Consider the following 45130-nt stretch of genomic DNA (forward strand, 5'->3'; position numbering starts at 1 on the left):
CAGTATATCTACAACAGAGTTAATTGCAAAAAATACAAAAATCATATTTTATACCTTATTTATTGAAATAATTAATATAGTTATAATACATACCTATATAATAACTTTGATGTTCTGTTTGTTTTGACAGATGCATATTGTAGATAAAAAAAGCAAGAATATAATATGTATTTTCCTTAAAAACCTTTCTTATTGTTTTGATATCTATTTTGTTATATATCATTAAAAATGAATAAATATGCATATAATTTATCGGTAATAATCCGTTGTTTTTAAACTCATTTGGTAATCATTTTTCATAGTTTATTGTTATATTCTTCAATTTTGAATCAAAATGTTTTATTGCTTTCATTGAAAATTTAATATGTTTATATACAGTTAGAAAATATGGTGTATATGCTATAAAACTCATTATAACAGCAGGAAGAATATAATAAACTATTTGATTATCATAACCTGATAAAAAAGTCATATAATTCATTGATAATAAAAAAGAAATTTCAGATATGAATAAGAAGATTATTACAAATAATACAATAAAAGAAATAAAGTTGTATTGCTTTGTTTGAATTTTTATAATATTTCACCCGTTTATAAAGTGAATATGATAATTTTTATTGGATTCAATGTCTCTTTTATATGTATCTATTAAAATATAATAAAAAATATTTAATCTAAAGTAATATACAACAGAAAAAATAATTGGATTTATAAGGAAATACATAAAAACAGAAATAAGTAAAATTGCTAAAAATCACATATTTATCCTAGATTATCTAGTTTAGTCTTATTTGGTAATTTTCTTATATACCATATGTTTTTAGCAGGATTATATACTTTTTGAAGTCCTCATTCATACAGTTGTCATTCTAAAACACTAAGCATCTGATCAATAGTTTTAAATTCACCTGTTTTTAAATTCTTAAATAATAGATTTCTACCCCCTGTTCCACCATTTTCATAAGAATCTGTTTGAACAGTTTCTTTCATTACAACTCATTCAATTTTTCTAATATCATCTAAGTATTTGTTGATTTCATTTAATTTACTTGTAAGATTTAACAAAAACTTTTGAATTTCTACTGTTTCTTTATTAAGTTTGTTTAATTCATCTATACTAACACCTAATGAAGCAAGATCAATTCCTGTAAAAGTAATGGATGGTATTGCTTTAACAAGTTTTGATGCAAAACTACCAACAGATTTTAATTTTTTATAAATTCATTGCAATTCTAAATACATTACCAGTTATACCGTTAGTGACACCCCATATATAATTAAAAGCTGTGTATCAGTCATCAAGTGAGGTTGTGTTAGATTTTATGTTAAGCAATTTATTTATAAATTCTTTTTTTGATAATAAAGCTTCTTTTTGATTTTTAAGTGAGTCTATATAAAATGTTATTCCTAGAGATACCACAGAAGTGCCTACACTAACAAAAGCAAAAATAAACGGAAAGAAAAAAGATAATACTGATGATAACACAGAAGCAGCTGTCGTTGCTATTGATGCTATTGTTGCATTTTTTATTTTAGATTGTATTGAATTAATGTTATTTTCTATTATAGAATAAACTTCCTTAATATTTTCTGCTTCGGCTTCTAATTCATGAAATTTAATGTTTAGTTTTTTTGAATTAACTTCATTTTGGTCTATATTTATAGTATATCTCAAATCATTATTTATTAGAACTCTTTTTATGTTAGATTTTACTTTAACTTTTTTTATTTTCTTTGTAATATCATTAACAATAGAATTAACAGAAATTTCGAATTCTTCTATAAATTTTGAATATATTTGATGAATATTATAATCTATGATTTCTTTTTCTTGGTATGGAGCAATTTTTCCACTCTTTTTCAGATTTACAATATAATAGTCAAACATTTTCTTAAAATCTTGAAAAGAAATTAAATTTTTTAAACTTTTATTCTTTTTTTCAGAATTTAAGAAACGAAAGAAATTGTCACCATTTAATTTGTTTGTAAACAACTTTTCATCAATTGTTTTCATTAAATATTCATAATCAATAAATGTATTAATTCCTGTATTTGATTGATTCATATTTTCAGGATTATGATTTATTTTATATTCGTATACTGGCATATTTGTAATACTGCTTAAACTAGCAATCGGATCACCTAAATTTAATAATATTTTCTTCATTTTAACTCCTTATATAAATTTTATGAAAATATTTAAGACAACCTATCAATCTATGTATATATTTAAAAGTTTCTGAAAGAATTATTGTCAAATAATAGATGTCTTCTTATAATTTCAAAATTGTGCATATAACCCTTCTCAAATATAGTTTCCTTTATTGACTTCATCAAAATGATAACCTCAAATCATAAAATAATGAATATTTATAACATCTAATTTTGATTTTATAAATATTCTTAATGGATATATGTTTAAAACAACCATTCTACCTTTTAAATGATAAAAATCAAAAAAAGTTTCGTTTCTTTTGTTTAACTTTGGTGTTTTTTTAGGAAGAAAATAATCATCAAAGGTGAATTCAAATTTATCAATAAGTTTATAAATAATATTTGTGCGATTGATTCTAAGTTTAATAAATAGAATGCTACAAATAAAACAAAGTAAAAAGTGAGGTATATAGGTTATATTAATATATAAAAGTGCTTCTGCACTTACTGATAGCTTACTACTGTTAAATTTAATTACAAGAAGCGCATTTATAGTAATCAAAATAATTAAGAAAAAACTTAAAAAAACAAAGAAAAGATGTGTGATTCTTTGTCATTTCAAAAAAGCTAATGCACCATATTTGAATGTGTAATGTGTTTTTGTATGCTTAATCTTTATTAAAATGTTAGTTTTCTTGATTATAAATTTAAAGTTTATAGTAAAGAATCTAAGAACAAAATAAGTATATAATGAAATATAAATGGTGGCTAATGCAAGAAAAATATTAATAATTGCTCATACAAACATTAGACATCATCCTTATTAAAATAATTTACATAGTTGTAGAAAAAACCTTGATAGTTATCTATGTACTCACTTTTTACTGATTTATCCATATCATAAATATAAAAAGCTAGAATGTAATATGTATCTTCTTTAAAAATCTTTTTAAGCTTTTTAATATTAATTATATTTCACATTGCTATAATATCATATATAACAATGTAATTAAGGGGTAGTAATCCATTATTTTTAAATTCATCATTTAACATATTGTCATAAGTTATCTTTGTTGATTTTATTATTGTATTGAAATATGACTTTGATTTTATAGATATATACATATTTCTAATGAATATAATATAAAAAATTGAAACAGATGCAATAGTTATTAAAAGTGCTGGTGGAATAAGTGAGTAAAATAAATTTATGAAATCTTCTTGCAAATAAGGAACTAACATAAAAGTTGCAATGATTGCTCCTGAGTGAAGTAAAAATGTAAATAAAAACAAAATAATATGAAGTATCACTAACTTATTTATTTTCTTATTCATTAAATATCAACCATGCACAAAATGAATATGGTATTTATTTGTGTGTAACATTTGATGTCTTTTGTATGTATCATTAAGGATATAAAAGAAAATTTGAAAACAATATTTATAAATAATAAGAATTAATACCATACTAAGTGGTAATATTGCAGGAAGTATTAAGAGAGAAAGAAATAATAAGAACATATGTACTCCTAAACATCAACAAAGTTTTTTTGTTCATCAAGTGAAATATCATGAATATTAAGTCTAGTGTTTTTAATATAATGATTTATTCTTTGACAGTGATGTGCAATTCTTTCGATGGTTCTTAATAAGATACCATAATCAAAATCTTTATCAAGTTGCTTTTGTCCGTTTTGTGTTTTCAAACGTTCAACATTTACTTTTGTGAATTCATCCGATAAACTATTAATATTTGTGTATAGCTTATCAATAAAATTACTTCTTTCATCAGTTTGGTTTTCTAATTGTCTGATTGAATTTTTTAACAAAGTCTGCAAAGATTCTACTAATTGACTTATTTCAGTTATTATTTCGCTATCTAAGTCGAATTTTTGTGTTGATTTTGATATATAAGTTTTATTTAATTCTAAGATAACATCATTTCCCAATCCCATTATTTTATCAACTGAACGACTTGAAAGAATTAATGATAAATGCAATTTAGCATCGTCACTATTCAAATTGCGACTGTTAAGTTGAACTAAATAGTTATATATTAATGTCCGTGTATTATCAATAACTTCCTCCAAGTGATGGTATTCTTTTAAGATTTTTTGATCTCCACTTTTTATATATTCTCAAAGTAATTTCATTCCTTTTTGAGAAATTTTACCTTGGGTATACAAGGCATTTTTAGCAGCCTTTAGTGCCAATGATGGGTTTTCATTAATCAGTTGAGCAGGTAGAATAATTTCAAATTCTTTGTCTATATTTTTATCTTTTATAATCTTATTTACAAATAATTCAAGATATTTAATTAACCAAAAGAAAATACCGACTAAGATGAAGTTAAAGAACAAGTGAGCCATGGATAATTGCAAGGCTTTTTGTGTGGGCGCCATTAATAATATAAAGTCTGCATAATAAGTCAAAGGATATAAGAAAGGTAAGATAAGTAAGGCAATTGATAAATTAGTAAATCCTCATAAAATAGAAATTTTCTTAGAATTATTATTTTTAGATGTAAAAGAAACTATTAAACCGGTTATGGTTGTTCCTAAATTAGCCCCAAGAACTAAGGCGATAGCTGAATAAATTTGTAATGTATCTTGCTCTTTAAAGACAATTTGATATAAAGTAACAGTTGCACTAGAAGATTGTAAAATCCCAGTAAGAACAAATGAAAACAAGAATGCTGATCATGGATTTGCTCCAGCAACAGATAGGGTTTTCTTAAAGAAATCTTGTTTTACAATTTCTTTTGCAGCAGATGACATTATTTTTAGTGATAAAAATACCATTCCTATTGCAATTGCTAGCAAAAAAATGTTTTGTCATCTATCTTTTTTAGTGAGTAATGAACCAAACACTCCGATAACCATAAATAAAATAAAGTATTCAGTAAATTTAAAACTTGATTGAAATGAAACGATTAAGGATGTTGTTGCAGTTCCGATATTTGCACCGAGTAAAAAGGCAATAGCTGCTCTTAAACTTATAAATCGTGCTGCTAAAAGTCCCATTATTAATGCGATTGCACCATCCGAAGATTGGATAAAAGTTGTGAATAGAATCCCTACCAGCAAAGCAATATAGTTATTTTTAGTTATAAATTTTATCACCTTACGAAATTTTGAATCACCGATACTTTTTAATGATGTAGATAACTTTTTAGTTGCATAAATAAATAAAGCCAAGGATGCTAAAGCAAAGACGATTGCGAGCGAAATTGTATCAAATTTCATAACTGTCCTTTCAGATATCTTTTTTGATATTATAATAAAATTTTATAATTTGAAAATTTAATACAAAGAAACTTTGAATAAGTTAAAATATTATTATGGATTCAAAAGAATATGTGCAAAAGTTGTGTTATCAAAAAGGTTGAGACTTTGAAAAACTTGATAAATATGTCAATTTAATAGAAGAAAAAAATAAAGTAATGAACTTAACGGGTTTTTCCGATGATCGTTTATGAAGTGAAGGGATCCTGGAATCCCTAGCATTTATGGACAAAATAATGAAAGTGTTTGATAAATGCAATGTATTAGATATCGGTGCAGGTGTAGGTTTTCCATCAGTTCCTTATTTTATTGCTAACTTAAATTCTAATTTTCAACTTGATATCTATGAACCACTAACAAAACGTTGTGATTTTTTAAATCTTGTTATTAAAGAATTAAATATCACTAATATTAAAGTTTATAAAAAACGAGTTGAGGAACAAAAACAAAAAAATATATACGATATTGTAACAGCCCGTGCTGTTGCAGATATCCAAACATTAATTTTAGTTGCCTTTCACCTTATCAGAGTTGGTGGGAAAATGATATTGATAAAGGGAAAAAATGTTTTAAAAGAAGTAGCAGACGCTGAACATGCCTTTAAACAAGTTAAATACAAGTTGGATATTGAAAAGTTTTCTATGACACAAATAAACAAAGAAAATCATATTGTATATATTACAAAACTTAGAAGTACACCAAATTCTATTCCGTATGTTTGAAAAGATGTTATAAAACTTAGAAGGTAGTTATTTATATGTATAAAAAAGTAGTCAAAAATTTGACTACTTTTAAAATTTTTAATTTACAGTTTTCAATTTATATTATATAGAGTTTAAACAAAATATAAGAAAGAAATTAAATTATGTGAAAAATTATAACGAGATAACAAAGAATAATGAATGAGAAATTTTGTTAACGAAAACTGAATGAAAAGAGAGAACATAAATAAACTAAATAATTTTATGAATTATTGAGTAAAAATTTAAATGAAAATTTACGAATAAAATAATAGAACATAGATTTGATATTTAAATGAATATTTTGATTTTACTAAGTATTAAGTATTTTGATATCAATAATGAATCCTAAGCACATTTGACAATACACTTAGGAATTTTATTATACAACAAAAAATATTTATATATCATAATAAATAACAAAATAAGTAAATTTTTAGTGTTTTTTTGTTATTTTTTCCATTTTTTCTATAAAATCCAAATCTTCTTCTGAAAAATCAATGTTACTATCAATTCACTGCTTGCGTTTTGATGAATCTTCACCCATTAAAATTGAAACCCTTCTTTCAGCAAGTGAAGCATCTTCGATACTAATTTTAATTAATGTACGTGTTTGTGGATTCATTGTAGTTTCTCATAATTGATCAGCATTCATCTCACCGAGCCCTTTATATCTTTGTAGTTCGATAGCACCTTTTTGTTTTGTTAATATATCCCTTAAATCATTTTCATCTCAAGCATATAAAATGTTTTTTTTGCTTTTATTAGTAATTTTATATAACGGAGGAATTGCGATATAAACTTTACCTGCTTCAATTAAAGGTTTCATAAAACGGTAAAAAAAAGTAAGTAATAAAATTTGAATATGTGCCCCATCGGTGTCGGCATCCGTCATAATAACTATTTTATTGTAATTGCATTTATTTAAATCAAAATCCTTGGCAAAACCAGCACCAATTGCATTGATAATAGTTGCTATTTCATTATTTTTAAGTAAATCAATAATACTTTTCTTTTCAGAATTTATAACCTTTCCGCGCAGAGGTAAAATCGCTTGATAATGACGATCACGACCACTTTTAGCAGATCCCCCTGCTGAATCACCTTCGACAATAAATAACTCTCTTTCAGAAGCCTTTTTTGATGTCGCTGGAGTTAATTTGTCACTTATAATACTTTTTTCTTTTAGTGACTTCTTAGATTGTCTTGCTTCATCGCGACGCTTACGTTCTTCAAGTCGGATTTCATATGCACGTTTAATTTTTTCCAAAACTTTCTTAAATTGATTTTTATTATCTTCAATTCATTTTTGCAAGTATTTTGAAACAATTTCTTCACTAATATTCTTTGCTTCAGGTGTTCCTAATTTGTCTTTTGTTTGTCCAACAAATTCTAAAAGATGTTCAGGAATTTTGAGCGAAATAACACAAGTAAGGCCCTCCTTGATTTCTTCGGAATCAAAGATGTTTTTGCCTTTTAAAAAACCTTCTTTCAAGGCGTATTCATTAACTATTTTGTTAAAAGCATTACGTAATCCAATTTCGTGACTACCACCATCGCGAGTTTTAACATTATTAACGAAACTTAATAACAAATTCGAATAGGAATCAGTTCATTGAAAACCAAATTCAACTTCAATGTCTTTTTTGGTGTCTTTAAATGAAATCGCCTTAGTTAAAGGTGTTTTGGAATCATTTAGAAAATCAATAAATGCTTGAATACCATTATTATACTGATAAGTTTCATCAAAACCGATGTTTTCATCAACAACTCTAATTTCTAAATTAGAGATTAAAAAAGCACTTTCCTTTAAACGTTCAGAAATTGTATCTATATTTAATTTAGCACGTTTAAAGAAATGATAATCGGGTCAAAATTCAACCGATGTCCCTGTCTCCTTGCTCTTTCCTACTTCATGGGTTCGCTCTTTAATATTATCACCTTCGAAAACAGTGCGATATAATTTACCATTTCTTGCTACAGTTGCTATTAATTGAGTTGACAAAGCATTGGTAACACTTGAACCAACACCGTGTAAACCACCTGATGTTTTATAAGCACTTGAATCGAATTTTCCACCAGCATGTAATTCAGTAAAAACAACTTCTACAGCACTGCGATCGTCATCTTTTATCTTATCTACAGGGATTCCTCGACCATTATCTGTAACTTTTACCGAACCATCTGTTCTTAAAAATACTGCTATTTTGTTTGCATAACCAGCCAAAGCTTCATCAATTGCATTATCTACAATTTCTCAGACAAGATGGTGTAAACCATTTACATCAGTTCCACCAATATACATTCCAGGACGCTTACGAACCGCTTGTAAACCTTTTAATTGTTGGATACTACTTGCATTATATTGCTCATTCATAATTTTAATTATATAATTATTTTCGCTACATTTAAAATTGAAAAGCAAAATAATGTTTGTTTTATAAATTTTTAAAATTGCTTTCAAATTTCGTTAAAATAATAAGAAATTTAAAAGCAATTTAGTTTTTTGAAATTATATTAATTAAAACAATATAATATTTAAAAGTATGATACATAGACAAAAATGTAAAATATCTTTACTATTTTAAGCACACATATTTAATAAAAAAAGGTATAATTAAAATGTTTTTTATAAAGGAGTAAATTTGTTGACTTTTAGTAATCTTTGATATAAACTATCTAAAGGCTGAAGAAAGTTTTGAGAGAATAAAAATTTAAGTAAAAAAATTATTTTTACGATTATAATGCTTACTGTTTTTGTTTTTGGAACCACTATTACAGCACCATTTATTCGGATTGCTGATCCAAGTCAACTTTCGAATAATGCTTTTTTAAACACTCTTAATTTAATTGGTGGTGGGGGTTTGCGTCAGTTTTCGATTTTTGCCTTAGGGATTAGTCCTTTTATTAATGCATCCTTGATAATGATGATTTTGCAATCAAAGTTTGTTCCACCAATTTACAAACTTTCACAAAGTGGGCCACAAGGAAGAAAGAAAATTAATGTTATTACCCGTTTTGTAACATTAGCAATTGCTTATCCACAGGCAGTGTTTTTAACAAGAGCTCTTTCATCAGGGAGTCCATCATCTGTATTTATTTCAATTACAGGAACCCAGTATTTTAGTGAAAATGCATTAGTATATTTTATAATTCCGATGATTTTAGTTTCTGCTTCGTTATTAGCACTTTTTATTTCAGAACAAATTACCAACAAAGGAGTGGGTAACGGGACTAGTTTATTAATTTTTACTGGTATTGCAGCAAGGTTACCTCGTCAGTTTCATACAGCAATTTTATATTATATAGGTGATTTAGCTGAAAGTGGAATAATGAAAGGAATAATAAGCTTTATTAGTTATTTATTAGTTTATATTTTAACAATTGTAATAATTGCAATTGTATATGTTTCGGAAAGACATGTGCCGATTCAACAAGTCGGAGCAGGACGCTCAAAGAGTCGTAAGGAAATGGGTAAATTACCAATTAAAGCGAATCCGGGCGGGATAATGCCTATAATTTTTGCAATGTTAGTTTTATCATTTCCTACAATGATCGCTAATGTTTTACCACAACATAGTGCTGCCAAATTTTGAATAAACACAAATTTACAATTCACTCAACCGATTGGATTTACTTTGTTAATTGTAATAGTGTTAGTGTTTTCAGTGTTAATGGGAATTCAGCAATCAAAAGTTGATAAAATAGCAGAAGATTTTACTAAAAACTCTACATTTATTCCTGGGGTGCGTCCTGGTGAAGAAACGCAAGATTATTTAGTTGCTATAGTTTTTCGTTTAAGTGTATTTTCATCACTTTACTTAGTAATTATAGGAAGTATGCAATTTATTGCAATTATGGCTCATATACTTCCTCAAGCAATTGCTTTTGGTGGAACAGGTTTAATGATTTTGGTATCAACTTCACTTGAAACACTCGGACAACTTAAAGCACGTCGTATGAGCAACAAATTATCTAAGGCAAAACGACTTACTCTCGAAAATTTTGAAAATTTAAATTCTGATAAATCAGACGATGATAAGAAGATGGGAACAGGATTATTATGATAGGAAAAATAGATACAAATATAATTTTAATGGGACAACCTGGAGCAGGTAAGGGAACTGTAGCAGGAGTTTTTGCTAAGAAAACCGAATGAATACATTTATCTACCGGAAATATTTTTCGTCAAGAAATCCATAATAAAACACAACTTGGTCAGAAAGTAGAATATTATGTAAACTCAGGTGGATATGTTCCTGATGAAATCACAAATGAAATAGTTAAAAATGCAATTTTGAAACTACGAGCAGAAAATAAGTTTTTTATTTTAGACGGTTATCCACGTACTATTGCACAAGCAGAATTTCTAAAACAAATTCCTAATTTAAAATTCAAAGTTATATTATTAACTGCTTCTGAAAAAATAATAATGGAACGTTTATCTGGTAGACTTGCTTGCGAAATTTGTGGGACAGGTTATCATATAAAATTCAAAAGAAGTTTCGTTCCCGATTATTGCGATATTGATGGTGGAAGGCTTTATTCACGCGATGATGACAAGCCTGAAAAAATTAAAAACCGTCTTAAAATATACGATGAACAAACTAAACCATTATTAGAATATTATAAAAAAACAGGTGAATTACTAACTTTTGCTTGTGAAGGCGATCCTGAAGAAGTTGCTAATGAAATTGCTTCTCATTTTAAAATAAGATGATAAAATTATGATACTTTTGAAAAAGTATCATTTTTTTGTTTTCAAAAGTACATCTGGAGGTAGTATTGATTCAAATTTTAAACGAAGAACAAGTCAAAAAAATTACCAAAAGTTGTAAAATCTTGGCAGAAGTAAAACAAATTTTGTGAGATTTCATAAGACCAGGGGTTTCTTTAAAAGAAATTGATCAATTAGCTTTTAAAGAAATTACTAAAAGGGGTGCTAAACCAGCTTTTTTAGGTTTATATGGTTTTCCTGCAACAACATGCATCTCTGTAAATGAACAATTGATCCACGGAATCCCTAATAATTACATTATAAAAGATGGTGACTTAGTTAGTGTTGATATCGGTTGCATCTGACAGGGGTTTAATAGTGATAGTGCATTTACCAAAGCTATTGGTAATGTATCTGCATCTGACCAAAAACTTATTGATGTTGCAAAAGGAGCCTTTGAAGCAGGATTAAAAGCAATTAAAAGAGGCGCTCGAGTTGGTGACATCAGTGCTGCAATAGGTAGGTATATCAAAAAAAACGGATTATATACACCTGTTGAGTTTTGTGGTCATGGTATTGGAAGTCATCTCCATCAAGATCCAAATGTTAATAATACAGGACATAAAGGAAGTGGTCCATTATTAAAAAACGGTATGGTTCTTTGTATTGAACCAATGATAATTCAAACTCCACATATTAAAATTTTATCAGATGGTTGAACTGTTATTAGCGCTAATAAAACAAATACAGCCCATTATGAACATACCGTTTTAATAAAGGATTTTCAAGGTGTCGTTCTAACGAAAGGAATATAATTTGGCAAAAGACGCAATTAAATTTAAAGCAGTCGTTAAAGAAGCTCATACAACAGACTTATATACAGTTGAATTAAGCGATAACGGTGCCCTAATTAAAGCTCATATTTCAGGTAAAATGCGTGTAAATCATATTCGTATTTTACCTGGTGATACAGTTGATGTAGAAATGAGTCCTTATGATTTGACACAAGGACGCATTGTCTATCGTCATAAATAAAAGGAGAAACTATGAAAGTTAGAGCAAGTGTAAAGAGTATTTGCAAAGATTGTAAGATCATTAAACGTAAAGGTGTAAACCGTGTGATTTGTATTCATCCAAAACACAAACAAAGACAAGGTTAATAAGAAAGGAAAGTTAAATGGCTAGAATTTTAAATGTTGAAATTCCAAATGATAAGCGTGTAGTTGTTTCATTAACTTACATTTATGGAATTGGAAGAACCTTAGCAAAAGAAATTTGTAAAACTGCAAAAGTAAGTGAAGATGCTCGTGTTAAAAATCTAAGTGAAGAAGAATTATCAAGAATTCGTGAAGCTGCAAAAGTATATACCACCGAAGGTGATTTACGCAGAGAAGTAACTTTAAACATTAAACGTTTAATGGAAATTAAATGCTACCGTGGGATCAGACACCGTAAAGGATTACCAGTTCGTGGTCAATCAACCCAAAAGAATGCTCGTACCCGTAAAGGTCCAAGAAAAACTGTAGCAGGAAAGAAAGGTAAATAATGGCTCGTAAATCAAAAAAGAAAAATATTGTTAGTGGAATAGCACATATTCACTCAACAAATCAAAACACTATTGTTACTTTCACAGATGAAAAAGGTGATGTAATTGCTTGATCATCAGCAGGAGCAATTGGTTATAAAGGAACCAAGAAAAAAACTCCATATGCTGCAGGTTTAGCAGCACAAGCAGCCGCGGAAGCTGCAAAAGAACACGGAATGAAGACAGTCAAGGTTGAATTAAAAGGACTAGGAGCAGGTAAAGATGCTGCTAGAAAACAAATCGAAGTTGCTGGAATTACAGTTACTGAAATCAAAGATGTTACACCTGTTCCGCATAATGGTACTAGACCTCCAAAACGTATTTTAAAACGTGAACGTGCAAAAAAATAATTAATACCATAGTATTTAAAGGAGTCTCGATATGGAAAAGATGAAACAATTATCTTATAGAAAAAAACCAGTATTTAGAGAAACAGACGATAATGAAACCACATTCACCTTACAAGGACTCGAAAGAGGTTATGCAAACACATTAGGAGTTGCATTAAGACGTGTATTGCTTTCATCTACTACTTCGCTTGCACCGTTTTGTGTTCGCATCGAAGGGGTAGAGCATGAATTTTCTACAATTAAAGAAGTTGTAGAAGATGTTCCAAGTTTGATTATGAATTTGCGTAAGGTTAAATTCACTTATGATCCTAATATTGTTTCAGATAATGAAATTGTTAAGGTTAAATTGGTAGCAGATGAATCAGGTGTATTAACAGCAGGAAAAATGCAGATTTCAAACCCTGGTGTTCGTGTTATTGATCCATCAGTACACATTGCAGAAGTAGTGAATCCAAATGCATTAAAATTAGAAATGTTTTTACGTGCAGGACGTGGATTTGTTTCATTTGAGGAGAATAAAGTTCTTTTACTAAATCCGCAAATCAAAGTTTCGTTAGATACAGATATTAAAAAGGCTGAATATATCGCAGTTGATTCTGATTTTTCTCCAATTGAAAAAGTATGATATACACAAAGAGAACTAAACTCATCATCACCCAAGATTGAAGAAGAACTTGAATTAAATATTAAGACAAACGGAACGGTTTCAGCAAAACAAGCGATTAAATCTGCATCAGAAATTTTAATCGGTTTATTCGCTGTTATCGGTAATGTTGATAGTATGGAAGATGTAAAAATCTTTGAAGAACCAAAACAAGTTGAAGAAGAAAAACCTGATGATGATATTGATATTTCACAACTTGGTTTAAGTGTTCGTTCATATAATGCACTTAAAAAAGCTAATAAACGCAAACTTAGTGAATTTGCTGCAATGAAACTTGAAGACCTTGAAAACATTAAAAACTTAGGTAAAAAATCTATTGAAGAAATCGTCAAAAAACTCGCTGAGCAAGGTATTATTTTAAAAGAAGGAGTTGAATAATATGGCAAATCCAAAACAAATCTATTCACGTGATACAAAATGAAGAACTGGTGTAATGCGTTCATTAGTTAGTGAGTTGATAGCTCATGGACATCTAACAACAACCTTAACCCGTGCAAAAGAAGTTCGCAGACATGCTGAACGTATGATTCAAAAAGCAAAAACCCCTACCTTAGCAAACAGACGTGCAGTAGCTTCATATGTTCGCGATATTAAAGTTGAAGGTAACAAAAATGTTCTTAAACATTTATTTGACACAGTAGCACCTAAATATGCACAAAGAAACGGTGGATACACAAGAATTATTAAATTACCAAAACGATTAGGTGATAATACTCGAATGGCCTTAATTGAATTAGTTTAATTTCCTTACTTATTTTAGAGCTTTAAAAATTTATTGCAAACAGCCCACCAAGGGTTGTTTTTTGTATAAAAATATCCACATAAGTGGATATTTTTATCAAATTTTAATGCGCTTTTCAGGTGATAAATACATTTGATCACCATCTTTTATATCATAGGTTTTTAAAAATAATTCGTTATTAGATAAAACTTTATTTGCACGTACTTTGGTTGGAGCATGTACATCTGAATCAAGTAGTCTTTTTGCTCTACCTTCTTTATAAATTGCACGTCAAACAGTAGCTCAGTTTTCAAAGAATGCATGTGCGTCAAAATCAGGATATTTTTGAGCTGCTTTTAAAGCACAATCAAATCCACCTAAATCTGCGATATTTTCAGAAACTGTTAATTTTCCATTTACTTTACCATATTCTGTCTCTGTTCCGTCATAAAGATTAATAACAGCTTGTGTGCGTTTTTTAAATTCATTTAAGTCATTTGCGGTTCATCAGTTGTTTAACATACCGTTTTCGTCAAATTGTGCCCCATTGTTATCAAAACCATGTGAAATTTCATGTGCGATAACAACCCCGATTCCACCGAAATTAGCTGACTTAGACTGATTTATATCATAAAAAGGAGATGCTAATATCGCAGCAGGAAAAACAATTTGATTTCGCATCGGATTATAGTAAGCATTAATTGTAGCGGGTGTCATACCCCAAAGTTTTTTATCTTCTGATTTATGATATAAGGATAATTGATATTCACTGATATGTTTGTTAAATTCCTTAATGTTTTCAAAAATATTAGAACCATCTTGATATGTTTTTACCTTAAATTTAGCATAATATGGACGAATTTTTTCTGGATAACCTACCATTGGTTCAAATTTTTCAAGTTTTAAGATTGCTTTTTGAATTGTTTCTTTTGATAGTCAACTGTTATGTAATAAACTATCTTTGTATACATCAATCATAGATGCAATCATATTTTCCACATCTGCTTTAGCTTTTGATCCAAAATATTTATCAGCATAGAACATTCCGAGTGGCATTCCAAAGAACTTGCTGGTTAAATCATATGCAAAATCATTTAATTCTCTTACTTTTGCCACTGAATTTACTGCATTAGCATACTCGGTTGCTTTAATTCTTATTTCTTCTGATAAATAAGTTGTAGTTGCTAGCATATTTTTAATAAACATTGAATCACGGAATTTTTCAAAGTTTACTTCATTAAAAATTTCATCAAACTTAGCAAAAAGTCTTAGGTTTGGAATTGATGCTTCTGATACTTTTTGTCCAATAATTAAGTCTAATAGTCTCAAAAAGTCATATTTTTTAGAAAATGAACTTAGTTCTTCTCTGGTTTTCAGATTATATAAGGAAACATAATCTGCTTGTTCGACTGATGAAAGAATGTGGTCTTTATAAATATCATCAAAAGCAATCGCATTTTCAATCATTATATTTACTTTTTGCTGAGCAAAACCGTAATCTAAAAGTAAATCATTTACCATATTTTTTCATGCATTAAGTAATTTTTCTTTTTCTTTTGGTTGCTCATAAGTTTCCTTAGATGGCAAGATTACTGAAACTGAATCAAGTCACAAAATTCTTTTATCATTATCTGCAAAATCTTCATAAATTTGTAATTCTAATGGTAAGAAATTGTAATTTAATCACACATCACGATTTGCATTGAAAATATCATTAAAAGAGTTAAATTGATATATTCTATCTAAAAAATTACGAACAGGTTGTCAACCTAATTCATTTCTTTTTTTTGAATTAATAATGAGTTGATAAAATTTTACTAAATCAGACATCATCGGATGATCTTCTGGCAATTCTTGTTTACCTAATGATCATTGGGAAATTAAGTTCTTAAGTAATTTTTCTAAATTTAACTCTAACTCAACAAAAGATCCGATTGATGAACGATCTTCTGGTATTTTAGCAGTTTTTAATCATTCTGCATTAACATATTCATAAAAATCATCTTTTTTATTCATATTTCTCCTATTTTTTTGTTTCTATATTAGTTTTTAAAATTGATAAGAAGGCTTCTTGTGGAACTTCGATGCTACCAAGTTTTTTCATACGTTTTTTACCTTCCTTTTGCTTTTTAAGTAACTTTTGTCTTCGAGTTACATCTCCACCATATAACTTAGCAGTAACATCTTTTCGATAAGCCTTAATAGTTTCGCGAGCGATAATTTTTCCACCGATTGTTGCTTGCACAGGGACTTCAAAGTTTTGTCTAGGAATAGCATCCTTTAGTTTAACACATAATTGTCGAGCTTGTTCATAAGCTCGATCACGATGACATATAATTGAAAAAGCATCAACTTTATCCCCGTTAAGTAAAATATCTACTTTTACTAAATCACTTTCACGATATCCTAATCATTCATATTCAAATGAAGCATAGCCCTTGGTAGTTGATTTAAGACGGTCAAAGAAATCAAAAATAGTTTCAGCCAATGGTAGTTCATAAATTACATTAGAACGCTTAGAATCTATCATTTCAAGCGACTTATATATCCCACGCTTGTTTTGGCATAATTCCATTACATTACCTATATATTCGTTAGGGATAAAAATTTGTGCTTGCACATAAGGTTCTTCGATTTTTTCAATAAATGTTCGATCAGGAAGTAAAGTAGGATTAGCGATCATTTCTATTTCACCTTTGGTGGTGGTAACTTTATATTCTACACTTGGAGAAGTTGCAATGATACCAACTTTATATTCACGATCTAATCGTTCTTGTAGGATTTCCATATGTAAAAGTCCTAAAAAACCAACACGAAATCCAAATCCTAATGCTTTGGATGTTTCTTGTTCTCAACTTATTGATGAATCACTTAAAGAAATTTTTTCTAAGCTCTCTTTAAGTAGTGAATAATCTCGTGTATCAACTGGATAAAATCCGGTAAAAACAACAGGTTTCATTTTCTTATAACCAGGTAAAGCATTTTGAGTTGGTTCTTCTAAATGTGTAATGGTATCACCGACATTAACTTCCTTAGCATCTCTGATGGCTGCAGAAACTCAACCTACTTCACCTGCTTGTAACACCTCTTTTTTAGTTTCATAAGGATTTCTGACCCCTAATTCGATTACATGATAGCGATTGTTCTCATCGTTTCGAGACATAAATTTAAATTTATCACCTACTTTTAAAATCCCTTCAAAAATCCGAACTAACATTACAACACCACGGTATGGATCAAAATAACTATCGAAAATTAAAGCTTTTAATGGTTTATCATCATCAGCATCTTTTGCAGACGGGATATATTTTATAATTGCTTCAAGTAACTTATCTACCCCTAATCCTGTTTTTGCTGATACTAATACAGCATTCTCGGTTGGTATCCCGATAACATCTTCAATTTCTTTTTTAACACCTTCCACATCTGCAGATGACAAATCAATTTTATTAATTACCGGAATTATTTCAAGGTTGTTTTCTAGAGCAAGATATACATTTGCAAGAGTTTGTGCCTCAATGCCTTGTGTTGCATCAACTAGTAACAAAGCACCTTCAGAAGCTGCCAAGGAACGTGAAACTTCATAAGTAAAATCAACATGACCAGGGGTATCAATAAGATGAAAAATATAATCTTTATATTTAATTTGCACTGCATTAAGTTTTATAGTAATTCCACGCTCTTTTTCTAAATCCATTGAATCAAGAAATTGCTCTTTTAATTCTCTTGTTGCAACAGTGTTAGTTATTTCAAGAATGCGATCAGCGAGGGTACTTTTACCATGATCAATATGTGCGATGATTGAAAAATTTTTAATTTTTGATTTGTCTATTTTCATATTATTAAATTATATTAAATTCTTTCTTTATGCGTATTAAATTTTGTATAATGTATCATTTGCGTTGCATTATAAATTTGTTTTGTTACTTTTTTATATTTAAATTATAATGCAAAAAAGTAATTTTTATTTATTTGTTATTAGTATGTATTTATAAGTCTTCTACTAAAAATAAAGTAGATATAATGATATTGAAATAAGTTGTAAGTAAACATAAAATCCATATCTAAGATAACAAAACACAAGAAAATTTCTTGTGTTTTGTTATTATTTTATGAAATTGTTAATATTAATCTTCGTCTTTAGATTGAATATTTCTACGTTTAATAATTTCATCAGCAATGTTTTTTGGTGCTTTTTCATAGTGATCAAATTGCATTTGATATGTACCACGTCCACTAGTCATTGATCTAAGTTCGGTTGAATAACCAAACATTTCAGCAAGCGGAACCATTGCTTTAACAACAACTGCACCATCGCTTCTTTGTTCTTGATCATTCACCAGTCCTCTACGACGTGATAAATCACCGATAACATCTCCCATATGATCTGATGGAACAACAACCGCAACATCCATAATAGGTTCTAATAAAACAGTCCCAATCATATCTTTTGCTTTTGTTAAGGCCTTAGAAGCTGCTATTTTGTATGCTAATTCAGATGAATCGACATCATGGTATGAACCATCAAATAATGTTGCTCTAATGTCAATCATTTGATATCCTGCTAAAATTCCTGCAGCCATTTTTTCTTCAAGTCCTTTTTGAATTGATTTAATGTATTCTTTAGGGATTTTTCCACCAACAATTTTATCAACAAATTCAAAACCACCATCAGGATTTGGTTCAAATTTTAATCAAACATGACCATATTGCCCTTTACCACCTGATTGTTTAATATGTTTTCCTTCGACATCTGCTGTTTTTGTGATTGTTTCACGGTAAGAAACTTGTGGAGCACCAACCTTTGCTTGAACTCCGAATTCACGTTTTAAACGATCTACAATAATATCAAGGTGCAATTCACCCATACCAGCGATAATTGTTTGACCTGTTTCATCATCGGTATATGTTCTAAAGGTTGGATCTTCAGCAGCTAATTTTTGTAATCCGATTGAAAGTTTTTCGGTAGCTACTTTTGATTCAGGTTCGAGAGCTTGAGAAATAACAGGTTCGGGGAACACCATTTTTTCTAAGATGATTTTCGCACCTTTTTCATTAACTAAAGTGTCCCCAGTTGTAGTATATTTTAAACCTACAGCTGCAGCAATATCTCCGGCACGACATTCATCAATTTCGACACGACTGTTGGCATGCATTTGCAATACACGTCCGATTCTTTCTTTTTCTCCCTTAGTAGAGTTATATACATAACTCCCTTTTGTTAAAACTCCACGGTATACACGGAAGAAAGTTAAAGAACCAACAAAAGGATCATTCATAACTTTAAAAGCTAATGCGGCAAATTCACCATCATCGGTTGCTTCAACACTAACTTCATGCTCGTTATCATGTGCTTTGATTGCTGGAATATCAACAGGTGATGGTAGATAATCAACAACAGCATCAATCATCTTTTTTACACCTTTATTTTTAAATGATGTTCCACACACTACCGGGAAGAATTCGGAAGATAAAGTTGCTTTACGAATTGCTTCTTTGAAAGCAGGTATTTCAACTTCATGTCCTTCTAAAACACTCATCATTAATTCATCATCAAAAGCAGCAACTGCTTCTAATAATTCTTGACGTTTAATTTCAACGATGTCTTTAAGATCTTCTGGGATTGCTGTTGCAAATTCTTCTTCTTGTGGTTCGCCATTATATGTATATGCTTCACGGGTTACAAGGTCGATAATTCCTTTGAATTCAGATTCAGCACCAATTGGTCACTGAATAGCAACAGCGTTTCCGCCTAAACGTTGTTTAACAGAAGCAACTGAAGCAGCAAAATCAGCACCAGCTTTATCCATTTTGTTTACATAAACTATTCTAGGAACTTTGTAGTTTGTTGCTTGTCTTCATACTGTTTCAGTTTGTGGTTCAACACCAGATTGTGCATCTAAGACAGCGACTGCACCATCTAAAACACGCAATGAACGTTCAACTTCAACGGTGAAGTCAACGTGTCCAGGGGTATCAATAATATTGATTCTTTTACCTTTTCAAAAAGCTGTTGTAGCAGCAGATGTGATGGTAATTCCTCTTTCTTTTTCTTGATCCATTCAGTCCATTTGAGAACCACCATCATGGGTTTCCCCGATTTTATGGATTTTACCTGTATGGAATAAAATTCTTTCGGTTGTTGTAGTTTTTCCTGCATCAATGTGGGCCATAATACCGATATTACGGTAGTCTTTTAAATCATAATCTCTTGCCATATTATTTTATAACTCTGATTATCATCTAAAGTGTGCAAAAGCTCTGTTAGCTTCTGCCATTTTGTGGGTGTCTTCGCGTTTTTTAATTGCTCCACCAGTTTTATTTGATGCATCAATGATTTCGTTTGCTAAACGAACATCCATAGTTTTTTCGTTTCTTAATCTAGCATATTGAACAAGTCATCTTAATGCTAATGTTTGTTTTCTGCGAGTAGGAACTTCGGTAGGTACTTGGTAGTTAGTTCCACCGATTCTTCTTGTTCTAATTTCAAGTTGTGGTGTAATATTTTCAACAGCAGCTAAAAATACTTCCATTGGTTCTTTGTTAGTTTTACTTTTGATTAATTCAAAAGCTGAATATAAAATATCTTGTGCGATAGATTTCTTTCCGTCAAGCATAATTTGGTTAATTAATTTTGTAACAACTACTGAATTAAAAACTGGATCTGCAAGTACTTCACGGATAGGTGCACTTTTCTTTCTTGACATTTGTCCTCCTTATGTTTAAAATTAATTATTATGCTTATTTCTTTTCTTTTTTAGTTCCGTATAAACTACGACCTTGATTACGTTTTGAAACCCCAGCAGCATCTTGTGTTCCACGAACAATATGGTATCTTACTCCAGGTAAGTCCTTAACACGACCACCACGTATTAATACCACTGAGTGCTCTTGTAAGTTGTGTCCTTCTCCTGGAATGTACGCTGTAACTTCCATTGTATTTGATAACTTAACACGAGCATATTTACGTAATGCTGAATTAGGTTTTTTAGGTGTCATTGTTGCGACACGAGTACATACACCACGCTTAAATGGAGAAGCCATTTTTTTTGATTTTTTAATTAATGAGTTGTAGCTTTGGTTTAAAGCAGGCGCATTTTGCTTTTTAACCTTTGAACTACGACCATTTGTAACTAACTGATTAGTTGTTGGCATTTTATCCTTTCTAAATTAATATTAACAATAATGATATAAAAATTGCTTTTTAATTATACACTAACAACTGCTCCGTGTGTATCATATTTACAGTTTTTTATTACTATATACAAGGGATAAAAATTTACAAAATATAAATTTTATTATTTTTATACTACAAAATTACTCAAATTCAGATTTTATTATATAAAGCATCATGCATAAAAGGTTGATATATCCCAATTTTAAAAGATTTATCAAATTAAGGATTTGATTTGTTGTATTTTTTATAGTTTTCAAACAAAGAAAGCGCAGATTTTCCATTATATAATAATGATAATAATCGATAATACTCTTGTTTCAATTTATCATTTTTATTATAAACCAAAGCAGATGTAAAATCAAAGGTTTCAGATGAAATTATTGTGTTTTCTAGATGGAAAATTCTTATGGATTCTTTTTGAGGTTGTTGATATTTTCAAATGTTTTGATTCTTCAAGAAAGAATCATAAATTTTTTCCTCAGTATTTTTTGAATCGGCATCGTAAGCGAAAATATAAAATAACATCTTATTTTTTATGTTTTTTTCTAAATATCTAGAAATATCTATAAATAAGGTACTTTGTGGTTTATTGACTTCAAATAAAGGTTTTTTAGCATACCTTTGCTGAATATATTTATTAAAACTGATTGGTTTATTTTGTTTAACAAATTTAAAACTAATAAAAATAGAACCACTAGTTAATTTCTCTTTTTGAATTTTTATATAGTAATCATTTTGTTTTAAATCATCATTTATTTGAAAACGCAAAATTTTACGAAAAGGAAAATATGTATTAATCGGGTCCAAATAATTTATTATTTCCTGTGATTTATTTGTCTTCAGATCAAAAATTTCAGGATTTAGTATTCTCGGAGAAAAATTGTTTTCAAAATTTCATTTTGTATCCAAATAATTGTCATCATAAAAAGATTTTTGTAATGCAGAATCTACATTATTTTGATTTTTTGTATCATATGAAAGAAGAAACGGATTGTTATAATCAAAGATAGTTGAATAAATATTTGAGAGTTCTTTGATGTAAATATCAGGAATTTTATTCTTATTTGGATTATCGCTGTGTTCAACGGAAATTATATGATTTAATTCATTTTGTATATTATAACTATAACTTCGATTATAAAATGCTTGGATGTTTTTATCACCGATATAGCGATCTGTATCGGAAAGTTTTATTAACGATGTATCATTTTGTATTTCTATAATTTGATTAAGAAAACTTAGATATTGATTATAGTATTCTTTATTGTTGTCATAGTTTGATAATGAATTTAAAAAAGAATTTATATGTTTTTTAAATTCATTATTTAAATTCTTATGTTCACTAATTTTTCTAACTAAGTTTTGTCCATCTTGGTTTAAGTAATGTATTGACTTATTTATAAGTTCTTTTGATAAATCAAATTTTAATTCATTTTTTATTCCACAAGATGTTAATGTAATAGAAGAAACTGAAAACAACAAAAAAAGAGAAAGATATTTATTTTTTTTCATAATTAATAAAATTAACCTTTAATTATGTTCATAATAAGACAAAATTTCTAAATTCTCTTTTATGTGTTCAAAGTATCCGTCAATTAAAATCATAAGATTTTTATTTAATTCTTGTTCGTATATATTATTCTTCTTATTTTGCTGATAATTAGCATCGTTTTTCTGTTTTTTATCATAAAAAGCATTAGTATATTCTAACATATAGTGTTTTAGTTCGATAAGGTAAATATATAAAGTATATTCAGGATTAAAAAGAAATTTATAATTACCAAAATATATTCTATCGATGTTTGAATAGTCTGTTCTTAATCATTTCATTCAACGTTTTTTATATATTATTTCATTTTTATCATTTTTTAAAACAGAATTAAGATAACCTGTAAGTTCATAAACCTTGTTTATATCATCGAATTTTCTATTATCTCATGTTATTGTTTTTTTCTTATCATTTTCAAAAATATATGTTTTTAAAATAACTCATGGATTGTAATTATCATATTCTTTTTTTATTGTATTTGAATATTGTTTTTCGATATAATCTGAAAAAAAACTTTTATATGAAGAGACAAATGTATGATTGAGATTTTGAAAATTAGGCAAGCTATCTCTTTTTGCTTCTGGGTCTTTTCATGGATACTCATCTATTTGTTTTTTGAGGAGATTGAAATCTAGTTTTTCTATTTTATTTTCATTGTATATCTTAAACATTTTGAAAAATTTTGGTATTCCAAACCCAGTTTTGTTTTTTTGTCTATTTATTCTTCAAATTTCACTTGGGAAAATTTTAGATCTATAATTAAGTGCAACATCTAAGTTACCTAATTTTGCTGTATTTGTTGATGCATAATTTGATGAACTTATCAGAAGTAATTTTGTTTCATTCAATGATAATTCTCTTTGTAATTTATGCTGTAATAATGAAATTAAACCAGTAATCATTGGTGCTGATTTACTTGTCCCATTAAAATTCATTGCATAATTAATTTTCTCTTTTAAATATTCAGGTAATCTTTTGTTTATAGAGTTAATTTCCTCGCTTGAATAATGATTTTTATTATCTTTATTAATCTTTGTTTCATCTTCGGCTAAACTTGATCCATATGCAGAAATTAAAGGCAAATATGGAGATTTAGAATTACCAAACGATGTAAAATCGGATGGTTTATTATCATATGATACAGATCCTACATTAATTATATTTTCTTTGTTCTTTATGCTCTCTCATTTTAAGAGTCCACTAAAAATATTGCGAGAACTTATTAACTGGTTTCCGAACTCTCAATTATTAAAATCATCATAGGTATTGCTATGATAAATATAGTTATTCTTTTCGACTTTATTTTTCAAAAAGTCATATAATAAATAAATACCTTTTATGTCTTTTGAATTAGGATATAACTTAAAACTACTATAATGTTTTTTATAAATATTTTTTGCTACAATTTTAAATTTTTTAAAGACATTATTTCAATTAATGTCTATTAAATGATTATCTTTATCATTGATAAAGAAATTGTTTTTATCGAAATATGAATCCAGATTTTCTCATGCATCAACTGTTTCATCACTTGAATTTCCTGCAGAGAAGATAACTTTTCAGTCAAATATTAGTGCTTGTTCATTAATAGCATTTAATAAATTATCTCAGTTCTTTGTAATAGAGTGGTTAAATTTCTCATTTGTATCAAAATAAAAATTAATTATCGCACTTGATAAAGCATAAAAATTTTGTTCATCTTCTTCTGTTGTATAATTATCTTCAAAACTTTGAACATCATTTATGAATAATTTTTTTATATTATCTGAAAAATTCAAAAAGTAACCATCTAATGGTGTATCTAATTGACCAATGCTTATATTAAAAATTTTAACACCATACCTATCATACATTCTTTTTAGAATGTTATCATATGCCTTTTGTTTCCAAACTTCATCTCCTTTTGTTCCCACATCAAAATATTTCCTATCTGGTATATCAAAATTATTTGAAAAATAAATATCTGCATTTTTATTGATTCCAAAATCAGTACCAATAGTAGAAACAACATTTCATGCATGATTTGAATATTGATAATTATCAATATCAAATTTTTTAATTTTGAAATCAGGATTTTTTGAGAAAAGTAAATTTTGATCGACATTTCCTAACTCGATAATCCCTACTTTATCAAATTCATTTGTAAAATAGCTATTACCTCTTTCATAGCGTAAACCGAGTTTATTGTAATATGGTACATACATATTAATCAATTTATTATAGTCATTTACATTTAAATTAATATAAGAATTATTATTAATGTAAATTGATTCGTTATATTTTTGAGCTGATGTATTAGCAGAAACAGTTATTGTTGTTGTGCTTACAAAACCGAAAAACCAAAGAAATTTCTTTATATTTTTTTTCATATTAATCCTCTTCTGAATATCCTTTAATTTCTATATTTTTATTACTTGTCCATGGTTTATTATTTGGGTTATTATTTGTTTCTTTTTTTCATAAAGTTTTTGAATCGGCATATCATTTATAATAAATATTAAAATTATCCTTTTTATCATATAATCTCATATCAAAACTATCTGATGTAGCAAGTAAATTCTCTATATTGTTATTTATTGTGTAATTTCTTCAAAAATTATTTTCTATAAAGAATTTATATTCATTTTTCTTCATATTCTGTGTGTATAAATCATAAGAGTTAACAAAAAATATATTTTTTTTATTAGTTTTGTTTTCTATTTCATCTGTAATATCTATAACAAAAGATGATGATTTTGAGTTGTAACTAATATTTTCAGATTTTTTAGTGTGATTTTGCAAGAAAAAATCAACAAAATCATTTAAAAATCATTTTTTATCTATTTTATCTACATTTATGACTATTATGTTAGTGTCATTGTTAATAGGATAAGATTTGAAAGAAAGAAACAATTCACTATTTTCTAAATTATCATTAATATCAAATGATAAAATATGTCTTTCTTTTTTAGTATGATTTGTTTTATATTTAATGATGTTTTTTACTTCATTATAGTTAACTTTATATACATTAACATTTTTTATTTTATTTATTATGTTTCTTGAAAAAGCATAATTATTATTTATGTTTGTTAAATCTGTACTGTCAGTTAAAAAAAGATTAGTGCCAGTATCATTTTTAGCAGGATAAACCAAATTATTTTTCTTAATAAAAACATCTAGAGCCGGAAAATTACTTTTGTCATATTTTAGATATCGCTGATAGTAGATTCAGTCAATATCGGGCGTATCTTCAAAGTCATATTTATCTAAACCATATGTCCTTGAAATCTCTAACAAAGGTGGATATTCATTATTATATAAATCATCATTGTGAATATAGTTTGTTATTGGTTTTTCTAAATAGTCAATACTATAAAGTTGATAAGAATTTAATGAATTGCTTAAAAAGTTTTTAGTTATTAAGTTTCTTATGCTATCTTGATATTCTTTATTTGATTCATCATTTAAAAAGTGATATGAATTATTAACAAAATTATAGATTTCTTTGTTAATTTCAAGTTTTGGGATACCTTTTATATTAATTTTGATATTTTTACTTTGTAAATAATTCATATTGTTTATATCTATCATCTGATTATTTTCATTATCATATTTCATTAACAAATATACAAAAGAAAGATAATTAAAATAAAGATGGTCACGTTTATAAAGCTTCAATTGATAATATTTATTTTGTTTTTGATTAAAACTATTTTTATGATATTCATTCATTTTATTGATATAATCCATAAGTAAAAATGAATATTTATTGTTATAAATTTCATTGGAAAATAATAAATCGATAAGGTTGTAAAATTTGCTATCATTATCTAATTCCATAGCTTTCTTTGTAGAATTTATTAAAAGTTTCCTTAAAATATCTTTCTTTATATTGTATGAAATATTTGATTTTTCATTATGTATGTTTTGACTTAGTTTTGCTTCATTATTTTGATTATGCGAGCAAGAAATTAAAGTTAACAAAGTTGGTAAAAAAAGTAAAATAAACAAATTTTTTATTTTTTTAATGCTATATTTTATCATAATTAAATTATATAAATTTTATTCAAAACGACTAGTTATTTACTAAAATAGAAAATAAATAATAAAAATATATGTAACTATTTACATAAAACAAATTATTTCTTATAAATAGTATCCTGCTTCGGAAATTATGTGTTTGAGTTGATTAAGCAACAATATATTTTCTGTTTGTGATACTAATTTGACATATTTTTCAGGTTGATAATATAAGTATCAATATAAAAGTAATTGTTCTTGGTTTTTTGTATCATTAAGATTATGATTCGAGCAAATAAAACCACCTTCAAGGATGCTAAAATCAACAAGGTTCTTCCTTTGATGACATATTCTACATTTATTAAAACTAGGTTTTACACCAAAATATACACTACTTTGTGCATAAAAAACACATAAATATTTTTTTAAATTGTCTTTTTTAAATTTATCCATATTTAAAGTGTAAAAATTAAAAATATGATTTGGTATTTTCAAGTTTTTAAAGAGTTTGATAAGTTTTAGCAGAAAGATGTTTGTATCAGAACTGGTAATACTAAAAATATGCAATAAATTTACTCTTTTTAATCTACCTATTCTGCCTTTTAATCTTGTGGAAAAATATTCAATTTCAACCAATGAACCAATTTGTAAGTTGCTACGATTTTTAGATAACTGTTTATTTAACCCTTGTGCAAAAAGAATTAAAACACCTTTATCGTTAAAAAAAGTCACATAAAATTCATTTTCTGATTTTTCAATAATTTCTAATACAATTGCCTTTGCGACTAAAAGTGCCATTCTGCTCCTTAATTTCTTAAAAAATATTAATAATATTATAAAATATAATCAATAATATTTAAGATATATTTGCATATTATATCGAAAGTAGGCATAATGGAATTGTTAAAAATCAAAGAGATGTTTTTAAAGATTGCTGAATCAATACCTGGAATTAAGGAAATAAATCCACTTTCTGATGATGATATAGTTACAGATACAACAGAACTAATAGATCGTGTTAATATTATTCAAACACCGAAAGGATATAGTTTTTTTATCGCAGTTTCTTTAATAGCAGATGTTTTTGCAAAAGTCATCATCGCAGAATTTCATCAAAGGTTAGCGTTTGAAATGAAAAAAAATAAATTAAAATTTAACAAGTTAACAATATTCATTGAAGGGATTAAATAATGTCAAAAATTTTGCTGGATAGTAAAACCTTTTTACAAGGGATGCTCTCGGGTTCAAATGCATTAGTTAATGCTAAGAATCGCATTGATGCTTTAAATGTTTTTCCAGTCCCAGATGGAGATACAGGAACTAATATGTCATCGACAATTTCTGCAGCAATAGCTAAATTAGATGAATCTTATTTTAATTTACCTATTTCTGAAGTTACTAAGCAACTTGCCTTAAATATGATGTATGAAGCTCGTGGTAATTCTGGAGTGATTTTATCACAGGTTTTTAAAGGATTTTCGCTTGCTTGTGCTGGTTTAGCATCCTTAGATTTAAAACAGTTATTAATCGCCTTTCAAGAAGCAACAAACCGTGCTTATAAATCGGTTTTTAATCCCGCTGAAGGGACAATGCTCACTGTTATCAGAGAAACATCAGAAAATTTAAACCAAGAATTTTTGAAAGCAACGGAAGTGAGCTTGCTTGATTTTTGAACTAAGGTTTTAGATTTTTCGCGAAAGAGTTGTGATGAAACACCAAATAAATTAAAAACTTTGCGCGAAGTAGGAGTTACTGATAGTGGTGGAGAAGGTTTATATATCATTTTTAAAGGTTTTTTTGAATATTTAAAAGGAAACCCGGTTGAAAAAAGTGAAAACGGAGATGATATATCGGTTTTGGTTTCAGATAGTGAAATATATTCAGGTGAATTTGGTTACTGCACTGAGGTTTTAGTTGATTTAAATAATCCACATACTTTTGATAAAAATATTTTTTCAAAACAAATGGGAGAAATAGCAAACTCACTAGTAATAGTTAACGATGATAAATTGTTAAAGGTGCATGGTCATACAGTTAAACCTGGAGAATTTTTAACTCTAGCACAAAAATATGGTGAATTTATTAAAATAAAATCTGAAAATATGACTTTGCAAGCAAACAATTCCAAATCAATTTATGCAAAAACATCTGATGAAATGGCTGAATGTGGACTTGTATCATGTAATTTAGGTAGCGGAATAATCAAAAGAATGCAGGAATTAGGAACTGATTTTGTAGTTGAATCTGGACAAATCCAAAATCCATCTGCTCAAGATTTAATTAATGCTGTTGCTAAGGTAAATGCAAAAAATGTTTTTATTTTACCTAACAATTCTAATGTTATTTTAGTAGCACAACAAGCAGCGCAAGTTGTCACAGATAAAAATATTATTGTCATTCCGACAAAGTCCCAAATTCAAGGTTTAACAGCAGTTTTAAATTTTAATTCAGAATTTAGTGCAAAGGAAAATGAAGAATTAATGTTAGATAGTTTATCTGATGTGCAAACTGGTGAAATAACTAAATCAGTTCGTAAAACAAAGATAAATAATCTTGTGATAAAAAAAGGTGATTATTTAGGTATTCATGATGGCAAAATTGTTGCTTCAGAACGCGATTTAACAATAACTTTTAAAAAGTTAATTTCTAAGATGGTAAAAAAACAATCTCAAATGATAACATTATATTACGGAGATGATGTTGATACAGCAACACTTTTAGAATTAAGCAATTACCTTGAAGCAAATTATGATTTACAAATAGAAGTAGTTGAAGGTAATCAACCTAATTATCAATTCTTAATAGGAGTTGAATAATGAAAATAGTTTTAGATGCAAATGGATTAGATTTAGGTGTTAATGTTGCTTATAATGCAGCAGCAAAATTTGTTAATGATTATCAAGATGTACAAATTATTTTAGTTGGTAACTTTGATAAATCTATAAACAAACACCCGAATATCCAAATAATTTATAATCCAAATAAACCAAGCGATCCAAGAAATATTCGGGCAAGTTTAAAAGAAAATAATTCGATGAATGCAGCAATTAATATTATTAATGAAAATAAAGCTGATGGAGTGATTTCAGGGGGTGATTCAGGAAGTTATATTGCAGCACTGACTTTTAAACTAAAACGTATTGATAATGTTTCTCGGCCTGCTTTTATGCCGATTATTACTTGTTTGAATGATGAAAAACTTTTATTATTAGATGTAGGAGCTAACCTTGAAGTAAAATCCGAATATTTATATGAGTGAGCAAAATTAGCATCAGCATTTCATACAACAATGTTTAATAAGCAAAATCCAACTGTTTCACTGCTAAATGTCGGGGTTGAAGAATACAAAGGCTTGCAAGTTGTTAGAGAAGCACAAAGTTTAATAGAATCGGATCAAAAACTTAACTATATCGGTTTTTCTGAAACACGAAACTTGCTTGCAGGAAACATAAATGTAGGATTAATTGATGGATACGGTGGAAATTTAGTCATTAAAAGTTATGAAGGTGCTGTTATAAGTTTCAAACAAGCAATTAAGCAGCGAGTTAAACAAAGTTTTTTTGCTAAATTAGGGGCATTATTATTAAAACCTAGTTTTAAAAAAATAGCACAAAAACTTGACTTTCGAAATGTTGCTAATGCATGAGTTTTAGGTATCAATGCCCTTGCATTAAAAATCCATGGTGCAGCAGATGAATTATCTATTTATATAGCACTAAAACAAATGCATAATGCAATTTCTAAGGATTTATTGAATAAACTAAAGGTAGCATTAAATGTTTAAACAACAACATCTCATTGATTTTTTGATTAATATCGGAATACAACCAAACCATATAGAATTTTATCAACTAGCAACTACTCATAAATCATATAACACACATGATAAAACTAAGTTAGAAAATTATGAAAGGCTTGAATATCTAGGGGATTCGCTGTTGTCGTTTATGATAGCAATTTATGCATATAAAAAGTTTCCCAATAAATCTCAAGGTGAACTTTCGCGCTGGAGAGCATCAGCGGTGCAAACCGAAACCTTAGGAGCAGTTTCTAAAAACATTGGACTTTTAAAATTTTTAAAAACTGGAAATGGACAAATGCATACAGATGTTTTAGATTCACCAAAAGTACAAGCTGATATTTTTGAGGCTTTTCTAGGAGCAATTTATTTAGATCAAGGGATGTCAAAGGCTTGATGATTTGTGCAAAAACACCTACTAGCAAGCAATATAAGTGTAGATGGACATCATGTATTTCAAAGTAATAAGGATCCTAAAACACAACTTCAAGAATATTTTCAAAGTATTAGTAAAAATAATATTCATTATATTTTTGAAGAAAAAGATAAGCTTTTTATAGCTAAAGCCGTTCATGATGATATGATTTATGGAATAGGAAGTGGCGCTTCTAAAAAAGAAGCTACGACAAATGCAGCAAGAGCAGCCTTAAATAAAATGAAAATGAAGGGAAATGATGAAATTAATTAAAATAGAAGCATTAGGATTTAAATCTTTTGCAGATCCAATTGTATTACACTTTGATGGTGGAGTTGCAGGTATTGTAGGACCCAATGGTTCTGGTAAAAGTAATATTAACGATGCAATCCGCTGAGTTTTAGGGGAACAAAGTTCAAAAGAATTACGTGGTGATTCAATGGAAGATGTTATTTTTTCTGGTTCAAAAACTGCGCAACCGATGCAAAAAGCACAAGTAACATTGACTTTTGACAACAAGGATCGTCTTAGTTCGGTTGATTCAGATGTTATTTCAATTACTCGTGTTTTAGAGCGTGGTAAAGGGATAAATGAATACTATATCAATAACCAAAAATGCCGTCACAAAGATATTAAAGCAATTGCTATGGAAACAGGAATAGGAAAAAGTTCGTTAGCGATTATTTCGCAAGGAACCGTTTCGGATATAGCACACTCATCTGATGAAGATCGCAGATTAATTTTTGAAGAAGCAGCCGGGGTTTCTAAATATAAATTCCGTAAAGCAGAAGCAGAAAAAAAACTCGAACGAGCCCAAGAAACCTTAGGAAAGGTTGAAGTATCAATCAAAGAATTAGAAAAACAACTTGCTCCATTACGCATTCATGCTGAAAAAGCACTAAAATACAAAAAGATGGCCGAAGAGTTGAAAAGTGTTGAAATAGGCTATTTAGCACACGAAATAAAAAAACATAGTGAATTAGTTAAAACATTAACTGAAGATCTTTCAGGTGTTGATGAAACTGATAAACAATATAACAGTCAACTTGAAGAATTAGATATCAAAATTAAAAATAAACGCGATGAAGTTATTGAAATAAACCGAAAGTTATCAAGTGATTCAGGTAAAAAACAAGGTTTGTCAGAACGCATTAATAATATCGAAAAAGCCATTTCTGCAGACCGGGCTCGTCGCGAAATGATTGCCAGTGGACAAGGAAATTTCGATGAAAAAGAGCGTATTTCAGCGATTTTAAGTGAATTACGTACTTTGCAAGAAAAATATCGTTATTTAAGTGAATCGTTATCTGAAATGGAAACTAAACGAAATCATGCAACTGAAAATATTACTACATTAGAAAGTAAAATTAACAATGGTAATATAAAAGTCAAGGATTTAGAGAACAAATATACTAAATTAATTTCAAAACTTGAAATTCTTGAAGAAAAGAAAAATAATTTTACTAACTTATACAAAGGAACAAAAACAGTTTTAGAAAATAAAACATTACTTAAGGGATTTATAGGACTAGTAGCAGATTTAATTAAGATTCCTAATGAATTTCTGCCTGCACTAGAAGCAATTTTGAAAAATGCTGCACAGCATATAGTAGTTGATCATTCTGATACAGCTGTTAAAGCAATTAATTTCCTTAAAAAAAATAACGGGGGTCGTGCAACATTTATTCCTCTTGCTTCAATTAAAGGTAAGTTTATCCGTGATGATTATTTATTAGTAGTTCGAAATCACCCTGGTTTTGTGGGTGTGGCTAAGGATTTGGTAGAAATTGATAATAAATATCAAGTGCTAAATGAATTTTTATTAGGTAATGTATTAGTTGTTTCTGATATTAAATCAGCCAATGAAATATCAACAATTATTGAAAAAAAATATATGGTAGTTACCACAGATGGTGACATCGTGCGTGTTGGTGGAGTTATGGTTGGTGGAACTGTTGAAGCTAGCGAAGATATTTTAGGTCTTGATCAAAAAATTAAAGAACTTAAAGACTTGATTCCAGGAATTAAAAATGTTATCGCACAAACAACAAAAACTATTTTAGAAGATAACGAAAGTTTACAACAACAAAAAACTTATCAGGCTTCTTATAACTCACAATATCTTAATTTATCATACCAAGTTAAAGATACTTTCGGTAAAATTGAAAATTATAAATTACAAACACAAATTTCATCTGCTAATAACGAGCAAATCAGCGAATTAGATGTTTCTGAACAAACTATTGCGCAACTACAACAGCAATTGCAACTACTTGAATTTGATATTAGTTCAAATACACAAATCAAAGAAGCACTTGATGCAAAAATACTAGGTTGAGAAGAAGAATACAAAAGAATTTCAAAATTACAAAAAACCCTTAACGAATCATTTCGTGAAAAAACTGCTGCATTTGAAAAATCTAAAAACTTACTCGAAAAACATAAAGAACGTCTTAGTTCACATTATGCATTAACTTTAGAATATGCAATTGAACATTATCCATTAAATATGTCACCAGTTGCTGCCGAAGAATTAGTAAAGGAACTGCGTTATGAAATTCAAGAACTTGGAAATGTTAATTTAGAAGCCATTGAACAACTACAAGAAGTTGAATCACGTTATGAATTTAATACCAAAAACCGTGATGAAGTAACCGAAGCAATACGTTTATGTGATGAAGCGATTTCAGAAATGAATAAAAAAATTGTTGCTCGTTTAACTAACATAGTAGATGATGTTAACATTGAGATGCATAAAGTATTTTCATCAATGTTTGGTGGAGGGAGTGCGAAAGTTAAATTTATTGATCCAAAAAACATTCTTGAAAGCGGAATTAGTATTTTTGCTCAGCCACCAGGCAAATCTGTTAAAAATCTTAAATTATTTTCAGGTGGAGAAAAATCATTAATTGCAATTTCATTATTATTTGCAATTTTAAAAGCTCGTCCATTACCACTTTGTATCTTGGATGAAGTAGAAGCAGCTTTAGATGAAGCAAATGTGGTTAGATATGCTGAATACTTACAAGAACTTAAAAAACAAACCCAGTTTTTAGTTATCACACACCGCCCAGGAACAATGTCAAGAGTAGATGCTTTATTTGGTGCAACAATGCAAAAACGCGGAGTTACTAGCTTTTTCAGTGTTAAATTAGAAGATGCTAAGAAACTAGCAACCCAAGAAGAAAATACACCAAGTGTATAGTATGTAAAAATCTTTCTTTTTCTTAGATTTTATTTAAGAAAAAGAAGGAAAAATTATAACAAAAACAACATATTTTATTGCAAAATTTTTAATTATTTCATATTTTCTTATCAAAATATGAAATAAAAGCAATTTACCACAAAAAAGGATAAACAAAATTATTTTTATCCGTTTTTTTTTTTTTTTTTTTGGAAAATTTAATAAACTTATAATATGAAAATGAAAAAGAAAATAAAGACATTACTAGCAGCAGCTGGTTCTTTGGGACTTTTTGCTGCTATTAGTGCTACAGGTGCAAGTGATTCATCAGCAAAATCTGCTACTGAAACTCCTGCAAGCACCCCAACAAGCAATCCAGTAGTTGCTTTACCTGACTACAAAGTCTATCCAGGTGTGCAACAAATCAATTATGGAGGAAATAATACATATTCATTAACTGATACAGTAAACATCGTTTATGATGATAGTGTATCAGAAGTTACAATTAAAAGATTTGAAAATCTTTTAAAATCAAAACATATTTCTAATATTACCCGTAGCAAGAATTTATTATTTGGTAAAACCAATATCTTAATTGGTATTAAAGGTGATTCAGATAATACTGTTGATAACTTATTAAATACAGTTGGTATTAGTTCAAGTGAGTTAAAAGATAGTTCTTCAGATAATGCTGCAGATTTATTTAGTCACAATGATGCATATTATCTAAGATCATCAAATAATTTTATTACTTTGTATGCTAAAGATGCTGATGCAGCATTTTATGGTGCTACTACTTTATGACATATATTTAAACAAATTGATGGAAGCCAACTTCGTAATTTCACTATTAAAGACTGAGCTGATCGTGAAATACGTGGACTGTCACTAAGAAATACTTCATCAATTAGCACCCTTGCATCCAAATTAGATTTAATTAACTATGCTGGTTACTTAAAATACAACAGATATTACTACCAACCACAAACTGATTTAAAAACCACTACATTATGATCATCTTTATATACCCAAGATGAATTAAAAGATATTAAAACATTGATTAAAGCAACTTCAAATAATGTTATGAAGTTTGTATATTTTATTAATCCATTTGTAGGTTCTGATAAAATCACAACTGCAAATATGAATGATAAATTACCTCTTTTAAAAACTAAAATACAACAACTTTTAGATGTTGGTGTTAAAGATATAGTTATTGCAACACCACTTAGCAATGAACCATTTGTAGATGCAGTTTCAACTACTGGTACTTTATCTCAATCAGATTACACTACTATTGGAAATAAACAAAAAGCATTTTTAGATGATTTAGTTAAATGATGAAATGAACAAAGTAAAAGATATGATGACTTAGATGCAAAGATTGGATATCTTGATTATCGAAACCGTTCAAATCCAAAAAGTGGAAGTACATCCCTTAAAAGTTACTATGATCAATTCAATTCAAATGTACAATTATATATAGATTCTGGAACTGATTGACCAAATATTGATGGTTCTAATAACTTTACTGCAGGAAACAAAAAAATAATTTATATTCAAAACTGACATAAAGGTGAAAGTAATTTAGATTATCTGATGTTAGGAATTAACCAATTCTGATTAAAAACCTTACAAGATATAAGTGATAATAAAAATCCTGACAAAAGCAATTATAAGTTTGCTAAAATTGATGGAATCGCAATTGATCCAAACCAAATGGAAGGACCTTCAAAGGTAACTTTATTTGATTTTGCAGATTATGCATGAAAACGTTGAGTAAATAACAAATTAACTGATTCAGATTCGTTAAGAATTGAACAAAGAACCCATCTTAATGCTTTAAACTTTGCAGTAGACCAAAGTTATAATGATCCACAATTAACAGATGCTTTATATAATATTTCAACTCACTTTTATAAATTATATTGAGACTTTAACCGAACCTGATTATCTAATGGAAATTTCAATTATAACTTCAAAGGATTTCCAGTTGAATCAACTGATATAAACTCTGCACCTAACTTTTATTTAGGAGGAATCGGTGATTCAATTCGTAGAGGAATCGATTCAGTTTCAAGAAGTGATATCAATGGATTAAGAGCAAAATTATCAAAACTAGTAGATGATATTAATTATGTATTTTTAGCGGCTGGTAAAAGTCAACTTGTTTTACAAACAAAACCTTGATTGCAATCTTTATATGATTTAGCTAATGCGGGTATTATTGCTTTAGATGCCACAACTGCTTACAAAAATTTTGACTTTGTAGTATTTGGTAAATTAACCCAAGAAGCAAAACTTGTCTACAATCGCTCACAAACATATAAAACTATGATTAAGGGTGCTTTAAAAGCAATTCAAATAAGTGATTCAGATTTGAATAACTTTGTAAGTATTTTAACTGAGTTTTTAACTAATTTACATAATAATGTTTTAGCAACTGTGGATAATTCAACATTAGGTGCGGTGCAAAAAACATTCTTTACTAACCTAGGTCGCGATGGTAGAGCCGACTGAGATCCAAGTCATTTAGAAGCAGATAATAGTGATTCAACATTTACTTTTGATATTAGTTCCGATGGAAAATACAAAAGAATGAAAAAGGGTGATTATTTTGGATACCAATTCAGTCGTCCAATAACCTTACATAATGTATATGTAAAGATGTGATATGAAAAATGACGTTTATTATCTAAATTAAAATTACAATATCAAACATCTGATAAACCAAATCAATGACATGACTTACAAGAAAATAAAGGTGAAAAAAATATAGATATAACTAATTTAACAGTTTCTTCTAATAATCCACAGTCAGTTGCAGGTTCTGTAAGTGATCCAACTGCAACATGAGGAACAACCGAATTAGGTGAAAGCGGGATTGCAAATGTAACAGCAATCAGAATAGTTAATAACCAAGAAGATTCAACTAGCGATAATATGCTTTCACTAGTAAGTTTTATTGTTAATAAAGATGAGACAGTTAATTATGCACAAGATTTAAATCCATCAATTTCATCAACTGATTCTAATTCAAAAATTACCCTTGTACAAGCATCGGCAAATGTTACTGATAAAAATTCATCATCTGCAACAAATGGATTAGTGCTTCAAGTTGCAAACAAAACTGATTTATTATTTGATAATTCAAATGGTACAGCAAACGGAATTTATTTACAAACTACATCAGGTGGTTGACAAGCAAATCAAAGCATTGGATTTAAACTTCCTAAAAAAATGAATATTACTCAACTATATTTATTCCAAACCTATCAAAATGCAGGTGACAGAATGAATGATTTTGCAGTTGAGTATCTAGATGGTGAACCAAACACTGGTGAGTGAAAACAATTTGGATTCGGGCACTTAAATGGTTCTGCAATTCAAACAGTGTATGGAAATGCTACATTCCAATACTTTAGGTTAGTAGTTAAAGGAACACACGATACAGGAAGTCGTTGAACTATCGGTAATATCCAACTTGAATCATTAAGTAATGAAGCTGATTTAAAGTTATTTCCGACAACTGATTCAAATCTTGTTTTAGATTCAGCAATTACTAATAACAAATTATCTAACTTAACCGATTCAAACGATGCCACCCTTGCATCATTTAAACATAATACAACAGGTTCATCGTCTCAAACTACAATACAAGATAACGATTATTTTGTAATTAATTTCAACCGTCCAGCAAAAGTAGCAGAAGTAAAGATAAAACAAGATCCACAAGCAAAAGTATCTGATATTAAAATCCAAGGGCTTGTTAATAATGAAGTATTTATTATCCCATCTGATAGATATTCTACCACTAAGGATGCACAAACTGGGGAAGTAACTATTTCAATTAATGATCATTCAACAAAAACTTCTGATCCTGCAAATTACAAAGAAGAATGAACAGGATTAAAAGTTATTGCTGAACATGTAGTTGCTACAGAACCAACAGCAGTTGCTGTTTCACAACAAGCAACTGATAGTGAACCATCAAGTCAGTCTCAACCACAACCAACACCAACAAACACATTAACACACTGAAACATTAAATCAGTAGATATTATCGAAAGACGTGTTTATATTTCTAAATACTTATTAAATCATAATGGTTCTTTATCAACAGGTTTCGATGGAAAAGAATTTTATTTATATAATAAAGAAGAAACACATAACACTCCTGTTACTGTTGATTTAAAACCAAATGATTCAGTAGGTATAGACTTTAATTCTGTTTATAAATTGACTAGTCTTTCTAGAACATTTAGTGTTGCTGATCGAACAAGCGATAAAAATGTTGTTTCGTCCGAAGAAAGTAGTTCTGGTGGAGAACAAAATTTACAATCACCTGCTTCACCTGCTTCACCAACTTCTCAACCAAAACAAGCAGCAGATGAACAAGGTTCATCAACTGATAATGATATTCAACTAAAAGATATTAAAGTTCAATATTCACTAGATGGTTTCCATTGAACTGATGTAGCAATTAATGCAGACAATACTGATGTATCTGTTGCTAAAAATGCAAGATTTGTTCGTATAATAAATACAGGAAGCAGTAATGTTAATTTATCATTTACTAATTTAAAAGCAAAAGTTACACCTGTGGTATATACAGTTAATGATGATGATCGTTTTGATACCACTGGATTAACACCAAAAGATTCAAAAGAGGCTGTGCCTGCAGTTGGAATTGATGATGCTCATAGTCCAGAAAAGATGATTGATCGTGATGCAACAACTTTCTATCAACCAAAGAACCCTAATTCACAAATTCTTTATCGAAATGAAAAAGGTTACTTTGATAATCTTGATTTAAGAATTATCACTGATACAAGTTATCCAGATGTTAGTGTATCTGCACAATATTTTGATACAAAAGATAACACATTAAAATATAAAAAACTAGGTGAATTATCTCGTAGTGATACATCATTTACCATTCCTCGTGATATATATGTTACTGGTATTCAGATTACATGAGGAAAAACTGTTCCTAAAATCACTGAGTTATTCGGATTCCATAATAAACAACTTAATGCAACTGATAAAACTCAATTAAGTGCTTTAATCGCAAAAGACCCTGATTACATAAGTCAATGAAGCAAAGAAGATCAAGACAGATACAATGAACTTAAAGCACAAGCAAAGCAAATTGTAAACAAAGACTTCCTTGCTACCCAAGAACTAGTTAATACAGTATACTTTAGCATGCAAAATGTTATTAAATATGCAAAAGTTACTTTAACACCAGATCAAGTTGCTAGTGCTTCAGCAAATGTAATCAGTAATGCTGATAATCAATATACTGACCAATCATATGAACAATACCAAGATGCAGTGACAGCACTGCAAAATGCAGTTGCAGATTCTAATAGTCTTACTGAACCATCATATAATCAATTATTAGCAAATGTAAAGACAGCACAAGATTCATTGAAACCATCAGTATTTGCTCGTGATTTAGTAAAAAGAGATTTTGATACATTTGAAGATATCAAAGCACAATTAACCCACTACAACCCACAAGCATATGCTAAGTTAGCAGATTTTGTTGAAGCAAATAAAGATAAAGTTAATTCGCCTGATACCAAGGTTACTGACTTAATAGCAATTAACAAAGAGTTTCGTGCATTAATGGATTCGGTTAAATCACAATTATCAGAACGTGGTGCTAAATATCAAGACTTTGTTAAAGAAGCAGACAAATTAACTGATATAGCATTAGGATACCATCAAAGTTATCCATCATTATATAATCAACTTAATAAAATAATTTCTGATCAAAGAAATATTGCTTCTAATCCAAATGCAGATTCAGCAACTATTGATGCCGCTAAAGCTACAATAGATGCTGCTATAGCACAAGTTCAAGCAAATATTGATAAACAAAATGCTGCAGTTGCACAGTTACAAAAATCTAAAGTATCAAATGAAAATGGTGTGTATACTATCGATTCATATAGCACATATACATCAAAATACAATGCATTAGCTGATTTATATAAACAACGTGCTTTTACAAATGATGTTGCTGATAAACAAATTGCAGATGCACAAAAAGAACTTGATGATGCAACAAATGCTTTAGCATTAACAAATTCTGATGTAGCAAAAGCAGAAGTAAAAAGTATGCTTAATAATTTATCAAGCATTTCAGGTGTTGATCAAAGTCTTTTAAATGATTTGAAAACAAAAGCAAATAATGCAAATATTTCAGATGATGAATTAAGATCATTATTATCTGATTTAAGAAGCGCAATTGTTGATCAGGATGAAAAATCATTAAATACTCTTAAACAACAAGCAAAAGATGCATTAGCAAATATCACTGATGCTGGTGTCAAAGCAGTTTTAACTAAACAATTATCTGATGTGCAAAGTATCTTGGATGCTCAAAAGTTAATGCAAGCAATCACCGATGCACAAAATGCACAAATTGCTTTAGATGCACAAATTGCTAAAACAAAAGAAAAACTAACTTCACAAGCACAAGTTATTACTGATGCTACTACTAAAGAAGCATTTATTAAAAAAGTTAATGATGCAAATTCATTAGGTGTATTAAATGCATTGAGTAATGAATTAATATTAGATTTAGCACCTGTAGAAACCACTCCAGATGCTGCAACAAAAGCAAAAATTGATGAACTTAAGAAGTTAGCTGAATTTTTACCAACCCAAGAGCAAAATGATTTTCTAACTCGTTTAAATTCTTATGGAATAAAAGGGGTATCATTAAACCTTGATGCAATTGAAAATTCATTATTAGCAAATAATCCAAAATTAAAAGAAAAACTTGATGCACAAAGCAAACTAGATGCATATAACCAAACAGTTGATAAATTGAATAAATACATTTCATTGCTTCCACCAAAACTAGCAGCTGATTATCAAGAAAGATTAAATCCAGTTACTGATAAAGTCAAAGCATATGAAAACCTTTATAATTCATTTGTTCCAGAAGAAAAAGCAAACTTAGATGCGTTAATTGAGCAACTTAAAACTAGAAAAGATGTTTTATTAGAACTTGCTCAATCATTACCACAAAGCAATCAAGCAGATATTATTTCATCATTAAACGACATCAATGTATATGGTAAGGATGATCAAGCAAATGCTAAGTTGGATGAAATTTATCAAAAAATGGTTACAATTCGTCCAAGTCTAACTGATACACATACAAAACTACAAGCACAAAATCAAACAAAGAAAAAGATAGATAAATTAACAGATGATTTAGTAACAATCTTTGATTTAAATCCATTAAAAGATTCACCAGTGTTTGTAAATTACCAACAACTTGCAAAACTATATGCAAATGATGTGGATAAACTTGCTGGATTAAAAGATGAAATCTTAACTAAATTCTCTGATATTAAAACAGGATTCGAAGATAGACAAGTAAGAAAAGCAAGAGCTAAATTTAATGATATGGTTTCAGGTTTAAATGACCAATTAAAATTAGCAGCAAAAGCACAAGAAGAGTTACTTGATCCAAAATTCAAACAATTAACAGACCTTAAAAAAGCAGTATTAGGTTCAAATGCACAACAATATATGGATGCAGTCGATGCAGATGCACAAAAACCAAGATTATTAGATTTAATTAAGAGTCTTGATCAAAGCAATCAACAAGATTTGATAAATAAGGTTAATGCAGCAGCTACAACTGAACAACTTGATGCTCTTAAGAAAGAAATATTTACTTTAAAACCTGAACTTAAAGATATAGATGCAAAAGCAAGTTTTGATACTCTCGAGGATCAACTTGTAAAAATGATTGCTACCTTAGCACCTGATTTACAATTTAATTACTATAAACAACTTAATGAATTTAAAGATTCAAGTCAATTAGCAGATTTAAAAGCATTTAAAGACAAGTTGTTATTTGATAATGTGGATTTAGCAGTTGCACAAGACAGCAAATTAATTTATGATGCAATTAGCAAATACTTGCAAAAAAATGACAGTCCAACTAATAAAGAAAACTTGGATAAATTAAATAAAATTTATTCAAATACTAACCCACAAGTTGATTATGTAAATAATTTATATAACGAACTTAGCCAAAACTCTCTTGTTAAAGCAAAAATAGCTCAAGAGCAAAAAGCTCAATCATACACCGATGCTTTAAATAACATCAATGATTTAATCAACATCCTTCCTGCTGATAAACAGACAGATCTTAGAGCAATGCTTACTGATAGTAAATTACTAAAAGCAAAACAAACTGTAGCATTAGATAATTTAGAAAATAAATTAAAAGAAATTCCAGCAGTGCAAAAGTTATTAGAAGATCAAAGTTATCAAGCAAATCGTGCTGATTTAATGCATATTATTTCATTTATTGATGCTTCTAAGCAAGTTGAATATATATCACAAATGGATGCATTAGGACCAAATGCTACCCAACAACAATTTGATAGCCTTAAAGCAAAAATATATTCTGAAATTTCAGGATTACAAAAACAAGTTGCAGATAGTGATCAAGCAGCTAAAGCCGCAGCCGATGCTAAGAGTTTTGCTGAATTTAAGATTGCTCTCGATGCGCAAATCAGAAGTTTACCTAAAGCAAAACAAAGCAGTTACTTAGATGCATTAGCAGCATTAAATGCTAAATCAGATGCAAAACTTGCTGATTATCAAACACTTAAAGACAAATTATTAAACGAAAACGCTGATTTAAAAGCTTCTGTAGACCAACAACAAGCTAAAGACCAATATCAAGCAACCTTGAATAAACTTACATCATGAGTAAATGCATTAAAAGGTGATGATAAAATTGCAGCCAAATCCGAATTAGATAATCTTGATAACGATGCAAAATTATTAGTTTACACTGATGTTAAAGCAGATGTATTGAAAGTAGATCCTCAAGCCGAAACTAAGCTTTCAGAGCAAAAGGCACAAGAACAACAACTTGATAAGATTAAAAAACAAGAACAAACATTAGCAACCTGATTATCTGATCCAAGTATTTCAGATGTGCAAAGAAGTAAATATCAAGATCAACTTGCTAAGGTATCAAGTAAAGATTACAATGTATTAGAATCAGATTTAAATGATGAATTAGATAATAGTAGTGTTGCTCAAGGAAAAATGACAGAAGCATTGAATAATGCTGTTAGTCAAGCACAAGAAGAAATTAACAAACTTCCTGATACAGATAACAAAAAAGCAGACTACCAAAACAGACTTAATACATTAAAATCAGGTTCATATAGTTTAGAAAAAATTGCTAACCTTGAAACACTTAAAAAAGAAGTTGAAACTGAAGTTTCTAGACAGCAAAATGTAAAACCAGAGCAAACAAAACCTCAACCTAAGAGCAATGGTGGAGTAATTGCAGGAGTTGTTATCGCTGTGTTAGCATCATTAGCAGCAATTTTAGGATTAATCTTCCATCTTAAACGTCGCAAGAACAAAAAATAAACATAAAAATCGCTTATAAAAGCGATTTTTTTATTAAAATATCAAAAATTATTAGTAATTAATAAATATTATGATAAGATAAATTAAGTATTGCAAATTTTATCTAAATTACATTATCAAAAAAAAATATTTTGAAATATGAAATATTGTGATATAATAAATAACGAAGCATTTAGATGCTTTTAAAGTTCTTTGAAAACTAGATATAAAACATGACAGTCAATTTTTTCGAGAGTTTGATCCTGGCTCAGGATGAACGCTGGCTGTGTGCCTAATACATGCATGTCGTGCGAAGTTATTTATAACTTAGCGGCGAATGGGTGAGTAACACGTACTTAACGTACCTTTTAGATTAGGATAACGATGAGAAATTATCGCTAATACTGGATACCTTTAGCTTTTGCATAAAAGTTAAATTAAAGGAGCATTTGCTTCACTAAAAGATCGGGGTGCGGAGCATTAGTTAGTTGGTAGGGTAAAGGCCTACCAAGACGATGATGTTTAGCGGGGTTGAGAGACTGATCCGCCACACTGGGACTGAGATACGGCCCAGACTCCTACGGGAGGCAGCAGTAGGGAATTTTCCACAATGGACGAAAGTCTGATGGAGCGACACAGCGTGCAGGATGACAGCCTTCGGGTTGTAAACTGCTGTTATAAGGGAAGAAAAAGTATTAAAGGAAATGTTAATACCTTGACGGTACCTTGTCAGAAAGCAACGGCTAACTATGTGCCAGCAGCCGCGGTAATACATAGGTTGCAAGCGTTATCCGAAATTATTGGGCGTAAAGCGTCTGTAGGTTGTATGTTAAGTCTGGCGTCAAAATTTGGGGCTCAACCCCAAATCGCGTTGGATACTGGCATGCTAGAATTATATAGAGGTTAGCGGAATTCCTAGTGAAGCGGTGAAATGCGTAGATATTAGGAAGAACACCAACTTGGCGAAGGCAGCTAACTGGGTACATATTGACACTGAGAGACGAAAGCGTGGGGAGCAAACAGGATTAGATACCCTGGTAGTCCACGCTGTAAACGATGATGATTAGTTGATAGATACTATCGACGCAGCTAACGCATTAAATCATCCGCCTGAGTAGTATGCTCGCAAGAGTGAAACTTAAAGGAATTGACGGGGATCCGCACAAGCAGTGGAGCATGTGGTTTAATTTGAAGATACGCGTAGAACCTTACCCACTCTTGACATCTTCTGCAAAACTATAGAGATATAGTGGAGGCTAACAGAATGACAGATGGTGCATGGTTGTCGTCAGCTCGTGTCGTGAGATGTTCGGTTAAGTCCTGCAACGAGCGCAACCCTTATTCTTAGTTAATTATCTAAGAAGACTGCCCGAGTAAT

The 45130-nt window shown here is 29.1% G+C and carries 32 protein-coding genes and 1 rRNA gene; 17 read left to right on the top strand and 16 right to left on the bottom strand.

Features of this window, described 5'->3' with window-relative positions; all coding sequences use genetic code 4:
- Positions 1-55: 55 nt before the first annotated feature.
- The 6 genes from ACXYRK_RS02045 to ACXYRK_RS02070 form a co-directional block, all read right to left on the bottom strand.
- Positions 56-472 (bottom strand): hypothetical protein, encoded by a 417-nt coding sequence (locus ACXYRK_RS02045; RefSeq protein ID WP_458607327.1) that lies wholly within the window; start codon positions 470-472, stop codon positions 56-58.
- Positions 473-762: 290 nt separating this feature from the next.
- Positions 763-1242, bottom strand: a complete 480-nt coding sequence (locus tag ACXYRK_RS02050; RefSeq protein ID WP_458615065.1) for a hypothetical protein — start codon at positions 1240-1242, stop codon at positions 763-765.
- Complete coding sequence (locus ACXYRK_RS02055) at positions 1214-2167, bottom strand: hypothetical protein (RefSeq protein ID WP_458615064.1); 954 nt, start codon at positions 2165-2167, stop codon at positions 1214-1216. Before ACXYRK_RS02055 ends, ACXYRK_RS02050 begins: the two co-directional genes overlap by 29 nt.
- 81 nt (positions 2168-2248) lie before the next feature.
- On the bottom strand, positions 2249-2962 hold the full coding sequence (locus ACXYRK_RS02060) for a hypothetical protein (protein ID WP_458617849.1): 714 nt from the start codon (positions 2960-2962) through the stop codon (positions 2249-2251).
- The gene (locus ACXYRK_RS02065; protein ID WP_458617851.1) at positions 2962-3675 is read right to left on the bottom strand and encodes a hypothetical protein; all 714 of its coding nucleotides are present in this window, start codon (positions 3673-3675) and stop codon (positions 2962-2964) included. Before ACXYRK_RS02065 ends, ACXYRK_RS02060 begins: the two co-directional genes overlap by 1 nt.
- A gap of 8 nt (positions 3676-3683) precedes the next feature.
- Entirely contained in the window at positions 3684-5399 is a 1716-nt protein-coding gene (locus ACXYRK_RS02070; protein ID WP_458617853.1) for a Na/Pi cotransporter family protein, read from the bottom strand.
- A gap of 95 nt (positions 5400-5494) precedes the next feature.
- On the opposite strand from ACXYRK_RS02070, the gene rsmG reads away from it, so the two are divergent.
- Positions 5495-6187 carry a 16S rRNA (guanine(527)-N(7))-methyltransferase RsmG gene (gene rsmG, locus ACXYRK_RS02075; protein ID WP_458614075.1) on the top strand — a complete coding sequence of 231 codons (693 nt, stop codon included), beginning with the start codon at positions 5495-5497 and terminating at the stop codon, positions 6185-6187.
- Positions 6188-6614: 427 nt separating this feature from the next.
- Here rsmG and ACXYRK_RS02080 read toward each other — a convergent pair whose 3' ends face one another.
- The gene (locus ACXYRK_RS02080) at positions 6615-8555 is read right to left on the bottom strand and encodes a DNA gyrase/topoisomerase IV subunit B (protein ID WP_458614076.1); all 1941 of its coding nucleotides are present in this window, start codon (positions 8553-8555) and stop codon (positions 6615-6617) included.
- A 268-nt stretch (positions 8556-8823) separates the two neighbouring features.
- Here ACXYRK_RS02080 and secY point away from each other — a divergent pair, with 268 nt between their 5' ends.
- The 9 genes from secY to rplQ all read left to right on the top strand — a co-directional run bounded on the left by secY (position 8824) and on the right by rplQ (position 14236).
- Positions 8824-10248 (top strand): preprotein translocase subunit SecY, encoded by a 1425-nt coding sequence (gene secY / locus ACXYRK_RS02085; RefSeq protein ID WP_458617855.1) that lies wholly within the window; start codon positions 8824-8826, stop codon positions 10246-10248.
- Positions 10242-10901, top strand: coding sequence for an adenylate kinase family protein (locus tag ACXYRK_RS02090; RefSeq protein ID WP_458597561.1), 660 nt, complete (start codon positions 10242-10244; stop codon positions 10899-10901). The genes secY and ACXYRK_RS02090 overlap by 7 nt, the downstream gene beginning before the upstream one ends.
- 62 nt (positions 10902-10963) lie before the next feature.
- Positions 10964-11710 (top strand): type I methionyl aminopeptidase, encoded by a 747-nt coding sequence (map, locus tag ACXYRK_RS02095; RefSeq protein ID WP_458614077.1) that lies wholly within the window; start codon positions 10964-10966, stop codon positions 11708-11710.
- Position 11711: 1 nt separating this feature from the next.
- A complete protein-coding gene (gene infA / locus ACXYRK_RS02100) occupies positions 11712-11930 on the top strand; it encodes a translation initiation factor IF-1 (protein WP_435129040.1) in 219 nt (72 codons plus the stop codon).
- Between the two features lie 11 nt (positions 11931-11941).
- Entirely contained in the window at positions 11942-12055 is a 114-nt protein-coding gene (rpmJ, locus tag ACXYRK_RS02105; protein ID WP_435129043.1) for a 50S ribosomal protein L36, read from the top strand.
- A 17-nt stretch (positions 12056-12072) separates the two neighbouring features.
- Positions 12073-12441, top strand: a complete 369-nt coding sequence (rpsM, locus tag ACXYRK_RS02110; RefSeq protein WP_435129046.1) for a 30S ribosomal protein S13 — start codon at positions 12073-12075, stop codon at positions 12439-12441.
- Positions 12441-12830, top strand: coding sequence for a 30S ribosomal protein S11 (gene rpsK, locus ACXYRK_RS02115; protein ID WP_435129049.1), 390 nt, complete (start codon positions 12441-12443; stop codon positions 12828-12830). The genes rpsM and rpsK overlap by 1 nt, the downstream gene beginning before the upstream one ends.
- 31 nt (positions 12831-12861) lie before the next feature.
- Entirely contained in the window at positions 12862-13872 is a 1011-nt protein-coding gene (locus tag ACXYRK_RS02120; protein WP_458607321.1) for a DNA-directed RNA polymerase subunit alpha, read from the top strand.
- 1 nt (position 13873) lies between these two features.
- The gene (rplQ, locus tag ACXYRK_RS02125) at positions 13874-14236 is read left to right on the top strand and encodes a 50S ribosomal protein L17 (RefSeq protein WP_435129055.1); all 363 of its coding nucleotides are present in this window, start codon (positions 13874-13876) and stop codon (positions 14234-14236) included.
- Between the two features lie 93 nt (positions 14237-14329).
- On the opposite strand, the gene ACXYRK_RS02130 is transcribed toward rplQ, so the two are convergent.
- From ACXYRK_RS02130 to recO, 9 genes are all read right to left on the bottom strand, one after another.
- On the bottom strand, positions 14330-16231 hold the full coding sequence (locus ACXYRK_RS02130) for a M13 family metallopeptidase (RefSeq protein ID WP_458617857.1): 1902 nt from the start codon (positions 16229-16231) through the stop codon (positions 14330-14332).
- A gap of 7 nt (positions 16232-16238) precedes the next feature.
- Positions 16239-18053, bottom strand: a complete 1815-nt coding sequence (lepA, locus tag ACXYRK_RS02135) for a translation elongation factor 4 (RefSeq protein ID WP_458614584.1) — start codon at positions 18051-18053, stop codon at positions 16239-16241.
- 289 nt (positions 18054-18342) lie between these two features.
- A complete protein-coding gene (fusA, locus tag ACXYRK_RS02140; protein WP_458617860.1) occupies positions 18343-20433 on the bottom strand; it encodes an elongation factor G in 2091 nt (696 codons plus the stop codon).
- 18 nt (positions 20434-20451) lie between these two features.
- Positions 20452-20922 carry a 30S ribosomal protein S7 gene (rpsG, locus tag ACXYRK_RS02145; protein WP_435129070.1) on the bottom strand — a complete coding sequence of 157 codons (471 nt, stop codon included), beginning with the start codon at positions 20920-20922 and terminating at the stop codon, positions 20452-20454.
- A gap of 34 nt (positions 20923-20956) precedes the next feature.
- On the bottom strand, positions 20957-21370 hold the full coding sequence (gene rpsL, locus ACXYRK_RS02150) for a 30S ribosomal protein S12 (protein ID WP_435129073.1): 414 nt from the start codon (positions 21368-21370) through the stop codon (positions 20957-20959).
- A gap of 241 nt (positions 21371-21611) precedes the next feature.
- On the bottom strand, positions 21612-22904 hold the full coding sequence (locus ACXYRK_RS02155) for a hypothetical protein (RefSeq protein ID WP_458617862.1): 1293 nt from the start codon (positions 22902-22904) through the stop codon (positions 21612-21614).
- Between the two features lie 18 nt (positions 22905-22922).
- A complete protein-coding gene (locus tag ACXYRK_RS02160) occupies positions 22923-25310 on the bottom strand; it encodes a S8 family serine peptidase (protein ID WP_458614582.1) in 2388 nt (795 codons plus the stop codon).
- A gap of 1 nt (position 25311) precedes the next feature.
- Positions 25312-26967: a hypothetical protein gene (locus tag ACXYRK_RS02165; RefSeq protein WP_458614581.1), complete on the bottom strand. Its 1656-nt coding sequence runs from the start codon at positions 26965-26967 to the stop codon at positions 25312-25314.
- A gap of 102 nt (positions 26968-27069) precedes the next feature.
- Positions 27070-27741, bottom strand: coding sequence for a DNA repair protein RecO (gene recO / locus ACXYRK_RS02170; protein WP_458617863.1), 672 nt, complete (start codon positions 27739-27741; stop codon positions 27070-27072).
- Between the two features lie 96 nt (positions 27742-27837).
- Here recO and ACXYRK_RS02175 point away from each other — a divergent pair, with 96 nt between their 5' ends.
- From ACXYRK_RS02175 to ACXYRK_RS02205, 7 genes are all read left to right on the top strand, one after another.
- Positions 27838-28134, top strand: a complete 297-nt coding sequence (locus ACXYRK_RS02175; RefSeq protein WP_458597549.1) for a hypothetical protein — start codon at positions 27838-27840, stop codon at positions 28132-28134.
- A complete protein-coding gene (locus ACXYRK_RS02180; RefSeq protein ID WP_458617865.1) occupies positions 28134-29759 on the top strand; it encodes a DAK2 domain-containing protein in 1626 nt (541 codons plus the stop codon). Before ACXYRK_RS02175 ends, ACXYRK_RS02180 begins: the two co-directional genes overlap by 1 nt.
- Complete coding sequence (gene plsX / locus ACXYRK_RS02185; RefSeq protein WP_458617868.1) at positions 29759-30727, top strand: phosphate acyltransferase PlsX; 969 nt, start codon at positions 29759-29761, stop codon at positions 30725-30727. The genes ACXYRK_RS02180 and plsX overlap by 1 nt, the downstream gene beginning before the upstream one ends.
- On the top strand, positions 30720-31430 hold the full coding sequence (gene rnc / locus ACXYRK_RS02190; protein WP_458617869.1) for a ribonuclease III: 711 nt from the start codon (positions 30720-30722) through the stop codon (positions 31428-31430). The genes plsX and rnc overlap by 8 nt, the downstream gene beginning before the upstream one ends.
- A complete protein-coding gene (locus tag ACXYRK_RS02195) occupies positions 31417-34362 on the top strand; it encodes an AAA family ATPase (protein ID WP_458617870.1) in 2946 nt (981 codons plus the stop codon). Before rnc ends, ACXYRK_RS02195 begins: the two co-directional genes overlap by 14 nt.
- Before the next feature lie 219 nt (positions 34363-34581).
- Positions 34582-43773, top strand: coding sequence for a beta-N-acetylglucosaminidase domain-containing protein (locus tag ACXYRK_RS02200; RefSeq protein ID WP_458617872.1), 9192 nt, complete (start codon positions 34582-34584; stop codon positions 43771-43773).
- A gap of 224 nt (positions 43774-43997) precedes the next feature.
- A 16S ribosomal RNA gene (locus tag ACXYRK_RS02205) occupies positions 43998-45130 on the top strand; the annotation flags it as partial.

Source organism: Mycoplasma sp. AC1221 (genome assembly GCF_054353815.1).